We start from the raw sequence: 56,175 nt of genomic DNA on the forward strand, positions 1-56,175 counted from the left end.
TGGGTGAGATCGAATCCGCGTTGGTCGGGTGTGCGGGTGTCGCCCGTGCAGTCGTCAAAGTGTGCTCCATTCCTATTCTCGGTCAGAAGATTGTCGGTTACGTAGTGGCGGAGGCCGGCTCGACAGTAGACTCGGATTCTGTCCGAGATTCGGCCCGCGCCGTGCTGGCTGATTACATGGTTCCCGACGCGATTGTCGTGCTGAATGAAATCCCGCTCACCCGCTCCGGAAAGATCGATTTGCGTGCACTGCCGGAGCCCGAGTTTTCTGCGCGGGTCTATCGCGCGCCCGAGTCGCCTGTCGAGTTCTCGGTGGCCGGTGTCTTCGCTGAAGTGCTCGGTGTGTCCAGAGTCGGACTCGACGACGACTTTTTCGAATTGGGTGGAAACTCTCTCGTAGCGACGCGCATTGTGGCACGTTTGGGTGAAGCGCTCGATTCGGTTGTGCCGGTGCGTGTTCTGTTCGAGGCAAGCACGGTCGAGGCGCTGGCTGCGCGCCTTTCGAGTGAAGTCGGTATCGGTGGCCGGGTGCCGTTGGGTCCGCGGACGCGTCCTGAACTGATTCCACTGTCGCTCGCGCAACAGAGGATGTGGTTCCTCAACAAGTTCGACGTCGAATCGGCGGTCAACAACATCCCGATTGCCATTCGACTTACGGGTTCGCTCGAAATCGACGCACTGAAGGCCGCAGTCGTCGACGTTGTGGCTCGCCATGAGATATTGCGGACCGTATATCCCGATCACGATGGAGTCGGACATCAACACGTGATGTCGGTGTCGGAGGCGGGTGCAGCTCTCATCTCGACTTCGGTTCCCGAATCGCAGATCATGGAAGAGGTCGAGGCCCTTGCATCGCGAGGGTTCGACGTGGGAATCGAGATTCCTTTCCGCGCCAAGGTATTCACGATCTCGGAAACGAGTCATGTTCTGGTAGTGGTGGTTCATCACATCGCTGCCGACGGTTTCTCGATGGGCCCGTTGACGCGAGACGTCATGGTTGCGTATGAGTCGCGCTCGCGTGGCGAGATTCCGACATGGGAGCCGCTTCCGATCCAGTACGCGGACTACGCACTCTGGCAGCGTGAGGCGCTCGGATCGGAAGACGATTCGGCGTCGGTCATTTCGCGTCAGCTGGAATTCTGGACCGAGACATTGCGCGATGCCCCCGACCAATTGCGCTTGCCCTCGGACCATCCTCGGCCGAGCATTGCTTCGAATCGTGGGGCAGAAACCGGTATCGAGATAGCCGCCGAGATTCACGAAAATCTCAATGCCTTGGCAGCGAAGCACAATTCGTCGCTGTTCATGGTCGTACACGCGGCTCTGGCCGTTGTCCTGGCTCGAATGACCAGCACGACCGACATCGTAATCGGTACCCCGGTCGCCGGTCGAGGCGAGCGGTCGCTGGACGACCTGATCGGAATGTTCGTCAACACGCTCGTGCTTCGGACCAAGGTTGACGGCTCGAAGTCGTTCGGTGAATTGCTGGACGACACAAGAGAAGCCGACCTGAGTGCTTTCGGGAATGCCGACGTTCCGTTCGAGCGGTTGGTGGAGGTTCTGAATCCACCGCGTTCGCAAGCGTTCACTCCGCTGTTTCAAGTGGCACTCTCGTTCCAGAACTTGGGGCGCAACGCCTTCGAGCTACCCAGCTTGACAATGGCTGCCGTCGACTTCGACCCAGGTATCGCCAAATTCGATCTTCAGGTGACGGTTGTGGAATCGGTCGCGGAAGATGGAAGCGCTGCAGGTTTGTCGATGCAGTTCACTTACGCAACAGACCTTTTCCGTGAAGCAACGATTCAAGAGTTTGCGCAGCGTCTGTCGAGGGTCCTCGATGTCGTGACACAGGATCCGTCTGTGTCGGTCGGCGACGTCGATATATTGACGACGGACGAGTCTGAAACCCTCCTCGCCGGTGAGGGGCTCGTAGACCGACAGCGCTACACACTGTCGGATATCTTCGTCGCGGCCGCTACTGAGCATGCGAAGTCGGTGGCGATCACGTGCGACGGGGTGGATCTCACCTACGAAGAATTGGACGGCTGGTCGTCGAGATTGGGCCGAGTACTGATTGGTGAGGGGATCGGCCCGGGAGATCTCGTCGCGATTGCGGTCCCGCGTTCCATCGAATCAATCGTCTCGTTGTGGGCAGTCGCCAAATCCGGAGCCGCGTTCGTCCCGATCGATCCTGGCTATCCGCGCGACCGAATCCGTCACATGATCAAGGACTCCGGTGTGACGGCAGGGTTGACGACAGATGCCGTCCGAGTAGCGCTTCCTCCGGGTGTCGACTGGATTTCCCTGGATGACAAAAAGACCGATGAAGGTAGCGGTGAACCGATTCGGGACAGCGAACTGGTCCGCCCGCTCTTGTTCGATGACTTGGCCTGGGTCATCTATACGTCGGGATCCACTGGTCTGCCGAAGGGTGTCGCCGTCACCCACAATGGACTGAAAAATCTGGCGGACGGACTGGTCGACGGATTGGAGGTGACGAGCCGGTCGAAGACACTGCATTTTGCTTCCCCGAGCTTCGATGCGTCGATGCTGGAGGCTCTGATGGCGTTTTCGATCGGATCGACGATGGTCGTGGCCCCCGCGACGATTCTCGGCGGTGAGGAGTTGTCCGATCTGCTGCGTCGCGAACGTGTGACGCACGCATTCATCACTCCCGCAGCGCTGGCGACGATGAACCCCGCCGGCCTGGACGATCTCGCCGTGATCGGCGCGGGCGGTGAGAGAGTGGCCCCCGAACTGGTCTCGCAGTGGGGGGCTCGACGGAAGTTCGTCAATATGTACGGGCCCACCGAGTCGACGGTGATTGCAACCATGAGCGGTGCGCTGGTACCTGGAGAAACTGCCCCGATCGGAACTCCGTTGATGGGCACGGCCGCGTTTATCTTGGATGCACGGTTCCATCCGGTGCCTGTCGGTGTGCCCGGGGAACTCTACCTTTCGGGCGCCGCACTGGCACGCGGCTACTTCGGGCGGTTCGGGCTCACAGCATCGACCTTTGTGGCGAACCCGTATGGTCCGGCAGGCTCGAGGATGTACCGCACGGGAGACATTGTCCGCGTCTCGGCCACCGGCGCCATCGAGTACCTCGGCCGCAATGATCAACAGATCAAGATCCGAGGATTCCGTGTCGAACTCGGTGAGATCGAGGCGTGCTTGTTGTCATGTCCAGGTGTCTCTCGCGTCGTGGCTTCGGTGTATGCAGATGACCGACTCGGTCAATTGCTTGTCGCACACGTCGTACCGGAGGCCGGCGAAATCCTCGACGGCGAAGCCGTCATCGCGTATTCGTCGAACTTCCTGACCCGGTACATGGTGCCTGACGCAGTGGTCGTGGTCGATGACATTCCGCGGACGCCTGCAGGTAAGACCGACATCGGTGCTCTGCCCGCACCGTACTTTGCGCCGAAGGCATTCAGGGCGCCGGCAACACCGACGGAAGTGGTTGTGGCCGAGGCCTTCAGCGACGTTCTCGGTATCGAAGCAGTTGGCCTCGACGACGACTTCTTCGAACTAGGAGGAAGTTCACTGCTTGCCACTCGGGTGACGTCGAGAATGGCGGACCGGGTGGGTCACACGGTTCCCGTCGTCTGGCTGTTCGGTTCGTCGAGCGTCGAGGACTTTGCTCAACGCATCGACGAGGAGAGTCGCGGTACCGGTGCTCCGGGATCGTCTGCACTGGAGGTCCTGCTGCCGATCCGCACCGTCGAATCGGCAGCGCGCGTCGTCTTCTGTCTGCACCCGATGAGTGGTCTTTCGTGGTGCTACACCGGATTGACTCAGTATCTCGATCCATCGATCGCGATCTACGGATTGCAGAGTCCGTCCTTGAGCCAGGCTGATTTCATTCCGACGTCGATCGACGAACTCGCAAAGATCTTTGTGGACCGGATTTCACTTGTTCAGGGTCAGGGGCCATACGACCTTCTCGGTTGGTCGCTGGGCGGCGTGCTCGCCCACGCCGTCGCCGTCGAGCTGGAATCACGCGGTCACGCAGTTCGCTCGCTGATTCTGCTCGACAGCGTGCCGCGTGTGAGCGTCGAGACTTTCGAACGTGAGTTCCGCAGTGAACTCGCCGCAACAGGCTTGGATCTCGGCCTCGGCGACGACGTGACCACAGTGTCGCCGGCACAAGCGCAGGCGTTGCTGAGCGCGCTGGACGGGGAACAGGTGGGCCTGACAGTCGAGACTTTGCAGCGCGTGTTCACTGCGGCAACCACGTCGCCTCAGATGATCAACAGTCATGCCCCGGCGGTAGTGTCCGGTCCGGTCACCTTCTTCAGCGCCGGAGTGGATCATCCCGATTTCTCGGATGCTGCGGGACTGTGGAGTCCATTTTCACTCGGCGAGATCGAAAATCACGTAGTCCCGGTGGAACATGGGCAGATGACGTCGGCCGAGGCGCTGACCGTCATGGGCCCGATTCTCGATCAGCACTTTCGGAGCGGCGACTCGAATTCGTAGTGAAGACCGGAAGAAGCGTCTGTGAAATGCCGCCTACCTACTGGCGGTCAGCGGAAGCCGAGGACGCCACTGTGACACAATCAGGTCTCGATCACGCTGTTCAGTTCCGACTGGATGGCCGAGGCTGGTATGAGCGATCCAGAGTGGGTCGCGGGATACACCCGTAAAGGATTGGATCGTTGTTGAAGAACTCTGCGAAGCTGGTCGCAGGTCTTGTTTCGGTGATGATGGTGAGTCTCGTGACCATCGTGAGCATTCCGGCAATCGGAAATGCTCAATCCCCAGACGAAGCCGACACGTCATTCGTATTACCCGGCGCGAACGATTGGGACTGCAAACCGTCAGAGAAGCATCCTCGGCCAGTCGTCCTCGTCCACGGAACCTGGTCTGACCCGGTGACAACGTGGACCACATTGTCACCCCAACTGGCGGCCGAAGGGTACTGCGTTTTTGCGTTGGAATACGGACGGACGGGAAGTCTGCTCGGCGGAAACGCCCTCGGGTTGGTCGGCGGAGACGACATCCCGAAGTCGGCGTTGGAACTGGCGCGGTTCGTCGATGACGTTCGTGCCTCTACCGGTGCAGCACAGGTCGATATCGTGGGTCACTCGCTCGGCGGCACACTGACGCGGCAGTACTTGCGGTTTGCCGGGGGAGCCGACCATTGGGACCCGTCGAAGAACAAGGTCCACACATTGGTCACGCTCGGTGCAACGAACCACGGTTCGTCCTTCGGCGGTAAACAAACACTGAGTGCGATCGCCGAAGCGTTCGGTCTGCCGATGTCGGACCTCGCACTGACTGCTGTGGGGCCGTCCTTCTTCCAACAGATGATCGGATCGGCGTTCTTGCAGGCACTGAACGCCGGCGGAGACACCGATGCGGGTGTCAACTATGCGGTGCTTGCAAGCCGCGGTGACGAAGTGTCGACTCCGCCCGAAGCGACGTTCCTCAACGCCGGTCCCGGCGCCACCGTCGACAACGTGTGGGTTCAGGAAGGTTGTGAGGATGTGAAGGTCACTCATCAGGAATTGACGTCGGCCCCGCGTGCGGTCGCCCTGATTCTCGCGGCGCTCGATCCGTCATACACGGACACGCATCCGCTGCCCTGCTGACGCGAGCCGGCACCGTTCGGGCAGCAAAGAAAAAGACCCGCAGGGATTTGTCCCCGCGGGTCTTTTCTTGCATCCGGTTGCATTCGGCTGCAGCTACGCCTGCATGAGGACTACTAGCCGGATGCTGCGGCTTTTCTATAACCACGGATCGCGGGGTAGATGAACACCGCCATCATGCCGAAGGACCAGGCAAGAGTCTTGATCGTCGGTTCCAGGACTTCGCCGCCCATCGCGAAGCCTCTCATCGCGTCGATTGCCACGGACATCGGTTGCTCGGCGACCACGGGCTGAAGCCACTTCGGGTAGGCCATGACCGGGACAAATCCGGAATTGAAGAACATCAGAAGAGTGCAGCCGATCGATACCAGTTCGACCAGAGGCAACGTATCGGAGACCGTGGCGAGCGCAGTGACCATCATCGCGAAACCGATTCCGAAAATGACCGGGATTACCAGCACCGCAATCGCCGGGAGCGGACCTTGATTGAAGCGGAATCCGAGGGCGAAACCAACGATGAGAATGACGATCGAGGTCGCAAGAACTCTGGTGGCTTCGGCAATCATTCGTCCGACAAGTCCGGACGCTCGGTGAGCCGGCAGCGTCCAGAATCTTCCCAACAGACCAGATTCTTTCTCGCTTCGAAGTCCGACAGCGCTGACGATGGATCCGAACATCGCTCCGACGAGGATGATCATCGGAACTGTGCCGTAGATGCTCGGCTGACCCGTGGCGTTGGAAATGGAGTTTCCGAGCACGACACGGAACATCAGGAGAGTCAGAGCTGGATAGATCAGCGCCTGAATTGTTGTCGAAGGGTCGCGAGCCCAGTTCATCAGCAAGCGTTTCGCTTGTATCAGGCTGTGCGACCACAGCGCTTTCGCCGAGTTTTCGGCGTAAGGGGAATCGACGACCGGCAAGGTTATCGCCGGCGACGTCGGTGGTGGGGTAGGTCCGTTCACGAAGTCGGTCATTTCCGCCTCAAGCTTGCCCAGTAGGCCCATGGGACACAGACCGCAAGGAGACCCACGGTCCACGCAATGGCGGGAAACAGCACGTCCCAAGTAGCGGAACCCTGAGCCAGATCACGCATGGCGTACGAATATTGAGATACAGGTTGATTGCGGACGAAGGGGCGAATCCACTCCGGAAACCCGGTCTCGGGCACAAACCCGCACGAGAGCATTCCGAGTATGAGCTGGGGGAGAGTCAGGATCTGGCTGGTAGCAGCAGGGCTCTTCGACATCGATCCGATGGCATCACCGGCAAAGGCGAACGCGATGGCGAAGGACATCGCGAGCGCGCAGAACATGAAAGCTTGCTCGAGACCCGCGTTGAATCGAAAGCCGATGACGTAGCCGTAGACCAAGGCAGCTGCGAGCGAAACCAACGAACGAACGACCGCGCTCGACATTCGGGCAAGGAGAGGAACAGGACCGACGACCGGCATGGTCTGCATTCGTGTGCTGAATCCTGTGATCGACTCGGTCGATGCGAGTTGCGCAGCAGAGATCGCCGTGAATGCCATGGCTTGAAGGACGATGATCGGCATCAAGAACTGGGCGTAATCGATTCCTTGCATCGACATCACGAACTTCAGCGGAAGGTAGAATCCCAACGTGAAGATGAGCGGCGCTACGATCGCGACGGTCAACTCGTGATGGCGGATCATTCGCCTGACGAATCGTGACGTCAGTACCCACCACTGGTTGATTCCCGATGGCTGCGGGCGACGGTGCCGCCCGACCTTCGGAGTGGTAGCGCCGATCAGCTTGTCGATCTCCGTCTGACGAACCTTCACCGAGTCGTAGCTCTTGGTTGTGGCTGTCATTGATCGCCACGCCCCTGGGGCTGGCCGGTCAGCGAGAGGAAGACGTCGTCGAGAGACGGGCGTCGGAGGGCGATGTCGGCGAGCTGGATACCGGCGTAGTCGAGACGTCTCAGTGCCTCGGACAACGTGGCTGCCCCTCTCGGTGCCGGGATGGCGATCTGCTGCGCTTCGAGCGCAAGATCGAATCTGAAATCTCGGGGGACGAGATTGCCCAACGCGTGCACGGCTTGGCCGAGTTGGCGCGGGTCGACCGGAACGATCTCGCAGAAGCTGCTTCCGGTGCGCGCCTTCAGCTGATCTGCAGTGCCTTCGGCGATCACGGTGCCTTTGTCGATGACGATGATGTTGTCACTCAGAAGATCGGCCTCTTCGAGGTATTGCGTGGTCAGCAGCACGGTGATTCCTTGGGACTTCAGCGTCTGAACCAGTGCCCACACGCTTTGGCGGCTGCGTGGATCGAGCCCCGTGGTCGGTTCGTCCAGGAAAACGACTTCTGGACGGACCACGAGGCCACATGCGATGTCGATACGACGGCGCATACCGCCGGAGTAGTGCCGGACTGCGCGGCTGGAGGCTTCGAGGAGGTCGAACTGTTCCAACAACTCCACGGCACGCTGACGGGCCGCAGCCTTGTCGAGGCCCATCAATCGCGCGAACATTTCGATGTTCTCTCGTCCCGAGAGCGTCTCGTCCAGCGCCGCGAACTGACCCGTCATCATGATCGACCGACGAACTTCCGGCGCATTGCGAACGACGTCATGGCCTGCGACGACCGCGCGACCACTGTCCGGAGTGATCAGGGTGGACAAGACTTTCACCGTCGTGGTCTTGCCGGCGCCGTTCGGCCCGAGGATTCCGAGAACAGAACCTCGAGGTGCGCTGAAACTCACGCCTTGAAGGGCGTGGACGTCCTTGAATGACTTGTGGACGCCTTCCACCAGAACCGCTGCGTCCGTGGAATAGGGCATCAACACTCCGCTGTTTGCGTGGGATTGGACGGGCACGCGATCCCCGCGGGGCTCTGTTGCCTTCATTACTGAGTATCTAGTTACTAGCTAGGGATGTTACCGGAGCGATCCGTCGCGGACCGCAACATGCAAGGAGTGCTGATCGATAACCTCGAGAAACACCCAGGAACAGGTGACCGCGAGCCGGTGATGTGTCCTCACCCACACTGAAATGGGCGGTCATGTGAAATCGATCCGATCGGGCACGCCGAGCCTGTCGAACAACGTACGTAGTCCACTGAAGTCTTGTACCAGCAACTCCGAACCCGTGGAATGCTCGAGGTTGTCGATCATCTTGTCTCCGGACCCGATGCCCTCCATCGCGAGTATCGACCGCCACGCACCGTAGTCGTTCGAGGCGAACGAGCGCATCGCAGTGCATGCGGAATCCGCGAAGATTCGAAGTTCCTCGTCATCGAGCGTGCTGCAGACCGACTCGGCCAGTTCCCCGGCAATCGAGGCGTGGCAGTACTCGTCGCGAGCGTGCAACCGGATTGTCGCGCGGTTGATCGACTGCACACCCGGGTCATCCGAGATCAGGTCGAGGTATGCGGTGATCGACACTTCGGCGACGGTCATGAACGCCAACTGTGTCAGGGCGATCTTGCGAGGCCCCTCGGCTGCGTCGAGAGCTTGCGCCCGCGTGCGGACCGTCAGGACGTCTGGCAGTGCCTTCGCCGGCAGCCCCCAGCCCCTGCCTCGACGGGTCGCTGAACTGGCATTGAAGTGCATGAGCGTGTGATATTGCTCGTCGACCATCGCCTGATTGACGGCCACTGCAGCCCAATCTCCGAGACCGACGCCGAGTCGGTCTTCGGCGAGAACGTCGAATCCGGGATTGACGACGTACTTCTCGATGTCCATGACGTTCTTGTTGAACGCGATCCATGCCCAGGCTTGCAGGCGTTGCTTCTGCTCGGGACGCAATGCCAGGTAGGTCGGATGCTCCGCGAACGGGAGAAGTGCTTCGGGGTAGTCGGACAACGACGAATCGAAGAGATCGTCCAGTTCCGGCTCCGCCTTCTTCACGGTTGCCCGGCGCGCCCAATTGCTCGCAAGCCGACTGACGATTGCACTCTCGACCGGATCCGAGGCGTCGTACTCGGGGAGGCTGGGCGGACTCACTCCAGGTCTCATCGTTCCCTACTCTCTGTGCCTTTCGGCAATGCGATCGAATAGGCTCTGGCACTCCGCGTTCAATTCGCCGGAGTGATCGTCGAGCGCTGCCTCGGCGGTTTTCATCAGCGTCGTGAAGTCGCCGAGCGTCTCGGCCGCCGTGTCCACCTGTGAGGTGGCATCGAACAGTGCTTTTCGTGTCGCACCTGCATACGGATTGCCCGCTTGTACGTCCCAGTACACCTCCGGTTCGCCGCCGGCTATCCGCGCCAGGAGCGCGAGCAAGGTCCGATGCGGGGGAGGGGCGACCGCGAGGAGTTCGTCCGCAGAAACTCCGAGTTCGGCCAGGGCAACGCCGAAAGCCAGCACCGACGCGTGTGTCAGAACCTGGGTAGCCGCGGCCAACCGGTCGTGACGATCGGCGTCCATCACCGCGACCGACGCTCCCCACGAGCGCACGACGTCGAGGAATCTGACGGACTGCGGACCGTCGACGTACGGCACTGCGATGACGGCCCGACCGCGCGGTCCGAGCGACGGACGGAACATGGGGTTGAGTCCGAGGAACTCCCCTTCTCGGCCGGCGTCGGCGATTGCTGCGTCCATCCGCGATTTGACCGACAGTGTGTCCACAACGAGAGCACCGGATGTTCGAAGGCTCGGTAGTGCGGCTAGAGCGACCTGTTCGGGAACCGCGAGCACGATGACGCTCGAGGACTCCACGTGTGCGAGGACCCGGTCACTGGGTTTCGTGATGTCTCCGACGACTACATCTCCGTCAGGATCGCTGCCTGCTGGGTCGACGACGGTGACCGTCGCCCCCCCGGCGCGAAGCAGTTCGACGAACATGGATCCGACGGCACCCAGGCCGCCGACAACCGTCGCGGTGCCTGATGCCGGCGTCATGGCTGGATCTACCCGCCGTATTCGAGGACCCGCGAGGACACCGCATCGAGTGCACGGAGCAGAGTGGACGCCTTGACCGTGGTCTCGTCGAATTCTTCTTCCGGGTCGGACAACGCTGTAATGGCACCACCGATTCCGAAGGTCACGCCGCTCTCGGTGCAGACCAGCGACCGGATCACGATCGAGAGGTCCGCGGCGCCACCGAGGGCGAAGTACCCGATCGATCCCGAGTAGACCCCACGTGGGCCGGATTCGAGGCGGTCGATGATCTCCATCGTTCGTACCTTCGGAGCACCTGTCATCGATCCGCCGGGGAACGCGGCGCGGACACAGTCCACCGCCGACGACCCCGGGCTCAGATGTCCACGCACCGTCGACACCATTTGGTGAACGGACGAGTACGACTCGATCGCGAACAGCCTCGGAACGTGGACACTTCCCGGAACGCAGACCTTGGTGAGGTCGTTGCGAGTGAGGTCCACGATCATCAGGTTCTCGGCGCGGTCCTTCTCGCTGTCGAGCAGGTCCTGCCGTAGCGCAGCATCACGCGCTCGGGTGACGCCGCGCGGACGGGTCCCTTTGATCGGCTTGGACTCGACGTTGCCGTCCGAGTCGACACGAAGGAACCGCTCAGGCGAGGCCGAGACCACCGAGATGCCGGTGAAGTCGAGAAGTGCGCTGTACGGCGTCGGATTGATCGAGCGCAGATACTCGAACGCCTGCTGTGCATCGATCGTCTCGTCGACGCTCGCCATGTTGGTCAGACATACCTCGTAGGACTCACCTGCCCGGATCTCCGAGAGGGCCGTTCCGATCAACGACAGGTACTGATCGCGATCATGCCGCAGGCGAGCCTGCGTCCAGACGGTGTCGCTGATCAGCGGAACCGGGGTGCGTTCCGGAAGGTCCGCGCCGATCCGCGCCAAGGTGTCGACGGTCGATTCGAGCCAATCGTCATAGCCGGCGTCCCGGACTTTCTCGCGCAACCTCAAAACGTGAGTGCGGCCCGCGGTGTGATCGATGACGACGGCGCGATCGGCAAACACCAGAGCGGCATCAGGAGTGGGTGCCGGATGGACTGCCCTTCCTCCGGTCTGTGCTTTCAGTTCGTAGCCGAGGTAGCCCACGTAGCCGAGGTTGAAGTCGAGTTCCGGATGCGAGGGCACGAAGCGCGTCGCGAGTTGTGCGTCCAAGTAATCGAAGAACGGAACTCGAATGTGCTCGTCGGACAAGCCTTTTCGGCTGACAGTCAGTACCTCGGCTTGCACGTCGTACGTGATGAACTCGGCCAGCGGCCCCGACGAATCGCCGAGTATCGAAAAGCGCGCACTCGGCTCTGCGGTTGCCGCGCGGTCCAGCCAGAACGCGTTCGGACCGTCGGCGAACAGTGCTGCATAGGCCGCAGACGGGTCCACTGCAAAATCGAGAATCACGTCGTCGACGTCGTAGTTGATCGCCGGCCGCAGGTCGGGTGTTTGCGAAGTCGGTTCGGGTCGGATCACCGAATCCAGAGTGCGTCCGACGGACAGATCGCGGAAGTTCGCGAGCAAATCTATGCCGAACTCGGTACTGATGGACTCCGGATGGAACTGAACGCCCCACATCGGCTTGGTCCGGTGCCGGACACCCATGAGCAGTCCGTCGGACGTCCACGCGGTACGAACGAAGGCGTTCGGCAGATTCTCGACGGTCAACGAGTGGTAGCGAACAGCTCGGAACGGCGACGGAAGTCCGGCAAAGATGCCCGAGCCGTCGTGATCGATCAGCGAAATTCGGCCGTGCATCGGTACGGGCGCAACGACCACGTCCGCGCCGAACAACTCGCACAGGCCCTGGTGGCCGAGACAGACACCGAGAAGTGGGAGAGGCGCTTCTTCGATGAAACGGCGGCTGATTCCGAAATCACGGTCGCGATCCGGCCGGCCGGGACCTGGGGAGATGACCACGTTGTCGTATGACGCGAGATCGATGGAATCCCAATCCGCGTCGTTGCGGACCACGGTCGGCACAACCCCGTTGACCTCGGTCAACAGGGTGAACAGGTTGTAGGTGAACGAGTCGTAATTGTCCACCAGAAGGGTGCGGGAACTCATGTCGATGATCCTGATCTCGGTCCGACGGATTCCCGAACAGTGTCCTCCTCCTCAACAGGTGCGTTGATCACCAGGTCTTCGAGTCGACAGGTCTCGGCAATCATCAGCTCGTACAGGGCGTTGAAGAAGTCGGGGGAGAGGTCGTGTCTACGGGCGAATTCACGCGCCCGCTCCTGCACGAGGCGGACGCGGCCGGGTTGCATCATCGGAACCTCGCGGGAGCGCTTCCACTCGCCGATGCGTAGGCAGAGTTCCAGCCGCTGCCGCACCGTCTCGAGAAGTAGAGCGTCGATGGCGTCGAGGTCGCGCCGGAAGCTGTCCAATCCCTCGGCCTCGTCCGGATACGACGAGGTCTGCGTGCCTGCTTCGGAACTCGTTGTGGTCAAGAACTCTTCCACGAGGCCTCCCGGTGCTCGGCGTGACGCGAGGTCGACAATGTGGTGCCCGGAACGCAACCCACCTCCGGACACCGGCACCCCGACCGACCATCGCCGTTCGGGGAGGTGTTCCACGATCGTCATTCGCCGAAACCTGCGGTGGTGCCTAATTCTGCGAAACCTGCTTGGCGGGCGAATCAGGTTGCGATGCAGGCGGGTTCGTGAGTGCCTACTTGGGGGAGACCCAGGTGGTGATTTCGGCGTGGACTACTTCCTTGCCGCCCCGGTCGAAGATCGAGATGGGAACGAGAAGTTCCGTGCCACTCTCGATCGCCGCGAAGTCCGGCAAAGTCTCGAGTCGGGCGACCGCCCGCAGGCCGGTCTCGGCCTTGGCGAGGTAGTCGACCTTCATGGACTTGGGGATCCAGCGGTGCGAGTTCGGAACCGTCGCTTCGCTCAGCATGCCCATTGCGACCTCCGCGAGATTGCATGCTGCGATCGCGTGAAAGGTGCCGAGATGGTTGTGGACGCCCCACCATTTGGGGGAGCGGACCTCGCACAGGCCCGGTTCCAACTTGGTCACCCGGGGGAGAACGGAGGCGAAGTAGGGCACGCGAATGGACATCGCCGCCGAGAAAACTGCATGTCCGAGGGCGTTGTCCGGCAATTTCTGCCATCCGCGATAGGTGGGGCTGGAAGTAGTCATCGGACTATCTTACTTCTGAGTAAGGTTGTTGTCGCGCAGCTCACTCGGAAAGGCTGGTTCGGGGGAGTTGAGGAATCGGGCCAGGTACGGCATACTGGTCGGGTTGCCTTGTCCGGGACGCGGTCGTTTGCGGCCGTGATCGGGTAAGGGTAAGACGTCACAGACGATCGATCGCAGATCCCGTCAGGGTAATCGGGTCAACGACTGTGACCATGCAAGACATGCAAGACGAGAAGTAATGCAGGACGGAAGCAGTACCTACTTTGTGTTCGACATCGAACACGTCCGGTACGCATCACGCGCCAGATGATCGAAAGATTGTCCGGCGCAGGATGAGTGAGAAGGCGACACGCCCGACCGCGTGTACCGGAGAACAATGACAAACGAACAGCGGCAGCAGATCCTGATCTGATCCGATGCTCGGTTTACCGCTAACACGGTCTTCCGAACTTTCGGACTTGGTCCCGATCGCTTCAGTGTTCGTCGTGTCATCGTCCAGGCAAGGACTGTGCAGACGAGGTAGCTCGAGCCTGACCAGGCGGGCTACGAAACGCGGCAAGAAAAGGACACTAAGCGTGGCGGGACAAAAGATCCGCATCAGGCTCAAGGCCTACGACCACGAGGCGATCGACGCGTCAGCGCGCAAGATCGTCGAGACGGTAACCCGTACGGGTGCCCGCGTCGTTGGACCTGTGCCGTTGCCGACCGAGAAGAACGTATATTGCGTCATCCGCTCGCCGCACAAGTACAAGGACTCGCGCGAGCACTTCGAGATGCGTACTCACAAGCGGCTGATCGACATTCTCGACCCGACGCCGAAGACGGTTGACGCGCTCATGCGCATCGACCTTCCGGCCAGTGTCGACGTGAACATTCAGTGACGGCGGAGACAAAAACAATGACTGATACCAAGATCAAGGGAATCCTGGGCACCAAGCTCGGCATGACCCAGGTCTTCGACGAGAACAACCGGGTTGTCCCGGTCACCGTCGTGAAGGCTGGGCCGAACGTCGTAACCCAGATCCGTACCGAAGAGCGTGACGGCTACAGCGCCGTTCAGCTCGCGTTCGGCGCCATCGACCCGCGCAAGGTGAACAAGCCGACTTCCGGCCAGTTCACCAAGGCTGGTGTGACCCCGCGTCGCCACGTAGTGGAGCTCCGCGTTGCGGACACCTCGGACTACGAGGTCGGCCAGGAGCTCACCGCCGAGGTCTTCGAGGACGGCGCATACGTCGACGTCACCGGAACCAGCAAGGGCAAGGGCTTCGCCGGAACCATGAAGCGTCACGGCTTCAAGGGACAGGGCGCGTCGCACGGTACCCAGGCTGTTCACCGCCGCCCGGGCTCCATCGGTGGCTGTGCAACCCCCGGCCGCGTGTTCAAGGGCATGCGCATGTCCGGACGCATGGGTAGCGACCGCATCACGACGCAGAACCTCTCGGTCCACAAGGTGGATGCCGAGAACGGCCTGCTGCTGATCAAGGGTGCGATCCCCGGCCGCAAGGGCGGCCTCGTGATCGTCAAGAGTGCAGTGAAGGGTGGTGCACGGGCATGACCAGCACCGAGACCAAGTTGACCCTGGACGTCAAGGTCGCCGGCGGCAAGACCAACGGCACCGTCGATCTCCCCGCTGAGATCTTCGACGCTCCGGCCAACATCGCGCTTCTCCATCAGGTTGTCGTCGCGCAGCTCGCAGCTGCTCGTCAGGGAACCCACTCCACCAAGACCCGCGGCGACGTCCGCGGCGGTGGCAAGAAGCCGTACCGCCAGAAGGGCACCGGCCGCGCACGCCAGGGCTCGACTCGCGCACCGCAGTTCGTCGGCGGCGGAACCGTTCACGGCCCGCAGCCGCGTGACTACAGCCAGCGCACCCCCAAGAAGATGAAGGCAGCCGCTCTTCGCGGAGCCCTCTCTGACCGCGCACGCAACGAGCGCATCCACGTCATCACCGAACTGGTTGCAGGGCAGACGCCTTCGACCAAGGGCGCAATCGCGTTCCTCGGCGAGATTTCGGATCGCAAGAAGCTGCTGCTCGTCGTGGGTCGCCAGGATGTAGCCGCTTGGAAGAGCGTGCAGAACCTGGAAGGCGTGCATCCCATTGCACCCGACCAGCTCAACACCTACGACGTGCTCAATGCAGACGATGTCGTGTTCAGCGTCGAGGCACTCAACGCGTTCATCCACGGGCCCGCAGAGAGCGCTCAGAACAAGGAGGACGCCAAGTGAGCACCATCGCTGACCCCCGCGACATCCTGCTCGCTCCGGTCATCTCCGAGAAGTCCTACGGACTGATCGAGGAAGGCACCTACACCTTCCTGGTGCACCCGGACTCGAACAAGACGCAGATCAAGATTGCCGTCGAGAAGGTCTTCGGCGTCAAGGTGACCAGCGTCAACACCGCCAACCGTCAGGGCAAGCGTAAGCGGACCCGATTCGGTTACGGCAAGCGCAAGGACACCAAGCGCGCGCTCGTGACCCTGTCCGCTGACAGCAAGCCCATCGAGATCTTCGGAGGACCGGTCGCGTAAGCGCCGGGACTTGACGAGACATAGAGGACGAGAAGACTCATGGCAATCCGTAAGTACAAGCCGACAACACCGGGCCGTCGTGGCTCGAGCGTCTCGGACTTCGCCGAGATCACTCGGTCAACCCCCGAGAAGTCGCTGGTTCGCCCGCTGCACGGTCGCGGTGGACGTAACGCACACGGTCGTATCACCACCCGTCACAAGGGTGGCGGACACAAGCGTGCATACCGACTGATCGATTTCCGTCGCAACGACAAGGACGGCATCCCGGCAAAGGTCGCTCACATCGAGTACGACCCCAACCGCACAGCAAACATCGCACTCCTGCATTACGCAGACGGTGAGAAGCGCTACATCATCGCCCCCAAGGGCCTGGTGCAGGGTTCACCGGTCGAGTCCGGTGCAGGCGCCGACATCAAGCCGGGCAACAACCTGCCGCTGCGCAACATCCCGACTGGTACCACCATCCACGGTGTGGAACTGCGTCCCGGCGGCGGAGCCAAGATGGCTCGTTCCGCAGGCGCCAGCATCCAGCTCCTCGGTAAGGAAGGCAGCTACGCCACGCTGCGTATGCCTTCCGGTGAAATCCGTCGCGTCGACGTGCGCTGCCGCGCATCCGTCGGCGAGGTCGGCAACGCCGAGCAGTCGAACATCAACTGGGGCAAGGCCGGCCGTATGCGTTGGAAGGGCAAGCGCCCGACCGTTCGTGGTGTCGTGATGAACCCGGTCGACCACCCGCACGGTGGCGGCGAGGGCAAGACCTCAGGTGGACGCCACCCGGTCAGCCCGTGGGGTAAGCCTGAAGGCCGTACCCGCAAGAACAAGGCAAGCGACAAGATGATCGTCCGTCGCCGCCGCACCGGCAAGAACAAGCGCTAGGAGGGAGTGAAGGATGCCACGCAGCCTTAAGAAGGGCCCGTTCGTCGATGACCACCTCCTCGCGAAGGTGGATGTACAGAACGAAAAGGGAACCAAGCAGGTCATCAAGACCTGGTCCCGTCGTTCGACAATCATCCCGGACTTCATCGGCCACACGTTTGCAGTTCACGACGGCCGCAAGCACGTCCCCGTGTTCGTTTCCGACTCCATGGTCGGACACAAGCTCGGAGAGTTTGCACCGACCCGCACGTTCAAGGGTCACATCAAGGATGATCGGAAGGCGAAGAGGCGATGAGCAACACCGAAACCGCCAACCCGACTGCCAAGGCTGTAGCGAAGCACGTTCGCGTTACGCCGATGAAGGCACGTCGAGTTGTGGACCTGGTCCGCGGGCGCTCGGTTGAAGACGCCCTGAACATCCTGAAGTTCGCGCCGCAGGCAGCGAGCGAGCCGGTCGCCAAGGTGATCGCCTCCGCAGCAGCCAACGCCGAGAACAACCTCGACCTCGACCCCAGCACGCTTGTCGTTGCTACGGCGTTCGTGGACGAGGGCGCGACCCTCAAGCGGTTCCAGCCGCGTGCACAGGGACGTGCGTTCCGTATTCGCAAGCGCACCAGTCACATCACCGTGATCGTGGAGAGCCTGCCGAAGACCGGAACATCGACCCGTAATCGCCGGAAGGGAAGTGCTCAGTAGTGGGCCAGAAAATCAACCCGCACGGCTTCCGTCTCGGCATCACCACCGACTGGAAGTCTCGCTGGTACGCAGACAAGCAGTACGCGGAGTACGTCAAGGAAGACGTCGCGATCCGTAAGCTCCTCGCCACCGGCATGGAGCGCGCAGGAATCGCGAAGGTCGAAATCGAGCGCACCCGTGACCGTGTTCGCGTGGACATCCACACTGCACGTCCGGGCATCGTCATCGGCCGCCGCGGCGCCGAAGCCGATCGCATCCGCTCCGAGCTCGAGAAGCTGACCGGCAAGCAGGTTCAGCTGAACATCCTCGAGGTCAAGAACGCAGAAGCTGAAGCACAGCTCGTCGCACAGGGTGTGGCCGAGCAGCTCTCGAACCGCGTTGCCTTCCGTCGTGCAATGCGCAAGGCCATCCAGTCGGCCATGCGTCAGCCCAACGTCAAGGGAATCCGCGTTCAGTGCTCCGGTCGTCTCGGCGGCGCCGAGATGTCCCGGTCGGAGTTCTACCGCGAAGGCCGTGTGCCGCTGCACACGCTTCGTGCGGACATCGACTACGGCCTCTACGAGGCCAAGACCACCTTCGGTCGCATCGGCGTCAAGGTCTGGATCTACAAGGGCGACATCGTCGGTGGCAAGCGTGAGCTCGCCGCCAACACGGCCGCACCGGCCGGGGATCGCCCGCGTCGTGAGCGTCCGAGCCGTCCGCGTCGTTCCGGTGCCACCGGTACCACTGCGACCAGCACCGAGGCCGGCCGCGCAGCGACCGCAACCGCCGATGCTCCCGCAACTGAACAGAATCAGGAGGGCTGACGCATGTTGATCCCACGGCGGGTCAAGCACCGCAAGCAGCACCACCCGAGCCGTTCGGGTGCCGCCAAGGGCGGTACCCAGGTGACCTTCGGTGACTACGGCATCCAGGCTCTCGAGCCTGCCTACATCACCAACCGGCAGATCGAGTCCGCTCGTATCGCCATGACTCGGCACATCAAGCGTGGCGGCAAGATCTGGATCAACATCTTCCCGGATCGCCCCCTCACGAAGAAGCCGGCCGAAACCCGAATGGGTTCCGGTAAGGGTTCGCCCGAGTGGTGGATTGCCAACGTCAAGCCCGGACGCGTTCTGTTCGAGATGACATACCCCAACGAGGAGATTGCTCGTGAGGCCCTGCGCCGCGCGATGCACAAGCTCCCGTGCAAGTGCCGGATCGTGACCAGAGAGGAGCAGTTCTGATGGCTACTGGAACCCCAGCAGCAGAGCTCCGCGAGCTCAGTGAAGACGAGCTGGTCACCCGGCTCCGTGAGTCGAAGGAAGAGCTTTTCAACCTTCGTTTCCAGATGGCTACCGGCCAGATGGACAACAACCGACGACTGCGCACCGTTCGTCACGAGATCGCGCGCATCTACACCGTCCTGCGTGAGCGTGAGCTCGGACTCGCTGTGGGTCCGGATGCAGGTGACGCGGCATGAGTGAGGAAAAAGCAGTGAGCACAGAAGAGCGCGCGAGCCGTAAGGTCCGTGTCGGATACGTCGTGTCCGACAAGATGGAAAAGACGATCGTGGTCGAGCTCGAAGACCGCGTCAAGCACAAGCTCTACGGCAAGATCATCCGCCGTACGACCAAGGTGAAGGCGCACGACGAGAACGGCGTTGCCGGCGTCGGCGACCGCGTTCAGCTGATGGAAACCCGTCCGCTGTCCGCGACGAAGCACTGGCGTCTGGTCGAGGTCCTCGAAAAGGCCAAGTAAGCCTGATCGAATCCTCGAGCTGATCGAGTATCACCGAATGGCCCGCTTCCCCTTGGGGGAGTGGGCCATTCGGCTTTCCGGGGGCTTTCCGGGGGCTTTCGGGGCTTTCCGGGCGAAGGGTTCGAGTTGCGTCGAGTACGGCTGATTTGGTATTCGGTGAACCCTTCCCTACAATAGAACGGTTGCCTGTGGCAGAGGTGTGTCTTCACGTGCGCAGCTCGAACGGTGCTTGCAGTGATCGTCTCCCGACGTCAGTCGGTGGGACTGCAGCTCAGACACGACGCAGGTGGCAACAATGACCGCGCGCACCGGGTCGGTAATCCGTTGCGCACGAAATTCCAGGTCTAGGGAGATCAAGTGATTCAGCAGGAGTCGCGAGTTCGCGTCGCTGATAACACGGGTGCCAAGGAAATCCTTTGCATCCGCGTTCTCGGCGGTTCGTCACGTCGCTACGCCGGGATCGGTGACGTCATCGTCGCCACCGTCAAGGACGCAATCCCCGGTGGAAACATCAAGAAGGGTGAGGTCGTCAAGGCCGTCATCGTTCGCACGACCAAGGAGCGCCGTCGTCCGGACGGTTCCTACATCAAGTTCGACGAGAACGCTGCAGTGCTCATCAAGGCTGACAGTGATCCCCGTGGAACCCGCATCTTCGGACCCGTCGGCCGTGAGCTGCGCGAGAAGAAGTTCATGAAGATCGTTTCGCTTGCCCCGGAGGTGCTGTGATGAAGGTGCACAAGGGTGACACCGTTCTGGTCATCGCCGGCAAGGACAAGGGCGCGAAGGGCAAGGTCATTCAGGCCTACCCCGCGACCGACAAGGTCCTCGTCGAAGGCGTGAACCGAATCAAGAAGCACACCGCGGTTTCCGCGAACGAGCGCGGAGCATCCTCCGGCGGCATCGTCACGCAGGAAGCCCCGATCCACGTTTCCAACGTTGCAGTCGTCGACTCGGACGGAAACCCCACCCGCGTGGGCTACCGCACCGACGAAGAGTCCGGCAAGCGCGTTCGGATTTCCCGGAAGAACGGGAAGGACATCTGACATGACCTCCACCGAAAACAAGGTCCAGCCGCGCCTCAAGGCACGCTACCGCGCTGAGATCAAGGACGCGCTCAACAGCGAGTTCGACTACTCGAACGTCATGCAGATCCCCGGCGTCGTCAAGGTTGTCGTCAACATGGGCGTCGGCGACGCTGCCCGTGACGCCAAGCTGATCAACGGCGCTGTCCATGACCTGTCGCTGATCACAGGCCAGAAGCCCGAGATCCGCAAGGCACGTAAGTCCATCGCGCAGTTCAAGCTCCGCGAAGGTATGCCCATCGGCGCACGCGTCACCCTCCGTGGTGACCGCATGTGGGAGTTCCTGGACCGCCTCGTGTCTGTCGCTCTGCCCCGTATCCGCGACTTCCGCGGTCTCTCGGGCAACCAGTTCGACGGCAACGGCAACTACACGTTCGGCCTCAACGAGCAGTCGATGTTCCACGAGATCGACGTGGACAAGATCGATCGCCCCCGCGGTATGGACATCACCGTCGTGACCACCGCAACCAACAACGAAGAAGGCCGTGCACTGCTCAAGCACCTCGGCTTCCCGTTCAAGGAGAACTGAGCGCATGGCTAAGAAGGCATTGGTCAACAAGGCCAACAAGAAGCCCAAGTTCGCGGTTCGCGCCTACACCCGCTGCCAGCGGTGCGGTCGCCCGCACTCGGTGTTCCGCAAGTTCGGCTTGTGCCGTATCTGCGTTCGCGAGATGGCTCACGCCGGCGAGCTTCCCGGAGTTCGCAAGAGCTCTTGGTGATCTGAGGCCCTCGGGCTTCGTCACACCACGCATGTGAATGGACGTGGGTTCCTTTGGAACCCACGTCCATTCGTGGTTTCCATCGAGTTGTGTATCGCGCCGATCCTGAAAAGAACTGTCCCGCTGCGACTCTGGTTGAAAGCGATCATCGTTCGTCGATGTCGTTCTTCGGTGCCGAACGAGCAGTTCAGATTTCGGGGTGCGTCGATACCTTCCCGATCAGCGACCTTCGGGTGGCGGTGGGGGAGCCGACGTGGCATCCCGGTGGACACTTGCGCCAAAGTTCCCTACACTAGAGCGGTTGCCGTGGCTGACGCATGCGTTCAGCTCGGTGCGGTAACTTACGCCGTCTGACACAAGTCGGACGGCCCAGCCGAATTGCTGGAGGCCCACGATCGGATTCGTCCGGTGTTGCATGGGAACCACAGCGAGAAAGGTGTCGAGGTCGACCTATGACCATGACTGACCCCATCGCAGACTTCTTGACGCGTCTGCGCAACGCCAACACGGCGTACCACGATGAGGTGAAGCTTCCCCACTCGAAGATCAAGGCGAACATCGCCGAGATCCTCAAGCGCGAGGGCTACATCTCGGATTTCCGTACCGAAGACGCAGAGGTCGGCAAGACCCTCATCGTCGATCTGAAGTACGGTCCCAGCCGCGAGCGTAGCCTCGCCGGCGTGCGTCGCGTTTCCAAGCCCGGTCTCCGGGTTTACGCGAAGTCCACCAACCTGCCCAAGGTCCTCGGAGGCCTCGGCGTGGCCATCATCTCCACGTCGTCCGGTCTGCTCACCGATCGCCAGGCGGCCAATCAAGGAGTAGGCGGGGAAGTCCTCGCCTACGTCTGGTAAGGGAGGCCACCACAATGTCGCGTATTGGAAAGATTCCGGTCACCGTCCCCGCGGGCGTTGACGTCACGATCAGCGGCCAGGATGTCACCGTCAAGGGTCCCAAGGGCACCCTCGCGCTGACCATCTCCGAGCCCATCGCAATCGAAAAGGCAGAGGACGGCTCGCTGAGCGTCACGCGCCCCGACGACGAGCGTCGTAGCCGCGCGCTGCACGGTCTGTCGCGGACCCTGGTTGCGAACATCATCACCGGTGTCACCGAGGGTTACACGAAGAAGATGGAGATCCACGGTGTTGGTTACCGTGTGGCACTGAAGGGCAAGGACCTCGAGTTCGCGCTCGGCTTCAGCCACCCGGTGCCGATCGAGGCTCCTGAAGGCATCACCTTCGTCGTCGAGTCGCCCACCCGGTTCTCGGTGTCCGGCATCGACAAGCAGAAGGTCGGGCAGATCTCGGCCAACATCCGTCGTCTCCGTCGTCCGGACCCGTACAAGGGTAAGGGCGTGCGTTACGAGGGTGAGCAGATCCGCCGCAAGGTCGGAAAGACGGGTAAGTGATATGAGCCAGACTGCAAACCAGAAAGCCAAGCGGATTCCGCTGGGCAAGGATGCGTCCACCAAGCGTCGTCTCTCGAAGACGCGTCGTCACTTCCGTCTCCGCAAGAAGGTCTCCGGCACGCCCGAGCGTCCCCGCTTGGTCGTCAACCGGTCCTCGCGCCACATCCACGTCCAGCTCGTGGACGACCTGGCCGGCCACACCCTGGCCTCCGCGTCGACCATCGAAGCAGACGTGCGCGTGGCAGAAGGCGACAAGAAGGCTGCGAGCGCGAAGGTCGGTCAGCTGATCGCCGAGCGCGCCAAGGCTGCCGGCGTGGAAGCAGTTGTCTTCGACCACGGCGGACACGGCTACCACGGTCGCATCGCGGCCCTGGCAGACGCGGCTCGCGAAGGCGGGTTGAAGTTCTGATGACCAACATTTTCAACGGAAGGACAGCCTGATGCCGGGACGTCAAAGGCGTGACGGCGGAAGCGGACCCGCCGGACAGAATGGCCCCAACAGCGGTGACAACAGCAACGCTCGTGGGGACAACCGTGGTGGCGGCCGTGACCGTCGCGACGGTGGCCGTGGCGGAAACGCTGCGGAGAAGTCACAGTTCATCGAGCGCGTTGTCACGATCAACCGCGTTTCCAAGGTCGTCAAGGGTGGTCGTCGCTTCAGCTTCACCGCTCTGGTGATCGTCGGAGACGGCAACGGACTGGTCGGCGTCGGCTACGGAAAGGCCAAGGAAGTTCCCGCGGCCATCCAGAAGGGTGTCGAGGAGGCTCGCAAGAGCTTCTTCCGCGTCCCGATGATCGCCAACACCATCACTCACCCCGTTCAGGGTGAGGCTGCTGCCGGCATCGTCATGCTTCGCCCGGCAAGCCCCGGTACCGGTGTTATCGCCGGTGGCGCTGTGCGCGCCGTGCTGGAGTGCGCTGGTATCGCGGACATCCTGTCGAAGTCGCTCGGTAGCGACAACGCCATCAACGTCGTGCATGCGACCGTTGCTGCGCTCAAGGGTCTGCAGCGTCCCGAGGAAGTTGCGGCTCGCCGCGGCCTCACCCTCGAAGAGGTTGCACCCGCCGGCATGCTTCGCGCTCGCGCACAGGCTGCTGGGAGTGTGAAGTAATGGCAGATCTCAAGGTCACTCAGATCAAGAGCATCATCGGGACCAAGCAGAACCAGAAGGATTCTCTGCGCACGCTCGGTCTCAAGGGCATCCGTCAGACCGTTGTTCGTGAGGACAACGCACAGAACCGCGGTCTGATCAACGTGGTGCGCCACCTCGTAACAGTTGAGGAGGTCTAACCATGACCATCAAACTGCACCACCTGCGCCCCGCTCCGGGATCCAAGTCCAACAAGATTCGTGTTGGACGCGGTGAGGGCGGCAAGCGTGGTAAGACCGCAGGTCGCGGTACCAAGGGCACCAAGGCACGTAACACCGTGCGCGTGGGCTTCGAGGGCGGACAGATGCCGCTTCACATGCGTCTGCCCAAGCTCAAGGGCTTCACGAACCCGTTCCGCACCGAGTACCAGGTCGTCAATGTCGGCGACATCGCCCGTCTGTTCCCCGAAGGTGGAGCAATCACGGTCGAGGATCTCGTTGCCAAGGGCGCAGTCCGCAAGAACCAGCTCGTCAAGGTTCTGGGCGACGGCGAACTGACAGTTGCCGTTCAGGTGACCGTCGACAAGTTCACCGGTTCCGCCAAGGAAAAGATTGCTGCTGCCGGTGGTTCCGCCACCGAGCTGTGAGTAATCACGCGTAGCTAGTCCGATGGCCGCAGCGCAGCGTTTGCTGCGCTGCGGCCATCGGCGTCTACCAGGTCTTGTCACAGATTGGTCGTGCATGCCTCGGATGGGCCAGTATTCTGGTCACCGAGTGGCAAATGTATCTTCGGCTTACCCGGTTTTCGTGGTCTGCCCGCTTAGTTCCCAAATGCTCACTGTTAGAGTTCAAAAGTTCGACAGGTCAAACGATCTGTCTCCCTACCGTCGTGCCAGGAGGATCTTTGCTTTCCGCCTTCGTCTCGGCCCTCAGGACCCCAGACCTGAGGCGGAAGATCCTCTTCACCCTCGGCTTGGTGGCTCTGTATCGGGTCGGCGCTCTCATTCCGTCCCCAGGTGTCGACTACGGCCGCGTGCGTCAGTGCATCGATATCGCCAACTCCGGTGACTCAGCAGGTATCTACTCGCTGATCAACCTGTTCTCCGGTGGCGCTCTGCTGCAGATGTCGATCTTTGCGATCGGCATCATGCCGTACATCACGGCAAGCATCATCGTGCAGCTGCTGACCGTGGTGATCCCGAAGTTCGAGGAACTTCGAAAAGAAGGCCAGTCCGGTCAGGCCAAGATGACGCAGTACACGCGTTACCTGTCCATCGCTCTGGCAATCCTGCAGTCGACCGGCATCGTCGCTCTTGCGGCACGCGGACAGTTGCTCCAGGGCTGTGACGACATCATCGCCGACAAGTCGATCTTCGGTCTTGCCATCATCGTGCTGGTCATGACTGCCGGTGCTGCCATGGTCATGTGGTTCGGCGAGGTCATCACCGAACGTGGCGTGGGTAACGGTATGTCGCTCCTCATCTTCGCCGGTATCGCATCGCGTATCCCGAGCGAGGGCAAGTCGATTCTCGACAGCCGCGGTCCACTGGTCTTCGCCTTCGTCTGCCTCGCAGCGCTGTTGATCATCGCCGGTGTCGTCTTCGTCGAGCAGGGTCAGCGCCGGATCCCGGTTCAGTACGCAAAGCGGATGGTCGGACGCAAGATGTACGGCGGATCCTCGACGTACCTGCCTCTGAAGGTGAACCAGGCCGGCGTCATCCCGGTGATCTTCGCGTCTTCACTGCTGTACCTCCCGAACTTGATCGCACAGCTGACTTCGGCCAGTACAGCGGTCGACCCCAGTTGGTGGCAGCGCCTCATCAACACCTACCTGGTGAACCCGGCCAACCCGGTGTACATCGCGATCTACTTCGGCCTGATCGTCTTCTTCACGTACTTCTACGTCGCCATCACCTTCAATCCCGAAGAGCGCGCCGACGAGATGAAGAAGTTCGGCGGCTTCATCCCCGGTATCCGACCAGGTCAGCCGACCGCGGACTACCTCAACTACGTGCTGAGTCGCATCACCCTTCCGGGTGCGATTTACCTCGGCACCATTGCTGTTCTGCCCAACCTGTTCCTCGACATCGGGAATGGCGGCGGCGCGCAGAACCTGCCGTTCGGTGGCACCGCGGTGCTGATCATGGTCAGCGTCGGCCTGGACACCGTGAAGCAGATCGAGAGTCAGCTAATGCAGCGTAACTATGAAGGGTTCCTCAAGTGAGACTTGTCCTCCTTGGTCCTCCCGGTGCCGGCAAGGGCACCCAGGCCGCTATCTTGTCCGAGAAGTTCGGCGTTCCCCATATCTCCACGGGTGATCTCTTCCGCGCGAACATCGGTCAGGCCACCGCTCTCGGTGTGGAAGCAAAGAAGTACATCGACGCCGGCGAACTCGTACCGAGTTCGATCACCAACGACATGGTGAAGGCTCGCGTCGCAGAACCGGACGCAGCAAACGGTTTCCTTCTCGACGGATTTCCGCGCTCGGTCGAACAGGCTCAGGCACTCGAGGGAATCTTGAAGGATCTCGACACCAAGCTCGACGGTGTCCTCTCTTTTGTTGTCGACGAGGACATCGTGGTCGAGCGCATGCTCGCCCGCGGTCGTGCAGACGACACCGAGGACGTCATTCGCAACCGACTCCGGGTCTACCGCGACGAGACGTCACCGCTGTTCGATTACTACAAGGACAGCATCGTCTCCGTCGACGCGATCGGCGAGGTCGAAGAGGTCAACGCACGCGCCCTGGCAGCGTTGGGTAAGTAATGGTCTTCGGGCGTAAACGCAAGGTTGTTCCGTTCCGCTCCGCGGGCGAACTCGACGCGATGGCTGCTGCCGGTGCGATCGTGGGTTCGGCGCTGGTGGCGGTGCGCGCTGCGGCAAAGCCCGGTGTCAGCACTTTGGAATTGAACGCGGTCGCAGAATCGGTCATTCGTGACGCCGGCGCCGTGCCCTCGTTCCTCGGGTACCACGGCTTCACCGGTTCGATCTGCTCTTCGGTCAACGATCGCGTCGTTCACGGGATCCCTTCAGCTCAGGACATCCTGGCTGAAGGCGACCTCGTTTCCATCGACTGTGGCGCGATCCTCGACGGTTGGCACGGTGACTCTGCCTGGACGTTCGGAGTCGGTGAGATCAGCGTCGCCGATCAGGAACTCAGCGAAGCCACTCGGCTTTCGATGGAAGCCGGGATCGCGGCGATGATCGCCGGTAACCGTCTGACGGATGTTTCGCACGCGATCGAGGTCGGTACTCATGCCGCCGAGAAGTTGCACGGTCGTTCCTACGGCATCGTCGACGGATACGGTGGACACGGAATCGGTCGGGAAATGCACATGGATCCGTTCCTCGCCAATGAAGGTGCCCCGGGTAAGGGTCCTGAACTGGTTGTCGGATCGTGCCTCGCGATCGAGCCGATGCTCACGCTCGGCACCACCGACACGGTGATTCTCGACGACGACTGGACCGTTGTGACGACCGACGGGTCCCGTGCGGCGCACTGGGAACACACTGTCGCTGTGACCGAGGACGGTCCGCGGATTCTGACACTCCGGCCGGAGTAGTTGACGCCGTTGCTGACAAGTGTTGGCAGCGAGCATGATTCACGTTCGAGAAGTCCCAGCCTCATGTCGAGGCTGGGACTTTTTCGATGGGGGAGCGGTGTGCGTCGTCACCCTGACCGGAGGCGCATTTGGCCTGGTCGTTTACATCGCGTAACATGGCTAGGCGGTGCGCTATGCGCGTCGATAGTTCGTGTGCCTACGCCCGGATCGCTCCGGGATCGGGCCCCCGAAGTGCCGACGATCTTTCCATTGCGTGCCAATGTAACGGAAGCCGATGCACGAAGCATGCCAAACCAAACGGATCGCGGAGGATATGGCTAAGAAAGACGGGGCCATCGAGGTCGAAGGACGAGTAGTCGAGCCGCTGCCCAATGCGATGTTCCGCATTGAGCTCGAGAATGGCCACAAGGTCCTCGCCCACATCAGCGGAAAGATGCGTCAGCACTACATTCGCATCCTCCCGGAAGATCGCGTTGTCGTGGAGCTCTCGCCCTACGATTTGTCGCGCGGACGCATCGTTTACCGCTACAAGTAACGAACTTCCCGGACCTGACCTGGGTCAGGGAGAAGTATGTCTGCCGCGGTTCATCGCGGCGGGCTGCGACAAAACAGGAGATCAGAAGACGTGAAGGTTCAGCCGAGCGTCAAGAAGATCTGCGAGAAGTGCAAAGTGATTCGCCGTAACGGTCGAGTCATGGTGATCTGCGAGAACCTGCGTCACAAGCAGCGTCAGGGCTAGATCTAGCTTTTCGAAGATCTGCTTGGCAACAAGCAAAGAAGACCTCCCAGTACCAGCCATTGTTGACGAGACCCCACGCGATCGTTCACCGATCGCCAAGGTCGGACAATGGTTCACCCCCGGCACGGAGGCCGGGGCCCCACTGAGTTAGTTGATGAGATCATCTGCGCCTTCGGGCGTCGGTACTCGGCAAGAGGCACAGGGGAAGGGCTGGGAGCAGACCTCCGCACACCGATAAGGAAATGCCACCATGGCACGTCTCTCTGGTGTTGATCTTCCTCGCGAAAAGCGTATGGAGATCGCACTGACATACATCTACGGCATCGGCCGTACCCGCTCCAAGGAAATCCTTGACGCCACCGGCGTCAGCCCGGATCTCCGGAGCAAGGACCTCTCGGACGAGGACCTGGCAAAGCTCCGCGAGTACATCGAGGAGTCGCTCAAGGTCGAGGGTGACCTTCGCCGCGAGGTTCAGGCCGACATCCGTCGCAAGATCGAGATCGGCTGCTACCAGGGCCTGCGCCACCGTCGTGGTCTGCCCGTGCGTGGTCAGCGCACCAAGACCAACGCCCGTACCCGTAAGGGTCCGAAGCGCACCATTGCCGGCAAGAAGAAGGCGAAGTAATGCCCCCGAAGTCACGTAGCACCGGTCCGAAGAAGACCCAGAAGACGCGTCGCAGGGATAAGAAGAACATCCCGCACGGCGCCGCTCACATCAAGAGCACCTTCAACAACACCATCGTGTCCATCACGGACCCCGCCGGAAATGTCATTTCCTGGGCGTCTTCGGGACACGTCGGCTTCAAGGGTTCGCGTAAGTCGACTCCCTTCGCCGCTCAGCTTGCTGCTGAGAGCGCTGCCCGTAAGGCGCAGGAGCACGGTGTCAAGAAGGTTGACGTCTTCGTCAAGGGACCGGGATCCGGTCGCGAGACCGCAATCCGTTCCCTCCAGGCTGCTGGCCTCGAGGTCGGCACCATTTCCGATGTAACCCCCCAGCCGCACAACGGCTGCCGTCCGCCCAAGCGGCGTCGGGTATAGCGGGAAGGATAGGTAGAAGAAAATGGCACGTTATACCGGACCCATCACCCGCAAGTCGCGTCGTCTGCGCGTCGACCTCGTTGGAGGCGACCAGGCATTCGAGCGTCGCCCGTACCCGCCCGGACAGCACGGCCGCGCGCGTATCAAGGAGAGCGAGTACCTGCTCCAGCTGCAGGAGAAGCAGAAGGCTCGCTTCACCTACGGCGTCATGGAGAAGCAGTTCCGCCTGTACTACAAGGAGGCGAACAACCGCCCCGGCAAGACCGGCGAGAACCTGCTTCGCATCCTCGAGTCGCGTCTCGACAACGTCGTGTACCGCGCAGGCCTCGCTCGCACGCGCCGTCAGGCACGTCAGCTGGTCACGCACGGTCACCTTCTCGTGAACAACAAGAAGGTCGACATCCCGAGCTACCGCGTCTCGCAGTACGACATCATCGATGTCAAGGAGAAGTCGCTCTCCACGCTTCCGTTCCAGGTTGCGCGTGAGACCGTCGGCGATCGCCCGGTTCCCGGGTGGCTGCAGGTTGTCGGCTCGCGTCTGCGGATCCTGGTTCACCAGCTTCCCGAGCGCGCGCAGATCGACATCGCTCTGCAGGAACAGCTCATCGTCGAGTACTACTCGAAGTAAGGCGCTTCGCACCCCGTGAGTGGTTGAGGAGTCTCCGGACTCCTCAACCACTCACAGGGCCGCAGGCCCTTTCCCATCGTGGGCGTCAAATAGTGGACGTCCGTACAGGAGGAAATACCAATGCTCATTTCTCAGCGACCCACGCTGACCGAAGAGGTCATCGCTGATAACCGCTCGAAGTTCGTCATCGAGCCCCTGGAGCCAGGTTTCGGGTACACGCTCGGCAATTCGCTGCGCCGCACGCTGCTCTCGTCGATCCCCGGCGCTGCTGTCACCAGCATCCGTATCGACGGCGTTCTCCACGAGTTCACCACCGTCCCGGGAGTGAAGGAAGATGTCACCGACATCATCCTGAACCTCAAGGGCCTCGTCGTGAACTCCGAAGAGGACGAGCCGGTCACCATGTACGTCCGCAAGCAGGGCCCCGGCGCTGTTACTGCAGGCGACATCGTGCCCCCGGCAGGCGTCACCGTGAACAACCCTGATCTGCACATCGCCACCCTGAACGACAAGGGAAAGCTGGAGATCGAGCTCGTTGTCGAGCGCGGTCGTGGCTACGTCCCCGCCGTCCAGAACAAGGCGTCCGGCGCAGAGATCGGCCGTATCCCGGTCGACTCGATCTATTCGCCGGTGCTCAAGGTCACCTACAAGGTGGAGGCCACTCGCGTCGAACAGCGCACCGACTTCGATCGGCTCGTTCTCGACGTGGAAACGAAGAACTCCATCACCGCACGGGACGCGCTCGCTTCGGCGGGCAAGACCCTGGTTGAGCTCTTCGGCCTGGCCCGTGAGCTGAACGTCGAAGCAGAAGGAATCGAGATCGGACCCTCGCCCGCCGAGGCCGATCACATCGCTTCCTTCGGACTCCCCATCGAGGATCTGGACCTCACGGTCCGCTCCTACAACTGCCTCAAGCGCGAAGGTGTTCACACCGTCGGTGAGCTTGTCGGCCGTACCGAGTCCGATCTGCTCGACATCCGCAACTTCGGACAGAAGTCCATCGACGAGGTCAAGGTCAAGCTGCATTCGCTCGGCCTGTCCCTCAAGGACAGCCCCGCATCCTTCGATCCCACCACCGTTGCCGGCTACGACGCCGCCACCGGAACGTGGAGTGACACTGATGCCGGTTCCTTCGGCGATGCCGAAGGTACCGAGGACTACGCCGAGACCGAACAGCTGTAGCAGCTCAGGTCCTTTACTAGGAGATCATCATGCCCAAGCCCAAGAAGGGTGCCCGCTTCGGCGGGTCGGCTTCCCACCAGAAGGCGATTTTCGCCAATCTGGCTACCGCGCTCTTCGAGCACGGTCGCATCACCACCACCGAGTCCAAGGCCAAGGCACTGCGCCCCTACGCCGAGAAGCTCGTCACGCACGCGAAGGCCGGCACGCTGGCTCACCGTCGTGAGGTGCTGAAGGTCATCCGCAACAAGGATGTCGTTCACACCCTGTTCGCCGAGATCGGCCCGTTCTACGCGGACCGTAACGGTGGATACACCCGCATCATCAAGACGATCCCCCGCAAGGGCGACAACGCTCCGATGGCAATCATCGAGCTCGTCAAGGAAAAGACCGTCACCTCCGAGGCTGACCGCGCTCGTCGCGTCAAGTCCTCGCAGGAAGCTCCCGCCGCAGAGAACGTCGTCGAGGCCGTAGAGGCCGACGCGACCGAGGCTGAGGTCGAGAACGCTGACGCAGTCGTCGAGGCTATCGAGGACGAGACCGCAACTGCGNCCGACGCTCCCGAGGCCGAAGAGGCCAAGAAGGACTAGTCTCCCTTGGTTTCGGCACACGCTGAATCGAACGAGCCCGCCGCCCCCATCGGGGACGGCGGGCTCGTTCGATTGCGGCTGGACATCTCCTACGACGGCACCGACTTCTCGGGCTGGGCCCGTCAAACCGATCTGCGCACCGTGTGCGGTGAGATCGAAGACAAGTTGGGAACGGTACTACGGCAACCGGTTCAGCTGACTGTTGCCGGTCGCACGGACGCCGGCGTTCACGCCACGGGGCAGGTAGCGCACGTCGACGTCCCGGGCGAGTTGCTCCCCGACGATCCGTCGCGACTCGTGCGCAGACTTGCACGCTTCCTGCCCAAGGACGTTCGGGTCAAACAGATCTCGGTGGTTCCGGGTGACTTCGATGCGCGCTTCTCGGCGATGCGACGCTACTACGAGTATCGGGTGACCAACGCGGCATTCGGAGTGGAACCCCTACGCGCACGCGATACGGTGTCGTACCCCAAACCACTCGATCTCGCAGCGATGCAAGAAGCGTCGAATCGGCTTCTGGGCCTGCACAACTTCGCGGCATTCTGCAAGCGTCGAGAAGGCGCTACGACGGTGCGGGAGTTGCAACGCTTCGACTGGGCGCAGGAGGGCACGGTGTTCACGGCGTACGTGAATGCCGATGCGTTCTGCTGGTCGATGGTCCGGAGTCTTGTCGGGGCAGTCCTCTCAGTCGGTGAGGGACGCCGCACCGCCGACTGGGTGGCAGGTTTGCTCGACGAAACGTCGCGGTCGAGTTCGATCCTCGTTGCGCCGGCGCACGGACTTTCGTTGGTTCGCGTGGACTACCCCGACTACTCGGAACTGGCTGCCCGCAACGCGATTACCCGTGAAACCCGCGAGATTCCGTCTTCGGGCGGGTGCTGCGGGGACTGACCGCCTTGATAGAAAATGCCCTCCCACTCAGCGTGGGAGGGCATTTCATGTAGACGACTATCCCGCCAATTGGCGCGCGATGACCAGACGCTGAATCTGATTGGTGCCCTCGAAGATCTGCGTGATCTTGGCCTCGCGCATGTAGCGCTCGACGGGGAAGTCCTGGGTGTAGCCGTACCCACCGAATACTTGAACGGCGTCGGTGGTGACCTTCATTGCTGCGTCGGTGGCAACGAGTTTGGCGACGCTGGCGTTGCGCGAGTACGGAACTCCGGCGTCGCGGCGGCGGGCTGCATCGAGGTAAGTGGCACGAGCGGAGTCAACTGCGGCCGCCATGTCCGCGAGCACGAATCCGAGTCCCTGGTGATCGATGATCCGCTTGCCGAATGCCTTGCGCTCCTTCGCGTAGGCGACCGCGTCGTCGAGTGCGCCCTGAGCGATTCCGACGGCAACAGCAGCGATTCCGAGTCGGCCGGAGTCGAGCGCGCTGAAGGCGATCGGCAATCCCTGGCCGCGCTGACCGATCAACCGCTCGTCAGGGACGAAGGCGTCGTCGTAATTCGCGGATGCAGTGGGGACCGCGCGCAGTCCCATCTTCTCCTCGGGCTTGCCGAAGCTGAGGCCTTCGGTGTCCTTGTCCACCAGGAGGCAGGAGATGCCGCGAGAGCCGTCGTCACTGGTGCGGGCGAAGAGGTTGTAGAAGTCTGCCTTGCCGCCGTTGGTGATCCAGGCCTTCGAGCCGTTGATGCGGTAGCCACCGTCGGTGGCCGTCGCCTTGCACGACAATGCGGCGGCGTCGGATCCGGCCTGCGCTTCGGAAAGGCTGTATGCGCCGATGGTGTTGCCGCCCAGCATGTCCGGCAGCCAGCGGGCCTTCTGTTCGTCGGTGCCGAAGGTGAACAGTGGGAAGCACGAGAGGCTGTGCACGCTCACCGCCACTGCAACCGCTGCCCAGCGCGAGGCGATCTCTTCGAGGACTTGGAGGTACACCTCGTACGGCTGATCGCCGCCACCGAATTCCTCGGGATACGGAAGGCTCAGCAGGCCTGCCTGTCCGAGTGCGGGGAACACGCCTTCGGGATACTTCTCGGCCTTCTCGTATTCGTTGACCTTGGGCGCGAGTACCTTGTCCGCGACATCACGCGTCAGTTCGATGAGATCGCGAGCTTCTTGGCTGGGCATCAGGCGTTCGACGGGCACGGTCGGCTCCTAGCTAGGTAGTAGTACTGGGAACGATACTGCAGTACTGTCTTGCGTATGGCAAGGCTGGTTCACAAGACGACTGCGCGCAGGGCAGAGTTGTTCGATCAATTGGTCGAACTGTTCTTGAGCGAGGGTTTCGCCCACCTCACGCTCGACGAGATCTCAGCTCGTCTGCACTGCTCCAAGAGCACCTTGTACACCGTGGCGGCCGGCAAAGAGGATCTGGTGCGGGCTGTGACGGTGCACTTCTTCCGTGCCGCGACCGATGCGGTGGAGAGTGCCGTCGCTGCCGAGTCGACACCCACTCGTCGAGTTGCGGTGTATCTCGAAGCAGTCGGTGATCAACTGACCGCGGCGTCCCGTCAATTCATGGAAGACCTGGCTGAATCGGTGTCGGCGAGTCAGGTTTACGAGAAGAACACGTCGATCGCCGCGGATCGTGTGCGAGCGCTCATCGTCGAGGGAGTGGATTCGGGCGCATTCCGGCGGGTACACGCGTCATTTGTCGCTGATGCGGCCGCAGCGACAATGGTTCGGATCCAGCAACGCGCGGTCTATCGGGCTACCGGGTTGGACGATGCCAGCGCGTATCGGGAACTGGCCGCACTCATCACGGACGGGATCACTGCGTGACGAGTCGCTAGCATCGACGTTCATGGCACCTTTGAAGGTCGAAGTCATCGTAGGTTCGGTCCGCGAGGGGCGAATAGGACGAGCAGTGGCGGATTGGTTTGTCGAGCGCGCAACCGCGAACCAGTCGTGGAACGTATCGGTGATCGACCTCAGAGAGCTGTCGTTGCCCCAGGATTTCTCGGATTCACCTGCCACGGAGGTTTTCCGCCAGCGAATCGGACGAGCCGATGCTGTTGTTGCTGTGACCTCCGAATACAACCACGGGTACCCGGCTGCCCTCAAGACCGCATTCGATTCCGTGAAACACGAGTGGCGTGCCAAGCCGATCGGATTCGTGTCCTACGGCGGGATTTCAGGTGGTGTTCGGGCCGTCGAACAACTGAGGCAAGTAGTGGCGGAGCTGCACATGGTCTCGGTGCGTCAAAGCGTGACCATTCACCGGGTACGCAAGCAATTCGGACACGAGCCGTACGGCGTCGATTCGATTGCGATCGATGCCAGCGAGAAGATGATTCGTGAATTGCATTGGTGGGGGAGCGGATTGCGGATGCAGCGTGCGAGTGATCCCTATCCTGGCTGATCTTGGACATACGCGATCACGCCATCTGGTGAGCGTCGCCGGCTCGAGGACGGCCGATGAACGAGGTCTCGGAAGCAATGGTTACCAGAGTCAGTTCGACGCGCGTGCGGCCGGTTTCGACTGTGATCTTGTCACCGAGTGCGAATGGCTGGACTATCGATATTTCAGGGTCGATCCGAGGCCATTGGCGTGGATGTCCGTACACGTAGATCGCGGTCACGCCGGCACGCGGCGGTAACCCCTCGACTCCGTCGAACACGACCGTGTTGAAAGCGCCCCCGAGCCCACCACCCTGCCCGGACACGCGGAGTCGGTCAGGCACTCCCATGGAGTCGGTGAGCGCGGTCCATGCTTCCGGTCGATCGGTGTGGATGAGTACCAGTGCGCCGGTCGCGATGGCTCGAAAGATCAATTGCTGAGCCAGATAGAGTTCGCCGGCGACAAAAACGGTGTTGACGCCCGGCCCCGAAATTCTGGCCGCGACACCGTGCCCGTTTCGGTCCGAGCCGATGAGCTGGCCGCACCCGGCAAGAGGTAGAGCGAGTGAGTCGAGTGTGCCCCCGTCCATGCGAATGTGCGGCGTGATGCGGTCCAGCGCGGCCAATGCGGTTGGCAGGTTGGTCAGCAATCCGTCGCGCTGGCGCCCACGTAGCGAGACCAAACCGGCCAGCGGTGCGTTCTCAGGTGGATTGCGCGTGGTGAAGCGACATGTCGCACTGACCTTCGCCTCTCCGCGTTCGCCCGTGGGGCGCAACCGAATTGTCACGGACGTCCCGACCGTTGCCACTGCCCATACTCGGGTCAGGGTCGAGTTGGTGATGAAACGGGGTTCGATTCCGTATCCGACGTTGGACACACCAGGCAAGGGGGTACTTCGCCACGTTTCGGTGACCTCGTGGCTGGCGACTCCTCTTGCGACCTGGGCAGTGGACGACGCGATCTCCGGTGCGGTCAGGATCCGCGCCTTGCATCCCGCTGAATCGAGTACCCGGATGACACGATTGGCGGCAACAGCGATCGCGCGGCCCGCGCCCTGTTCGCCCCCGCCTCGGCGTTCGACTGCTGCACGACCCTCCAAAGCGTCGAAACGTAGTGCAAGCCAAACACTTCTGGTGGCGGTGGCTGGTAGTGGCCCGATGAGACGTTCGTAGACTTCGGTGGCCGGCGTTCCTGATGCGGCGCGGTATCCATGACTGACAATGTCGATGCCGGTGAGTGAGATGTCGTGCTGATGCAGACAATTGACCAGGGCTGCTGTGGGCAGAAGGTGGGAAGCGTCGAATGAATGACGCCCGATCCTGGTCAGGTAGTCGCGTGGGGGAGCGATCTCGACGACGGCGACGAGTGAAGATCCGTCCACTCGGAGCCCGATCGACTGTTCGGAGGGAGTGTGAAAACTGACGATCGTGCTGCCGTCGACGTCTTTGCGGCGCAAATAGCGAAAGTACTTGACAATCCAGGACATTACCGACCAACCGCCCACATGGAGGAGCATTGATCCGGCAACCACACAACCGATTGCCAGCGCCCAGAGCCAATCCGGCCCACTGGCCGTCGCGATTCCGCCTGCACTGATTCCGAGAATCTGTGCCGACACGAATTCGTGCGTCGAAATCCTGTGTGACGACGGCCAATGCTTCAACCGCGATCGGTCCACGGTTCCTCCCCGATACCTGACCTGCGAACTACCCGAAAATTTCCGCCCCAGCCAAACTGTACTGTGTCTTCGCAAGGGGATGTAAGGCACGGGGGGAATGATGGCTGCAACACCTACCACGCGCTGGCAGGTCAACGGGTACCGATTCTTGGTCAGGCGGATGGAACATGCGCTGGTCAGACGAGACGTGCGGATGCTTCACGATCCGATGCGGTCACAGTCCCGCGCCTTCACCGTCGGAATAGTCCTCGCTGCACTGGGATTGGCGGGTTGCGCGGTACTCGCTCTGTTTCGACCTCAGGATAAAATCGGCGATGCAGAAATCGTTGTTGCAAAGGAATCTGGCGCAATGTTCGTCGCCATGGAGGGTACTTTTCGCCCTGTGCTGAACTTGGCCTCCGCCCGACTGATTCTGGGTTCGCCAGTAAAACCGGCAATAGTCAAGGCGTCTGAGGTCGAGGCGAAACCGAGGGGCGCGCTCGTCGGCATTCCCGGCGCACCGTCCGCGCTGCCGGAATCAGCCGACCCGAGCAACGCCTTGTGGACGGTATGCGATTCCGTCGGATCCGACGGGAGAAAATCGTTGACGACTTCGGTCCTGGTCGGATCGTCCAATGTCGGTGAAAACACGACATATCTGACGAGGGACCGTGCATTCCTGGTGAAGTCGGGTTCCGATCACTTTCTCGTATACGACGGGAAGCGAGCGGAAATCGATGTGGACAATCCGGCGATCATGCGGGCTTTGGGGCTGGAAGGAGCACAGGCGCGACCGATCAGTGCCGGATTTCTCAATTCGATCCCCGAAGTTCCGCGCATCGAGGCTCCGCGAATCCGCGAACTGGGATCAGCGCCCCGGTTCCCGCTGCAGAACAAGACTGTCGGCTCCGTCGTTCAGGTTTCGGTGGGCGCGGACCTGCAGTACTACGTGGTGCTCGAGAACGGTATCCAGAAGGTCGGTGCGGCGCTCGCCCAACTGATCTACTTCTCGGATTCGCAGGGCGCCACCGGGATCGCGAGCGTCACCCCTGACGCCATCAGTCGTATTCCCTCGGTGAGGGAGCTGGCCGTCGACTCGTTGCCGCAGGTGGTTCCGGAGATCGTCGATGATCATGGCGCACCTGTCGGCTGTCTGGAATGGGCTCCCTCGCCTGCAGTCGAGGGCGGCGAAAGTAGTTCTGCAACATTGAAACTCGTCGCTGGATTGCAGGTTCCGATCCCGGCGGGTGGCAAGTTGGTGTCCTTGGCGCAGGCGGACGGATCGGGCGACAATCTCGACAGCGTCCACGTCGGACAGGGCTTCGGTGGGTTTGTTCAAGCGACCGGAATCGAGACGAACAGCACCAGGCACGACGGAGTGTTCTACGTAGCGGATACCGGTGTGAAATACGGAGTACCGGACGAAACCTCCGCTCGCGCGCTCGGATTGACGCGAACGCCTGATCGCGCGCCTTGGCAGATACTCGATCTACTTGCATCAGGTCCGGCGCTCGAGAAGAGGAATGCACTGATAGCTCACGACGGAGTCGCCCCCGATTCAACGCCGGCCGCTCCAGTGAACTGAACACCGTTGACGGTTCAGAGATCGACGTCCCGTCGTTCGGGAAGTCTCCGACGAATTACTCGACGAATGGGCATCGACGCCAACAGCGTCAGTAGGGCTAGGGTGCCGACCGTTCCGGCTCCGACGAGTGCCGCGTCGCGAGATCGGTTGTCGGGGGCCGGCGGCGTGGGTAGGGGATCGATCGTTACCGACTGATGATTGACCTTGACGCGTTCCCCCGGTGCCAATTCGCCCGTTACTGCGGCGAGCGGATCGATGACGCCGTGACCGACGTAGGGATTCCAACCCTGCGCCGGGGCGTGGGCGGTGGCTTCGATACGTTGCATGACCTGAAGTGCAGTCAGTTCCGGGTGAACCGACCGGACCAGCGCGGCGGTTGCCGCGACATAGGGCGCAGCGAAACTGGTCCCGTTGAACGACTGTACGGCGCCGTCGGAGCCGTAGACTCCGTTGGTCAGACCAGGCGACGTCGGGTGAAGTGAGATGATTCCGGTGCCGGGCGCCGCAACGTCGACCCATGGACCGCCGAGGCTGAAGGAGCTGGCGGTGCCATTGGGGTCGACCGACCCGACGGTGAGGACATAGTCGTCGTACCAGGCAGGACTGGCAATCGTCGTAACCGAGTTCCATGGATCGGCTTGTGGATCGAGGGGATCCGGCGGTGGATTCTGGTTCTTGCAACCTCCGGATCCGACGTTCCCTGCAGCAGCGACGACTACGGCGTTCTTCGCGATCGTGGCGTATTCGATTGCAGCGCCCAGTCGTTGGTCGTTGATCCCGTCCCCGGCAGGCTTGCAAGCGACCTCGGAGATGTTGATAACGCTTGCACCCAAGTCAGCAGCGTGACGTACGGCCAGTGCCATGGTGTCGACGTTTCCGTAGCCAGACGAATTCTCGGCTACGGCAGGGTCTTCGCGTTGGCCGGCCACCGAGAAAGCGGCACTGGACTGCCTGATCGAGATGATCTGTGCGTCCGGCGCAGCTCCGGAAAATCCGGAACCGTCGACCTGCTCGGCGGCGATGAGACCGGCGACGACTGTTCCGTGTGAGTCACAATCGTCGGTGCCGTCGGAGGTCCCGACATAGTCACCGCCGCCTTCGAGGGCCGGTAGCCGGGGATGTCTGCTGACGCCGGTGTCGATGACAGCAATTCGCTGCCCTGCCCCTCGGGTGATCGACCACACCGAATCGAATCCCAGATCCTGTTGAGAACGTGGAATATCCGCGCCGTCACCACCCGCTACGGCGGGGACGCACAGGGTTCGTTGTTCGGTGGGTTGGGGAGGCGCGGGTGGACCGTCCTCCGGCAGCATTGCAGGATCGATGGGGGAAGGAACCGCACTCGATGCGCCACCCGCCCCGGCGAGGACTGTTAAGACAACGATCACGAGTGCGGCACAGATGTTCGTCGCGCGTCGAATCACCATCGAGATCCGATCGCTCAGAGACCGCGCATGAGCGCGAAGAGCCCACTGACCCAGCAGATCAGCGGAACGATTGCTGCAATCGCAGCGAGGTCCAACAGTTCGGCCGCGCGTCGCATCACGGGGCTGAATGTGTTCTGGGGGGCGAGGATTCCCAGAATCAGTGACAGGAGGAGAACAGTCATCGTGATGGCGAAGACGACCAATGCATGGTCGCGATGGGTCCATGCCATGCCGCCCAGGAGAACGAGAATCACCGAGATGCCTGCCGCGATGAGTGGGACCGCCTGATGTGCGCCCGCGTAGGTGCGCCCGCGAAACATCAGCACGACGGCCGTCGCGAATGCGAGAGCAAGGTTCGGCCAGACGATTCCCTGACCGGGCCAGGACCACGCGAGCGCGACTGCGGCAGTGAGCGCGACCACTGACGTGGCCACGATCAGTCCGGTCAGGTAGCTACGAGCCCGCCCTGCCCTTTCAGTCAACTCGGTCAGCCCGGGCAGTTCGGGCTCGGGCAGTCCGTCGCGATCGTCGTCGAGGGGATTACTCGGCGTCGGAACCGGGGGAAGCGGTAATCGCGCGAACAGCATCGACAGTCGAGCGGTGAACGTGAGAACGATCAATGCTGCGGCAATCACCGCGCTGCTGACGGTTGCGGTGCGCGCCTCGGGAAGCGTCGTCGCGACGGCGAAGGTGCCCACCGCAGCAAGGAGGACGACGAGAAGTGCGGTGAAGACGGCTAATCCGGCACCGCACAAACGGAGGCAGATCAGACTCACCGCGGCTGCGAATGCCGAACCGAGAAGGAGATGAGCAGAAAGAACAGTGCCGGGTACGCAGAGTGCGCCGGAGACGAACGCCAGTGGCACCGCTGTGCATCCGAGCGTGATGGAGCTTGCAGTGTCTCCGTACACCCGCGCTGCCACGACGGCGGCGACGGTGAGCACCAAAGACGTCACTCCACCGCAGACAGCGCCGATCAGACCTGTATCGCCGAGGACCAGGGCGAGGGCCGCGACGAGCGCAGCGACGAGGGCGGCGGACGAGCCGACAATGCGCGCGGTGATCGGAGTCCAGCGTCGGTAGATGTCTGCATCCGTCGCCGCGACGGTGTACATGATGTCGTCGAAGAGTGGGGGCGGGGCAGCGGTGTCCGCGGCCGCGAGTACGAGCAATTCCCCATCGCGGATTCCATGCTCGTGCAGCGACAGCGTCGGTGCCAGCGGTGCCCTGCCGACTTTCGACAGAGTCCAGTCGACGGGCTCGAATTGTTCGGCGCTGTGGTCGAACTCGTTGAAATTGCTGTGGTTGACAATTGTGTCCACAATGCCCGGAATGACCACCGCGAGTGGAACACGAAGCGGCACCGCAAGATCCACCTGCGAATGGGCTGAAAGTACCGTCAACCTGCACAGTTCGGCAGAATGGGTCGCGCGTCGTCCGTTTGCGGTGTGCGCAGCGCTGGTTTCAGTGGTGCTGGTCAAGATCTGTCCCCTCCCATGACGCGATTCCCCTGTCACGTCACCCCAGTTCACCCGAACAATACGACATGAACTGTGCGCCTGTGTCGGCGACAGCGCAGACAACAGGTGGCACCGACCCGAGTGTCGGTGTTGTGATCTACTCTCTTGCAATTGCGTGACTACGCCTTGGGGGGCGGGCCGGCGGTAGTCGGACGAGGCGCGTGGCGGCAACAGCTGCAGCACCGATGGGGGTGGGTGAATTGAGCACTGTCAGATTTGCGCGTCGAGCGCGCCGTGAATCGCCGCGTACACCGGGCGGCGAGGTGACGCTTCAGGCCCCACCGGAGATTCCTCGCGTCACGCCGGGAAACCTACTGACCAAACTACTTCCGGTGATCATGGTGGTTGCCATGATCGGCATGGTGGCGCTGATGTTCTCTTCCGGCATGGCGCGCAATCCGATGTCTCTGCTGTTTCCGGTCATGATGATGGTGTCGATGCTCGGGATGCTCGCCGGGGGCGGTCGTAGCGGTGGGGCACGAGCGTCCGAAGCGAACGAGGACCGCAAGGACTACCTGCGGTACCTGGATCAGATGCGCAGCGATGTTGCTGCGACGTCTGGTGCGCAGCGTGCTGCTCTCGAGTGGAGCAATCCCGAGCCGTCGCAGCTTTGGACACTGGCCGGGACTGTGCGAATGTGGGAACGTCAGATCACCGACTCGGACTACTGCCACGTTCGGGTCGGTCTGGGTACACAGCGATTGGCCACCAGGCTTGTATCTCCGGAGACGGGGCCGGTCGAGGATCTCGAACCCGTCGCTGCTGTCTCACTTCGGCGATTCGTCCGTGCGCATTCGGTTGTAAAAGACCTGCCGACCGCCGTCTCGCTTCGCGGATTTGCTGCGATGTCCATTGAGGGGCAGAGGGATTCCGCTCGAGCGCTCGTCCGCTCGATGTTGATGCAGCTGTGCACTTTTCACGGTCCGGACACCGTCCAAGTTGCAGTGGTGTGCGGTCCCGATACCGAAGCCGAGTGGGAGTGGGTCAAGTGGCTCCCACACGTACAACACCCGGAGTCTCAGGACGGCGCCGGCACTTCACGCATGGTGTTCGGTTCGTATCTCGAGTTCGAAAGTTCCCTCGGGGAAACGCTTTCGATGCGTGCTCGATTTGCTCGCAACACTCCAGCGAGTGCGGGCGTTCCGCATCTCGTGTTGGTCGTGGACGGTGGCTTGCTCGAAGGTGACACCGGCCTGTTGTCCGAATCCGGGCTCGACTCGGTGACCGTCCTCGACCTGTGCGGGTTCTGCCCGCGGCTGGCGGCGGCACGCGGTTTGCGACTGGTCGTCGGTAGCGATCAGATCGGCGCGGTGAGCAGCGCAGGAGTCGAGAATTTTGCGACGCCTGACGCCGCGACGACGAGCCTGGCGCAGTCGTTCGGACGTCGCATCGCACCGTTCCGTGCGGCATCGCAGAACGCCGTGGACGCGACTGACGACGACCGATCCCTTCGGACCTGGAGCCAGATGTTGGGGATAGGAAATGCTGCGAGGTTCAATCCTGAGCATGGCTGGCTGCCACGTCAGGGGCGCGACCGACTCCGCGTGCCGATCGGTGTCGGACAAGATGGAAACCCTGTCGAACTGGATCTGAAGGAGTCGGCCGAGAACGGTATGGGTCCGCACGGGCTGTGTATCGGAGCCACCGGTTCTGGTAAGTCGGAGTTCTTGCGAACCTTGGTGCTCGGCCTGATCGCGACGCACTCACCCAACGCACTGAATCTCGTCCTGATCGACTTCAAAGGTGGTGCAACCTTTCTCGGCCTGGAGGAGGCGCCGCACGTTGCTGCGATCATCACCAACCTTGCCGAGGAATTGGCGATGGTCGATCGTATGAAGGACGCACTCGCCGGCGAAATGAATCGTCGACAGGAACTGCTGCGTGCGGCAGGAAACTTCGCAAACGTGTCTGACTACGAGAAGGCGAGGCTGGCCGGCGCTGCACTCGATCCGTTGCCTGCACTCTTCGTGGTTGTCGACGAGTTCTCCGAACTGCTCAGTCAACAGCCGGAATTTGCCGAATTGTTCGTGGCCATCGGGCGATTGGGCAGGTCACTTCACATTCACCTGCTGCTGGCCAGTCAGCGGCTCGACGAAGGAAAGCTTCGGGGTCTCGACAGCCATCTTTCGTATCGCGTCGGTTTGAAAACGTTCTCGGCGAACGAGTCCCGTTCCGTTCTCGGCGTTCCCGATGCTTATCACCTGCCGGGCACACCCGGTGCCGGATACCTGAAGTCCGATTCTGCGGAGATCGTTCGCTTCCAAGGTGCATACGTGTCAGGCCCGTACGAGGGCGAGCGGATAGTGCCCACTCGATTCTCGGTAGATTCCCCCGTCGAACTCGCGCCGCTGCCGTTTACCGCGACGCCCGTGGTCGGGCCAGAGGCTGTTGTCGTTCCCGTCGAGCCCGATGTCATCGACATGGGCGAAATCGGTGACGATGCACGTACTCTCATGGGAGTCCTCGTCGACCGCATGCGCTCTCACGGTCCACGCGCGCACGAGGTGTGGTTACCGCCGCTCGAGGCATCCCCGACGCTTGACCAGTTGTTGCCGCGGTGGGCGGCCGGTGATCAACCTCGCGGAAATCTGAGCGCACCCTTCGGCGTAGTCGACAGGCCGTTCGATCAGCGCCGCGATCTTCTCGTCGCCGATCTGAACGGATCAACGGGCAACCTCGCGATCGTCGGCGGCCCGCAGTCGGGAAAGTCGACGGCCTTGCGCACGTTGATCTTGTCTCTGAGCATGACGCACACGCCGGAACAGATTCAGTTCTACTGCCTCGACTTCGGAGGTGGAACGCTCCTCGGATTGAAAGATCTGCCGCACGTCGGATCGGTGGCAAACCGCTTGGATTCCGACCGCGTCCGCCGCACGGTTGCCGAGGTACTCGGTGTGGTCGCGAAACGAGAGCGACTGTTTCGTGACCTCGGCATCGACTCCATGGCTGATTTCCGAGGATTGCGAACAGCTGATCCTGCCGGGGAAGGTGTGGCGGCGGGACTCCGAGATGACCCGTACGGTGACGTCTTCCTCGTCGTCGATGGTTGGCCCAGCGTTCGTTCGGATTTCGAATCACTCGAGCCTCAGATCAACATGCTCGCCGGTCAAGGTTTGTCCTTCGGTGTGCACGTGATCGTCACGACGTCGAGGTGGGCCGAGATCCGGCCGGCACTCAAGGATCAACTGGGTACTCGCATCGAACTTCGATTGGGTGATCCGGGAGATTCGGATGCGGGTCGCCAGAAAGCCAGCCTGGTGCCGGAAGGTCGACCGGGTCGTGGCATCACGCGCGACGGGCTTCACCTTCTCACCGGACTACCTCGAATCGGCGGTTCGCCCGGTAGTGAGAATTCCGGTGGGTCTGTGGCGTCGACGGTCGAACATATTGCAGCCATGTCGAATTCGCGCCCGGCGCCCACCGTGCGGATGCTTCCGGATTCGTACTCGCGGGCAGAACTTCTCGAAGCTGTCGGGACCCGGTGGCCCTCACCGAGTGCGGCCGACGGTCGGTGCCTCACCGTGCCGATCGGGCTCGGTGAGACCGACCTCTCCCCGGTGTACATGGACTTCCGGGAACACCCGCACCTCTTGATATTCGGCGACACCGCGTGTGGCAAGACATCTCTTTTGCGCGGAATAGCGGAAGGGATCATCGCGTCGAACACGCCGGCGCAGGCCAAGTTGATTATCGGTGACTATCGGCATTCCCTGCTGGGAGTGGTCGAAGGGAATCACCTCGGCGGTTACTCGGCGTCGTCGACGACCTTCGGTGAGTTGATGGTCGACTTGGCTCGGATCGTCGCCGCCAGAATGCCGAACGCCGAAACAACACAGCAGCAATTGCGGGAAAGGTCGTGGTGGAGTGGACCGGAGATTTATGTACTGATCGACGACTACGACCTTGTGGCCACACCGAGTGGTAATCCGGTGGCGCCGTTGCTCGAGTACATTCCGCATTCCAAGGACATCGGTTTGCACCTGGTGATTGCCCGCCGTTCCGGTGGCGCGGCCAGAGCACTCTACGAGCCGGTCATTGCGAGAATTCGCGACATGGCACCGGCCGGATTGATCATGAGCGGAAGTCGCGACGAGGGAAATCTCGTCGGCACCGTCCGCGCGTCGGCATTGCCGGAAGGTCGTGGGGTCTACGTTTCTCGGTCGCAAACCCAACTTGTCCAAGTTCCGTGGATGCCACCGCTGTGACCGTTCCGTCCTTGGTGTCGGTCTCGCTACATTGGGGTGCATCCAATATCTGGGTCGTCTCGGGTCAACGCGAATTCTGTTGCAGTGCAGACCTCAGACGCGAACCGGCGTCGGGTCCCGGTACGACCGGTGAAAATGCGATCGATTACGTCGACGACGATTATGTCGACGTAGATGGTCGGATTGTCCCCACCGTCTTGGAGCTGGCCAGGCTGATCTCCAGTGCGATGGACGGGTGCGGAATCGTCGATGCAGACATCCTCTATCTCAGCCATCCCTCGGATTGGGGTGCCCCACGTAGGCGGCGATTGCTCGATGCCGCACGGCGAGTGGCGCACGACGTCGTCCTCGTTCCGACGTCGGTCGCGGCGGCGAGGTCGGCTCGTACAGCCTGGCGATCACGGTGTGTCGTCCTCGAACTGCGTGGCGGAATGGTGGTCGCTTCTGTTGTCAGCGAGGTCGACGGTGAACTCCGACTCGACGGGGCACAAAGTTCGGCGATCGCAGACGCTGCGGGGTTGTTTTCCGGAATCGGGGACTTGTCGGTTCGGGACGCTGTGGTGTTGGTCGGGCCGCGCTCGCATGCCGTTGCGGCTTCGCTCGAACGTGGGTCGACGAATGTCCACGGCCACGCGAGCATTCGAATTCTGGACGAGAGTCGGGTGGCGTCGTCTCTGGTGGATCCTCGGACGCTCGTTCGCCAGACAACTGCGCGGGACAGTTCCGGTCGAATCGTCGACAATTCAGCTTTTGGCGCCGGGTGGGTAGGCGATCCGGATGGCGCGATGTCGATTCCTTCCGTGCACTCGACTGCCTCCTCGCCCCGTCGAGTCGGCGGGTGGCACGGAGGCCGTCGATGGTTCGCGGCGGCGCTTGCGGTGCTCGCCGTCGTCGCTGCGGTCGCGGCAACGGTCGTGGTGTCGACTCGCGATCGAGGCGATTCTCGGTTGGCGGACTCGGTTGCAGCTACGGCGGAAGGCAAAGCCGAGATCGTGGAGGCGTCGAAAGAGCAGGAAAAGCCTGCGCCGAAGACTTCGATTCCGTCGATCGAGTCCGGTGTCACGCCGGAACTCACGCGTGTGGAGGTGGGGAGCGTTGCAGCAGAGCTGCCTTCCGATTGGAAGCTTCTGTCACGAGGGACCTCGAGCGGGCGCACCGATTTGATACCCAGTTCCGGCGCTGATCGCAAGATCGTGGTCATCGAGAAAAGTCTTGCGGAAGGTGCTGGATTCGATTCCGTCGAAGCCGCTTTGCGTCAGCAGTTTTCGGCGTTCGAGGACCCATTGCGGTTCGGAGAGTTTTCTGTGATCGACGATGCCGCAGGAAAACAGGCAGTGGTGTACGTCGAGTTTCCGGACGATTTCTCCGAGGTGCGTTGGCACGTGTACGTCGACAACGGTCGGCAAGTGAGTATCGGCTGCCAGTATCTGGTCGGTGAGTGGAACAGTCTCGAAGCGGACTGCCTGCGGATGTGGCAGTCACTCGAATTCACGCCCTGACCGGATCGGTCGGTTCTGAAAACATTCTTCGATCGGGCCGGAACCGTTGGCACGGAGGTCGCGTCAAAGTATGTGTAGCGCACATCAGGGAGTTCCGCTCGACCCCGGTGCACATCCGACGGACAAGCCGTCGTGGTCGCCGATACCGAACGGTACTCACCGAATCCAGGGGGACGACATGGGCTTTACCGCAACTACCGCTGAATTGATCGATTCGGCGGGGACCATCGACGGACATCTCGGTGACATCAGGGGACTGGTCAACGCTGTTCGGTCGGAGGCCGACGCTTCGCACAATTCGTGGAACGGTGCGGCGCAGGTCGAATACGCAGGAATCATGGAGCGATACAACAGCGCGGCCCTGAAGCTGGACACTGCTCTGACCGACATCTGCGAGCAGATCAAACAGGCTGCGGGAACCTTCGACTCGACCGAAGACGACAACGTCAGCTCGCTTCGCGGCGCGACGGTGAACATGTCCTGACCGTCAGCTCTTCACCGTTCGATCAAGCAGTCCTCAGCCAGTAGTTCTCACAAAGTTCTCTCCAGTCACACCGAACCGGGAGCAGTTATGTCCGACAGGATCAAGTACGACTTCGGCGGCCTCGCAATGCTGTCCGATCAGATGAAACAGCAGGCCAAAGCGATCAACGACAAGCAGGGCGACATCAAGGTTGTCGTAGACAAGCTGCAAGCAGGCTGGGAAGGGGCAGGTTCCGAAGCCTGGAACGACGCACAGCGCCGCTGGGCCCAGGCGTCCGAAGAACTGAACATGGTTCTCGCGCAGATCGCCGGAGCGACGGCGAGCGGCTCGGAGAAGATGCAGGAAGCTGACCGGATCGCCGCAAACGGGTTCGGTCGCTGACAACATTCATGTCGTGACGACACCCCGACTGCCCCGGTACCGTCAGGTTGCCGGGGCAGTCGCATGTCGATCGCTTACCTGCTGGTTCCCGACGAGGGCATTGTCGGAGGAGATGGCTGCGCTTTGACCTGGCAGCGGGTAGACCGGTATCGTCTATCGGTGGCGTGCCGTAGGGCTCCGGCAGAAATGCGTGGAGACCGGCGGTTCTCGGGTCTCAACTGGCCGCCGAGGATCGTTTACGCGATACGCACATGGTCAGCAGTGGAATGAATTAAGACGAGGAAGATCTGTGTCTACGTACACCCCGAAGGCCGGAGATGTGACCCACTCGTGGCACGTCATCGACGCCACTGACGTGGTGCTCGGCCGTCTTGCCGTTCAGGCAGCGAACTTGCTGCGTGGCAAGCACAAGCCCACCTACGCGCCGCACATCGACGGTGGTGACTTCGTTGTCATCATCAACGCTGAGAAGGTTGCCATCAGCGGCAACAAGCTGCAGGGCAAGAACGTTTACCACCACTCCGGATTCCCGGGTGGCCTGAAGTCCCGCACTGTCGGTGAGGTCCTCGACAGGACCCCCGATCGTCTCGTCGAGAAGGCCATTGTCGGCATGCTCCCCAAGACGAAGCTCGGCCGCGCAATGAGCAGCAAGCTCAAGGTCTACGCGGGCCCGAATCACCCCCACACCGCGCAGCAGCCGGTGCCGTTCGAGATCAAGCAGGTCGCACAGTGACATCGCCGGAAGAGCAGAACGTGTCCGAAGAGAACATCGAAGCAGTGGAAGAGCTTGTCGCCGCTGACGCAGTCGAGGTCGTCGAAGAGGTTGCTGCAGCTACGCTCGCACCGATCGTCCTCGATCGCCCGGTCCAGACCGTCGGTCGCCGCAAGGAGGCTGTCGTTCGCGTCCGGATGACTCCCGGTACCGGTCAGTTCAAGCTCAACGGCCGTACGTTGGAGGATTACTTCCCCAACAAGGTTCACCAGCAGCTGATCAAGGCTCCGCTGGTGCTCGTCGAGCGTCCCGAGTCTTTCGACATCATTGCACTGCTGCACGGTGGCGGCCCGTCCGGTCAGGCAGGCGCACTGCGTCTGGCTATCGCGCGCGCACTCATCGAGGTAACCCCTGATGATCGTCCGGCCCTCAAGCGTGCAGGCTTCCTGACGCGTGACGCCCGCGCGGTCGAGCGTAAGAAGTACGGCCTGAAGAAGGCCCGTAAGGCATCGCAGTACTCCAAGCGCTGATGCTTTGCCGAGGTTGACCCGACGGGTCTGCTTCGGCACCTGTTCACCACAAGAGCGGGCGTCCATCGTTACCGGACGCTCGCTCTTGTGTTTCTCGGAGAAATTCCATTCTCGAGTTCCATTCTCGAGGTTCACAGGATTCAGGAGTCGTTCTATGGGTCGGTTGTTCGGTACTGACGGTGTTCGTGGACTTGCCAATTCGGATCTGACTGCAGATCTTGCATTGAGATTGGCGGTTGCCGCGGCGAGCGTACTGACAGCCGGCACTTCGGATGCCCGTCCGACCGCCGTGATCGGCCGCGATCCTCGCGCCAGCGGTGAGATGCTTCAAGCCGCGGTGACGGCCGGGTTGAGCTCCGCAGGCGTCGACGTGCTCGACGTGGGTATCCTTCCGACTCCGGCAGTTGCATACTTGACGGCAAAGCTCGACGCCAGTCTCGGTGTCATGATTTCTGCATCGCATAATCCCATGCCGGACAACGGAATCAAGATTTTCGCGGCCGGTGGGCACAAGTTGGATGACGCTGTCGAGGTGGCGATCGAGGATGCACTCGACGGCACTGCGCCGCCGGTCCTTCCGACAGGTGCCGGCATCGGCCGAGTCCGCGCGGTCGACGACGCCGCTCAGCTGTACCTTGCGCATCTGGCGAGCGCGGCGAGCGAGCCACTCGCTGGACTTACCGTTGTCGTCGACTGCGCCAACGGCGCTGCTTCCGCGCTCGCACCGGTTGCCTACGAAGCAGCGGGCGCTCGCGTCATCGCGATCAGCGCCGATCCCGACGGCCTCAACATCAACGACGGCTGCGGATCGACGCACCTGGAGAATCTTCAGAAAGCCGTAGTCGATCACGGGGCGGATCTAGGCCTCGCGCACGACGGCGACGCCGACCGCTGCTTGGCCGTCGACGAGACCGGCGCGGTGGTCGACGGTGACGCGATCATGGCTGTTCTGGCGATCGCGATGAACGAGGCCGGGGAGTTGGTCGAGAACACTCTCGTCGCGACTGTCATGAGCAATCTCGGTTTGCACATCGCGATGCGCGAGGCAGGCATCAACATCGTGACTGCTGCCGTAGGCGACCGCTACGTCTTGGAGGAATTGCGCGCGGGCGGGTACAGCCTCGGTGGCGAGCAGTCAGGTCATGTTGTGTTGCCGGCGTTCGGCACCACGGGCGACGGAATTCTCACCGGTCTCCGGCTGCTCGGACGCATGGCTCGTACGCGCAAGTCGGCATCGGCATTGGCTGCAACGATGACCACCCTCCCGCAAGTGCTGATCAACGTGAAGGTCGGGGACAAGGCGACAGTCGCAGCGTCGCCGTCGGTACTTGCAGCAGTCGCGGACGCCGAGCGCGTTCTCGGTGACGGTGGTCGAGTGCTCCTGCGCCCGTCCGGGACAGAGCAACTGGTCCGCGTCATGGTCGAGGCCACCGAACTTCCGCTCGCGCAGAAGCTGGCTGACGAGTTGGCCGAGATCGTCGGTTCGGTTTAGCCCTCTCATTGCGCGTTCGCGTTTTGAGGGAACGTAATTGCGCCCTGCTGCGTCCAAGGAGTCAAAGGCCACTCGACGTGCGAGTGGTTCCGTTGAAACTTGGGGGCGCTCGTGGATGTCGACCGCGCTGGAACAGATGAATTGGCACGCCATGCGGTGTCGGTGGCCCAGGGTCTGCGCGATTCTGCCGAGCCGATCAAGCATTTGCGATGGGGCGGTGCCGCTTCGGGCCGTGACTACGCCGAGCACGGAGCCGCGTTGGCGTCGGCATTGGCGGTCCTGAATTCTCGCTTGACTGGCCGTGCGGATCTTCTCGATACGTTGGCGCGCCGGCTTTCCTCTTCGGCTGAGGCAATCACTGAGGCGGATCGCGAGGGTGCGCGGCGGGTGCGGGACTCCGGCGGGTCGGCCTCGTGATACCGAACAGCCTTACAGCCCAGGCAGTACCGAACGGCCCGTGTTCTTTCGAAGATATTCTTGCACTGCGTGATTCACATGCTCATCCCGACGAAATTCTGGAAGCGGGCGCTAGCGGACTGCAGTTCTTCGGCCGATTTCACGACCTGGCCACTCGGTTGGGTTTCGAAGAACGGATGCTTACCTCCTATGAGGATGCATATCGCGCAGAGGCGGGCATCGATATCGCGGCACTGACGCGAGACATGTCGGACATGGCTGCGGCGGTGGACGGTTCGGTCGCGGAGATCGCGATGCTGACGGTCCTGGCCGAGAATCTTCCCGCAGTGTGGAATGTTTCCGGCGTGGATGCGGTCGTCGATCAGGTCTTCGCCGCGCGGCGCGAAGCTCGGTCCGATGCGGATTCGGCGCCACTGTTGATCACGTTAGCCGACGAACTTGCGCGGACTGTTCGAACGGCTTTGGCAGACAAAGCTTTCAAGGTGGCCAGCCTCGACCGGGCGACCATCGGCGGTCTGGGTGCGGGGGAGATCGATCAGCTGGCTCACGTCGCTTCCAGCGGTCGTGGCGCGGCGCCATGGTTGGACACTGTTTTTCGGTCGGCGTATCTGGATGCCCGCGACGAATTCGACAGGGCGTGCGCGCAGTGTGCGAGCGCGGTAGGCGATGCTTTTGATGCCGCGACTCAATGGGTGACAGACGCCTTCCCGTCGACCTTGCCAGTCGCCGAGACAATCGAATCCGCTGCCGCGGCTGCGCCGATCTCTTTCTCGATCGGCGGCAACACGTGGGGCTTCTCGATTGCGCCCGACGGTCGTGGGGTGAGTCTCGATGTCGCCGGTGCTGACGGGAACTCTGTGTCTGTCACCGTGGAGTTGGACGAAAACGGTTGGCCGAGAATAGTTTTTGATGCCGGTCAGGAGGCGGTCATGCAGGAGACATACCCGCAAGAAGCGTCCCAGCCCGCGACACTTCAACCCGAAATTCCCCAGCCCGATAATCCCCAGCCCGAGATACCGGTTGAAACCACCGCCGAAGTCTCGCCCGCGCCGGACCCGGAGCCGCCTGTCACAGTCCCGGACGAGTCGATCGCCGGCCCCGACGGAGAGACGGGCGCTGAGCTGGCCGGAGCTGGTCCGCTGTGAAGTCCGTTCACGCGCCCTTCGAAGAGATCCGTCGAACTCTCGATTCTCAACTCGAGGACTTCCGTGAGCGCAGAGCGCTCGAGGACTTCCGTGAGCGCAGAGCGGCAGTGGCGAGCGAGGAATCGCGCCAGGAGCCGCCGTCCGAAACGACGTCTGCCGATAACGACACGGAAGGGTCGGTCAGATCCGGCCCGTATCTGCGATCCGCGTCAGAGCCGACGACGACGCCGACGAAGCCGTGCTCGCCGCCGGAGTCGGGGGCGGGCACGGACTCCTACTTACGCAACAGCTGGCTGGCCCGCGCGTCGGAGTGAGGTTCAACCGGGAGCAACGGCGCCGTGTGTGGAATCTCGACATCAGGATCAGCAAAGTCCTGGTACTTCTTGTCGCCGGTCAGATGGAACAACAGGAAGCCCGTGAGCAGGCACCGTGTGGCGGACTGTGTCTTGCGCTCGGATCCACCGAGGCCCAGGGCTCCGAGGAGTCGGCGGCCTTCGATCAGTCCGGCGTCTTGGCCGTCGTTCACGGTGCGTGCGACGACGGGACCGCCCCACTCCACGCTCAGCGGGCGCGCATTGCTGGTCAAGGAATCGACGTCGTCTTGGCCGGCAAGGATCAATCCGGGCGCTGTGATCTTCGACGCGTAGTTCTCCGCCTTGGGTGCTGTCGGGGCCGGGAACAGCGCGGCTACCGCACCGACATCCCCGCGCTGCGCTGCGGCCAGTACCGCCGCGCCCGCGCCCATGCCGTGACCGGCAAAGGCGACTCGATCGGGGTGGACGCTGATCTGGCCAGGGCCGAGTCGTACGCCGACGCAGATGTCGAGCGTCGCTCGAAGATCTGCAGCCAAGCCGAGATGGGACGGGACCGGACCGCGTTCGCTGTCGGGCGCCGCTGCGACAATTCCCCAGGAAGCGAGGTGCTGGAGTGTCTGCTCGTACTTGTGGGACCCGACCATCCACCCGTGCGCGAAGGCAACGGCGGGGAGATTGAAACCGGTTTCCGGCGTGTACACGACACCCGGCTGTCCGGCCAGGGCGAGGTTGCCGCGGAGAACTCGGTGCGGGCCGCGCTTGGACAGCTCACGGGTCAGTGTCTTCAGTTTCGGTGCCACGGTTGAAGACGTTATCCGATGAGCGCCTCGTGTATGCGGAGCCGACGCTGCAACCGGCTGGGGGATGTCTGTGGAACCGCAAAATGCGCCCACCGCCGATGTCCAAGTACCCTGAGTCACCATGTGCGGAATCGTGGGATACGTCGGCCACCGCCCAGCTCTGGGCGTTGTGGTGGAGGCTTTACGGCGAATGGAGTATCGCGGGTACGACTCGTCGGGAATCGCGATTCTCGACGGAACCGGTGGGGTCGAGATCGAGCGTAAGGCCGGTAAGTTGGCCAACCTCGAGGCGGAGCTCGGCGAGTACGGCGCGGATCACTTTGTCGGTACGTCGGGTATGGGTCATACCCGGTGGGCGACGCATGGGCGACCGACCGACCGTAATGCGCATCCGCATCGTGATGCGTCGGGCAAGCTGGCTGTCGTTCACAACGGAATCATCGAGAATTTCGCCCCGCTGCGTGCGGAGCTCGAGGCTGCAGGCGTCGAGCTTCAGAGCGACACGGATTCCGAGGTGGCAGTTCACCTGGTAGCCCGGGCGTACTCCGACGGGCCGACGGCAGGTGATTTCATCGAGAGTGCGCTGTCGGTGGTTCGTCGGTTGGAAGGTGCGTTCACGCTCGTCTTCACGCACGCCGACCACGCGGACACGATTGTCGCCGCCCGCCGCTCGACGCCGCTCGTCGTCGGTGTCGGTGAGGGCGAGATGTTCCTCGGCTCCGACGTCGCTGCGTTCATCGAGCACACACGCGATGCGGTTGAACTCGGACAGGATCAGGCAGTGGTGATCACTGCCGACAGCTATCGGATCTCCGACTTCGCGGGTAACGAGGCAGAGGGACGTCCGTTCCGCATCGACTGGGATCTCGCGGCCGCCGAAAAGGGTGGTCACGATTACTTCATGCTCAAGGAGATCGAAGAGCAGCCGACTGCGGTCGCCGACACGCTCCTCGGCCACTTCGAGAACGGGAAGATCGTCCTCGACGAGCAGCGGTTGTCCGATCAGGAATTGCGCGACGTCGACAAGGTGTTTGTCGTCGCATGCGGTAGTGCCTACCACTCCGGACTGTTGGCGAAGTACGCGATCGAGCATTGGACGCGTCTACCTGTCGAGGTCGAACTCGCCAGCGAATTCCGTTACCGCGACCCGGTTCTGGATCGCTCGACGCTTGTTGTCGCGATCTCGCAGTCGGGGGAGACGGCGGACACACTCGAAGCTGTCAAGCACGCCAAGGACCAGAAGGCACGCGTCCTGGCGATCTGCAACACCAACGGTGCACAGATCCCGCGCGAAGCCGACGCCGTTCTCTACACGCGGGCGGGACCGGAAATCGCGGTTGCGTCGACCAAGGCCTTCCTGGCGCAGGTGACCGCGAACTACCTCGTCGGTTTGGCTTTGGCGCAGGCTCGCGGCACCAAGTATCCGGACGAGGTTGCGCGCGAGTACGCCGACCTCGAAGCTATGCCCGCGTTGGTCAGCAAGGTGCTCGAGACGGCAGAACCGGTGCGCGCGTTGGCACGCCAGTTCGCGCACGCGTCGACCGTGCTGTTCCTGGGGCGCCACGTCGGCTACCCGGTGGCGCTCGAGGGTGCGCTCAAGCTCAAGGAGCTTGCATACATGCACGCCGAGGGCTTTGCCGCCGGTGAGCTCAAGCACGGCCCGATCGCGCTGATCGAGGAGGACCTTCCGGTCATCATCGTCATGCCGTCGCCGCAGGGTCGCGCTGTGCTGCACTCGAAGTTGGTGTCCAACATTCAGGAGATCAAGGCGCGCGGGGCAACGACTATCGTCATCGCGGAGGAAGGCGACACCGTCGCCGCGGCGCACGCGGATCACCTGATCGAGATTCCGGCGTCACCGACTCTGCTGCAGCCGTTGCTGTCCACGGTTCCGTTGCAGATCTTTGCGGCCGAGGTTGCCGCGGCGCGCGGATACGACGTCGACAAGCCGCGTAACCTGGCGAAATCGGTTACGGTCGAATAGTTTTCGTAGGGAAATTCGGGCCCCGCAGTCGAAAGACTGTGGGGCCCGAGTGCGTTACGGCGTCTCGACGACGACGGTTCCGCGCATCTCGGGATGCGGTGTACAGGTGTAGTCGTAGGTTCCGGGTTCGGTGAACGTGTAGGTGTAAGTTCCCGATTTCTTGAGTGGGCTGCGGAGTTTGCCCTTGGCGTCTCCGAGGCCGTTGACGTCGTGGGCCATTCCGTTGTCGTCGAATACCCACGTGACGGTGTCGTCGACGTTCACGGTGATGGAAGCGGGGGAGTACGCCATCCCGGAGATGGTCACCACAGGTCCGCTCGCCGTCGTTTCGGCCGCAGATGGTGTGGAGTCGGTGCCGGAACTGCACCCGACCAGACCGAGAGCGAGGACGAGTCCCGCGATTGCCGGGCGAAGACGTGATTTCATGGTTTCGAGGGTAGCGACGGCAACTGAAGGGTTCCGACATGCGTGGGTACTACACAGCCGATCAGGTGCGAGCAGCGGAGGCGCCGCTGCTCGACAAGCTGCCCGACGGAGTGCTGATGCGTCGAGCGGCGTACGGTCTCGCGCGAGTCGTCGCGGACGAATTACGTTCCCGTACAGGATCGGTCGCGCATCGGTCGGTGACGCTTCTGGTCGGTACCGGCGACAACGGCGGTGATGCCCTGTGGGCGGGTGCGTTGCTCCGCAAACGAGGTGTGAGTGTTCGGGCCGTGTTGCTCGATCCGGCGCGCGCTCATCGGTCGGGCCTCGACGCTCTCCTGAAGGCCGGTGGCCGAGTCGCTGCCGAAGTCGGGTCGCCGGATCTGGTGATCGACGGCATCGTCGGGATTTCCGGACACGGCGGTCTGAGGCCTGACGCAGCCGAGCTCGTCGGCCAGGTGGATGCACCGATCGTGGCGGTCGATCTTCCGAGCGGCGTCGACGCGAACACCGGCGCAGTGGACGGCCCGTCGGTGACCGCTGATGTGACGGTCACATTCGGTGCGCTCAAGCCGGTGCACGTACTCGCGGCTCCGCTGTGTGGTCGTGTCGAACTCGTGGATATCGGATTGAGCGTCGGCGAACCGGCGTTCGGTTCGCTCGATCCGGCCGAGGTCGGTGCGCTGTGGCCGGTGCCAGGCGCGGAGGACGACAAGTACTCGCAGGGTGTGGTGGGCATCGTTGCGGGAAGTGAGCAGTATCCCGGCGCGGGAGTGCTCTGCACCGGCGCCGCGGTGACCGCGACCTCCGGA

At 62.0% G+C, this 56,175-nt stretch carries 63 protein-coding genes (1 of these 63 only partly in view); 48 read left to right on the forward strand and 15 right to left on the reverse strand.

What is annotated here, in order from left to right; all coding sequences use genetic code 11:
- Together ACKAMS_RS16955 and ACKAMS_RS16960 are read left to right on the forward strand one after the other, a co-directional pair.
- A partial coding sequence (locus ACKAMS_RS16955; protein WP_408989285.1) for an amino acid adenylation domain-containing protein occupies window positions 1-4,481 on the forward strand: 4,481 nt, incomplete at its 5' end.
- Window positions 4,482-4,660: 179 nt separating this feature from the next.
- Window positions 4,661-5,596: a triacylglycerol lipase gene (locus ACKAMS_RS16960; RefSeq protein ID WP_225989419.1), complete on the forward strand. Its 936-nt coding sequence runs from the start codon at window positions 4,661-4,663 to the stop codon at window positions 5,594-5,596.
- Between the two features lie 113 nt (window positions 5,597-5,709).
- On the opposite strand, the gene ACKAMS_RS16965 is transcribed toward ACKAMS_RS16960, so the two are convergent.
- The 8 genes from ACKAMS_RS16965 to ACKAMS_RS17000 all read right to left on the reverse strand — a co-directional run bounded on the left by ACKAMS_RS16965 (window position 5,710) and on the right by ACKAMS_RS17000 (window position 13,629).
- Entirely contained in the window at window positions 5,710-6,567 is an 858-nt protein-coding gene (locus ACKAMS_RS16965; protein WP_099697410.1) for an ABC transporter permease, read from the reverse strand.
- Complete coding sequence (locus ACKAMS_RS16970) at window positions 6,564-7,424, reverse strand: ABC transporter permease (protein WP_042951282.1); 861 nt, start codon at window positions 7,422-7,424, stop codon at window positions 6,564-6,566. The genes ACKAMS_RS16965 and ACKAMS_RS16970 overlap by 4 nt, the downstream gene beginning before the upstream one ends.
- Window positions 7,421-8,392 (reverse strand): ATP-binding cassette domain-containing protein, encoded by a 972-nt coding sequence (locus ACKAMS_RS16975; protein ID WP_042951295.1) that lies wholly within the window; start codon window positions 8,390-8,392, stop codon window positions 7,421-7,423. Before ACKAMS_RS16975 ends, ACKAMS_RS16970 begins: the two co-directional genes overlap by 4 nt.
- Window positions 8,393-8,611: 219 nt before the next feature.
- A complete protein-coding gene (locus ACKAMS_RS16980) occupies window positions 8,612-9,568 on the reverse strand; it encodes a diiron oxygenase (protein ID WP_408989286.1) in 957 nt (318 codons plus the stop codon).
- Window positions 9,569-9,574: 6 nt separating this feature from the next.
- Window positions 9,575-10,453, reverse strand: coding sequence for a prephenate dehydrogenase dimerization domain-containing protein (locus ACKAMS_RS16985; RefSeq protein ID WP_408989287.1), 879 nt, complete (start codon window positions 10,451-10,453; stop codon window positions 9,575-9,577).
- 8 nt (window positions 10,454-10,461) lie between these two features.
- Window positions 10,462-12,546, reverse strand: a complete 2,085-nt coding sequence (pabB, locus tag ACKAMS_RS16990) for an aminodeoxychorismate synthase component I (RefSeq protein WP_264614138.1) — start codon at window positions 12,544-12,546, stop codon at window positions 10,462-10,464.
- Entirely contained in the window at window positions 12,543-13,067 is a 525-nt protein-coding gene (locus ACKAMS_RS16995; RefSeq protein WP_019747551.1) for a chorismate mutase family protein, read from the reverse strand. Before ACKAMS_RS16995 ends, pabB begins: the two co-directional genes overlap by 4 nt.
- 85 nt (window positions 13,068-13,152) lie before the next feature.
- Window positions 13,153-13,629: a hotdog fold domain-containing protein gene (locus ACKAMS_RS17000; RefSeq protein WP_003940943.1), complete on the reverse strand. Its 477-nt coding sequence runs from the start codon at window positions 13,627-13,629 to the stop codon at window positions 13,153-13,155.
- 575 nt (window positions 13,630-14,204) lie between these two features.
- Between ACKAMS_RS17000 and rpsJ the strand changes: the two genes are divergently transcribed.
- The 32 genes from rpsJ to truA all read left to right on the forward strand — a co-directional run bounded on the left by rpsJ (window position 14,205) and on the right by truA (window position 32,393).
- Window positions 14,205-14,510 carry a 30S ribosomal protein S10 gene (rpsJ, locus tag ACKAMS_RS17005; protein WP_003938093.1) on the forward strand — a complete coding sequence of 102 codons (306 nt, stop codon included), beginning with the start codon at window positions 14,205-14,207 and terminating at the stop codon, window positions 14,508-14,510.
- 17 nt (window positions 14,511-14,527) lie between these two features.
- On the forward strand, window positions 14,528-15,184 hold the full coding sequence (gene rplC / locus ACKAMS_RS17010; RefSeq protein WP_003940826.1) for a 50S ribosomal protein L3: 657 nt from the start codon (window positions 14,528-14,530) through the stop codon (window positions 15,182-15,184).
- Complete coding sequence (gene rplD, locus ACKAMS_RS17015; protein ID WP_003940723.1) at window positions 15,181-15,855, forward strand: 50S ribosomal protein L4; 675 nt, start codon at window positions 15,181-15,183, stop codon at window positions 15,853-15,855. Before rplC ends, rplD begins: the two co-directional genes overlap by 4 nt.
- On the forward strand, window positions 15,852-16,157 hold the full coding sequence (gene rplW / locus ACKAMS_RS17020; protein WP_003940990.1) for a 50S ribosomal protein L23: 306 nt from the start codon (window positions 15,852-15,854) through the stop codon (window positions 16,155-16,157). The genes rplD and rplW overlap by 4 nt, the downstream gene beginning before the upstream one ends.
- Before the next feature lie 39 nt (window positions 16,158-16,196).
- On the forward strand, window positions 16,197-17,033 hold the full coding sequence (rplB, locus tag ACKAMS_RS17025) for a 50S ribosomal protein L2 (RefSeq protein WP_003940895.1): 837 nt from the start codon (window positions 16,197-16,199) through the stop codon (window positions 17,031-17,033).
- 13 nt (window positions 17,034-17,046) lie between these two features.
- The gene (rpsS, locus tag ACKAMS_RS17030) at window positions 17,047-17,328 is read left to right on the forward strand and encodes a 30S ribosomal protein S19 (protein ID WP_003940820.1); all 282 of its coding nucleotides are present in this window, start codon (window positions 17,047-17,049) and stop codon (window positions 17,326-17,328) included.
- Entirely contained in the window at window positions 17,325-17,729 is a 405-nt protein-coding gene (gene rplV, locus ACKAMS_RS17035) for a 50S ribosomal protein L22 (RefSeq protein WP_003940717.1), read from the forward strand. The genes rpsS and rplV overlap by 4 nt, the downstream gene beginning before the upstream one ends.
- On the forward strand, window positions 17,729-18,535 hold the full coding sequence (gene rpsC, locus ACKAMS_RS17040) for a 30S ribosomal protein S3 (protein ID WP_003941003.1): 807 nt from the start codon (window positions 17,729-17,731) through the stop codon (window positions 18,533-18,535). The genes rplV and rpsC overlap by 1 nt, the downstream gene beginning before the upstream one ends.
- A 3-nt stretch (window positions 18,536-18,538) precedes the next feature.
- Complete coding sequence (gene rplP, locus ACKAMS_RS17045; RefSeq protein ID WP_003940899.1) at window positions 18,539-18,955, forward strand: 50S ribosomal protein L16; 417 nt, start codon at window positions 18,539-18,541, stop codon at window positions 18,953-18,955.
- A complete protein-coding gene (rpmC, locus tag ACKAMS_RS17050; RefSeq protein ID WP_003940734.1) occupies window positions 18,955-19,191 on the forward strand; it encodes a 50S ribosomal protein L29 in 237 nt (78 codons plus the stop codon). Before rplP ends, rpmC begins: the two co-directional genes overlap by 1 nt.
- Window positions 19,188-19,469 carry a 30S ribosomal protein S17 gene (gene rpsQ / locus ACKAMS_RS17055; protein WP_003941020.1) on the forward strand — a complete coding sequence of 94 codons (282 nt, stop codon included), beginning with the start codon at window positions 19,188-19,190 and terminating at the stop codon, window positions 19,467-19,469. Before rpmC ends, rpsQ begins: the two co-directional genes overlap by 4 nt.
- A 357-nt stretch (window positions 19,470-19,826) precedes the next feature.
- Window positions 19,827-20,195 (forward strand): 50S ribosomal protein L14, encoded by a 369-nt coding sequence (gene rplN / locus ACKAMS_RS17060; protein WP_003940951.1) that lies wholly within the window; start codon window positions 19,827-19,829, stop codon window positions 20,193-20,195.
- Window positions 20,195-20,512 (forward strand): 50S ribosomal protein L24, encoded by a 318-nt coding sequence (gene rplX, locus ACKAMS_RS17065; RefSeq protein WP_003941019.1) that lies wholly within the window; start codon window positions 20,195-20,197, stop codon window positions 20,510-20,512. Before rplN ends, rplX begins: the two co-directional genes overlap by 1 nt.
- 1 nt (window position 20,513) lies before the next feature.
- Entirely contained in the window at window positions 20,514-21,080 is a 567-nt protein-coding gene (rplE, locus tag ACKAMS_RS17070; protein ID WP_003940924.1) for a 50S ribosomal protein L5, read from the forward strand.
- A 4-nt stretch (window positions 21,081-21,084) separates the two neighbouring features.
- A complete protein-coding gene (locus tag ACKAMS_RS17075; RefSeq protein WP_003940698.1) occupies window positions 21,085-21,270 on the forward strand; it encodes a type Z 30S ribosomal protein S14 in 186 nt (61 codons plus the stop codon).
- Window positions 21,271-21,722: 452 nt separating this feature from the next.
- Entirely contained in the window at window positions 21,723-22,121 is a 399-nt protein-coding gene (gene rpsH, locus ACKAMS_RS17080; protein WP_003940873.1) for a 30S ribosomal protein S8, read from the forward strand.
- Window positions 22,122-22,135: 14 nt separating this feature from the next.
- Window positions 22,136-22,675, forward strand: a complete 540-nt coding sequence (rplF, locus tag ACKAMS_RS17085; protein ID WP_003940970.1) for a 50S ribosomal protein L6 — start codon at window positions 22,136-22,138, stop codon at window positions 22,673-22,675.
- Window position 22,676: 1 nt separating this feature from the next.
- Window positions 22,677-23,084: a 50S ribosomal protein L18 gene (gene rplR, locus ACKAMS_RS17090; RefSeq protein WP_003940996.1), complete on the forward strand. Its 408-nt coding sequence runs from the start codon at window positions 22,677-22,679 to the stop codon at window positions 23,082-23,084.
- A 31-nt stretch (window positions 23,085-23,115) separates the two neighbouring features.
- Window positions 23,116-23,787, forward strand: coding sequence for a 30S ribosomal protein S5 (rpsE, locus tag ACKAMS_RS17095; RefSeq protein ID WP_003940718.1), 672 nt, complete (start codon window positions 23,116-23,118; stop codon window positions 23,785-23,787).
- Window positions 23,787-23,966, forward strand: coding sequence for a 50S ribosomal protein L30 (rpmD, locus tag ACKAMS_RS17100; protein WP_003940751.1), 180 nt, complete (start codon window positions 23,787-23,789; stop codon window positions 23,964-23,966). The genes rpsE and rpmD overlap by 1 nt, the downstream gene beginning before the upstream one ends.
- 2 nt (window positions 23,967-23,968) lie before the next feature.
- Complete coding sequence (rplO, locus tag ACKAMS_RS17105; RefSeq protein ID WP_019747555.1) at window positions 23,969-24,412, forward strand: 50S ribosomal protein L15; 444 nt, start codon at window positions 23,969-23,971, stop codon at window positions 24,410-24,412.
- Between the two features lie 257 nt (window positions 24,413-24,669).
- The gene (gene secY / locus ACKAMS_RS17110; protein WP_020906895.1) at window positions 24,670-25,989 is read left to right on the forward strand and encodes a preprotein translocase subunit SecY; all 1,320 of its coding nucleotides are present in this window, start codon (window positions 24,670-24,672) and stop codon (window positions 25,987-25,989) included.
- Window positions 25,986-26,531: an adenylate kinase gene (locus ACKAMS_RS17115; RefSeq protein WP_003940868.1), complete on the forward strand. Its 546-nt coding sequence runs from the start codon at window positions 25,986-25,988 to the stop codon at window positions 26,529-26,531. Before secY ends, ACKAMS_RS17115 begins: the two co-directional genes overlap by 4 nt.
- A complete protein-coding gene (map, locus tag ACKAMS_RS17120; RefSeq protein WP_003940806.1) occupies window positions 26,531-27,328 on the forward strand; it encodes a type I methionyl aminopeptidase in 798 nt (265 codons plus the stop codon). The genes ACKAMS_RS17115 and map overlap by 1 nt, the downstream gene beginning before the upstream one ends.
- Window positions 27,329-27,641: 313 nt before the next feature.
- Window positions 27,642-27,863 carry a translation initiation factor IF-1 gene (gene infA / locus ACKAMS_RS17125; protein WP_003418601.1) on the forward strand — a complete coding sequence of 74 codons (222 nt, stop codon included), beginning with the start codon at window positions 27,642-27,644 and terminating at the stop codon, window positions 27,861-27,863.
- A 90-nt stretch (window positions 27,864-27,953) separates the two neighbouring features.
- Entirely contained in the window at window positions 27,954-28,067 is a 114-nt protein-coding gene (rpmJ, locus tag ACKAMS_RS17130; protein ID WP_003938068.1) for a 50S ribosomal protein L36, read from the forward strand.
- A gap of 250 nt (window positions 28,068-28,317) precedes the next feature.
- Window positions 28,318-28,692, forward strand: a complete 375-nt coding sequence (gene rpsM / locus ACKAMS_RS17135; RefSeq protein ID WP_003940834.1) for a 30S ribosomal protein S13 — start codon at window positions 28,318-28,320, stop codon at window positions 28,690-28,692.
- Window positions 28,692-29,105, forward strand: coding sequence for a 30S ribosomal protein S11 (gene rpsK, locus ACKAMS_RS17140; RefSeq protein WP_003940683.1), 414 nt, complete (start codon window positions 28,692-28,694; stop codon window positions 29,103-29,105). Before rpsM ends, rpsK begins: the two co-directional genes overlap by 1 nt.
- A 22-nt stretch (window positions 29,106-29,127) precedes the next feature.
- The gene (rpsD, locus tag ACKAMS_RS17145; protein WP_003940769.1) at window positions 29,128-29,733 is read left to right on the forward strand and encodes a 30S ribosomal protein S4; all 606 of its coding nucleotides are present in this window, start codon (window positions 29,128-29,130) and stop codon (window positions 29,731-29,733) included.
- Between the two features lie 120 nt (window positions 29,734-29,853).
- A complete protein-coding gene (locus tag ACKAMS_RS17150) occupies window positions 29,854-30,915 on the forward strand; it encodes a DNA-directed RNA polymerase subunit alpha (protein ID WP_003941016.1) in 1,062 nt (353 codons plus the stop codon).
- Between the two features lie 29 nt (window positions 30,916-30,944).
- A complete protein-coding gene (gene rplQ / locus ACKAMS_RS17155) occupies window positions 30,945-31,502 on the forward strand; it encodes a 50S ribosomal protein L17 (RefSeq protein WP_408989288.1) in 558 nt (185 codons plus the stop codon).
- Between the two features lie 6 nt (window positions 31,503-31,508).
- Window positions 31,509-32,393, forward strand: coding sequence for a tRNA pseudouridine(38-40) synthase TruA (truA, locus tag ACKAMS_RS17160; protein ID WP_084326077.1), 885 nt, complete (start codon window positions 31,509-31,511; stop codon window positions 32,391-32,393).
- 57 nt (window positions 32,394-32,450) lie between these two features.
- On the opposite strand, the gene ACKAMS_RS17165 is transcribed toward truA, so the two are convergent.
- On the reverse strand, window positions 32,451-33,593 hold the full coding sequence (locus ACKAMS_RS17165; RefSeq protein ID WP_020906899.1) for an acyl-CoA dehydrogenase family protein: 1,143 nt from the start codon (window positions 33,591-33,593) through the stop codon (window positions 32,451-32,453).
- 57 nt (window positions 33,594-33,650) lie between these two features.
- On the opposite strand from ACKAMS_RS17165, the gene ACKAMS_RS17170 reads away from it, so the two are divergent.
- Both ACKAMS_RS17170 and ACKAMS_RS17175 read left to right on the forward strand, forming a co-directional pair.
- Window positions 33,651-34,229, forward strand: a complete 579-nt coding sequence (locus ACKAMS_RS17170) for a TetR/AcrR family transcriptional regulator (protein WP_020969046.1) — start codon at window positions 33,651-33,653, stop codon at window positions 34,227-34,229.
- Window positions 34,230-34,251: 22 nt separating this feature from the next.
- Window positions 34,252-34,809: an NAD(P)H-dependent oxidoreductase gene (locus ACKAMS_RS17175; protein WP_279218126.1), complete on the forward strand. Its 558-nt coding sequence runs from the start codon at window positions 34,252-34,254 to the stop codon at window positions 34,807-34,809.
- 16 nt (window positions 34,810-34,825) lie between these two features.
- Here ACKAMS_RS17175 and eccE read toward each other — a convergent pair whose 3' ends face one another.
- The gene (gene eccE, locus ACKAMS_RS17180) at window positions 34,826-36,466 is read right to left on the reverse strand and encodes a type VII secretion protein EccE (protein ID WP_408989289.1); all 1,641 of its coding nucleotides are present in this window, start codon (window positions 36,464-36,466) and stop codon (window positions 34,826-34,828) included.
- Between the two features lie 97 nt (window positions 36,467-36,563).
- Here eccE and eccB point away from each other — a divergent pair, with 97 nt between their 5' ends.
- A complete protein-coding gene (gene eccB, locus ACKAMS_RS17185) occupies window positions 36,564-38,030 on the forward strand; it encodes a type VII secretion protein EccB (RefSeq protein WP_283569689.1) in 1,467 nt (488 codons plus the stop codon).
- A 14-nt stretch (window positions 38,031-38,044) separates the two neighbouring features.
- On the opposite strand, the gene mycP is transcribed toward eccB, so the two are convergent.
- Together mycP and eccD are read right to left on the reverse strand one after the other, a co-directional pair.
- Window positions 38,045-39,457 (reverse strand): type VII secretion-associated serine protease mycosin, encoded by a 1,413-nt coding sequence (mycP, locus tag ACKAMS_RS17190; protein WP_020906904.1) that lies wholly within the window; start codon window positions 39,455-39,457, stop codon window positions 38,045-38,047.
- Window positions 39,458-39,471: 14 nt separating this feature from the next.
- On the reverse strand, window positions 39,472-40,938 hold the full coding sequence (eccD, locus tag ACKAMS_RS17195; protein WP_408989290.1) for a type VII secretion integral membrane protein EccD: 1,467 nt from the start codon (window positions 40,936-40,938) through the stop codon (window positions 39,472-39,474).
- Between the two features lie 224 nt (window positions 40,939-41,162).
- On the opposite strand from eccD, the gene eccCa reads away from it, so the two are divergent.
- From eccCa to ACKAMS_RS17240, 9 genes are all read left to right on the forward strand, one after another.
- A complete protein-coding gene (gene eccCa, locus ACKAMS_RS17200) occupies window positions 41,163-45,182 on the forward strand; it encodes a type VII secretion protein EccCa (protein ID WP_408989322.1) in 4,020 nt (1,339 codons plus the stop codon).
- Window positions 45,179-46,681 carry a type VII secretion-associated protein gene (locus ACKAMS_RS17205; RefSeq protein WP_080909776.1) on the forward strand — a complete coding sequence of 501 codons (1,503 nt, stop codon included), beginning with the start codon at window positions 45,179-45,181 and terminating at the stop codon, window positions 46,679-46,681. Before eccCa ends, ACKAMS_RS17205 begins: the two co-directional genes overlap by 4 nt.
- A 70-nt stretch (window positions 46,682-46,751) precedes the next feature.
- Window positions 46,752-47,165 (forward strand): WXG100 family type VII secretion target, encoded by a 414-nt coding sequence (locus ACKAMS_RS17210; protein ID WP_223257856.1) that lies wholly within the window; start codon window positions 46,752-46,754, stop codon window positions 47,163-47,165.
- An 87-nt stretch (window positions 47,166-47,252) separates the two neighbouring features.
- Window positions 47,253-47,546, forward strand: a complete 294-nt coding sequence (locus ACKAMS_RS17215; RefSeq protein ID WP_003940975.1) for a WXG100 family type VII secretion target — start codon at window positions 47,253-47,255, stop codon at window positions 47,544-47,546.
- 289 nt (window positions 47,547-47,835) lie between these two features.
- A complete protein-coding gene (gene rplM, locus ACKAMS_RS17220) occupies window positions 47,836-48,279 on the forward strand; it encodes a 50S ribosomal protein L13 (RefSeq protein ID WP_019747566.1) in 444 nt (147 codons plus the stop codon).
- Entirely contained in the window at window positions 48,276-48,788 is a 513-nt protein-coding gene (rpsI, locus tag ACKAMS_RS17225; RefSeq protein WP_019747567.1) for a 30S ribosomal protein S9, read from the forward strand. The genes rplM and rpsI overlap by 4 nt, the downstream gene beginning before the upstream one ends.
- A 154-nt stretch (window positions 48,789-48,942) precedes the next feature.
- On the forward strand, window positions 48,943-50,280 hold the full coding sequence (glmM, locus tag ACKAMS_RS17230; RefSeq protein ID WP_030535142.1) for a phosphoglucosamine mutase: 1,338 nt from the start codon (window positions 48,943-48,945) through the stop codon (window positions 50,278-50,280).
- Between the two features lie 111 nt (window positions 50,281-50,391).
- Window positions 50,392-50,697: a hypothetical protein gene (locus tag ACKAMS_RS17235; protein WP_030535141.1), complete on the forward strand. Its 306-nt coding sequence runs from the start codon at window positions 50,392-50,394 to the stop codon at window positions 50,695-50,697.
- A gap of 176 nt (window positions 50,698-50,873) precedes the next feature.
- Window positions 50,874-51,842 (forward strand): hypothetical protein, encoded by a 969-nt coding sequence (locus ACKAMS_RS17240; protein WP_230544063.1) that lies wholly within the window; start codon window positions 50,874-50,876, stop codon window positions 51,840-51,842.
- A 46-nt stretch (window positions 51,843-51,888) separates the two neighbouring features.
- On the opposite strand, the gene ACKAMS_RS17245 is transcribed toward ACKAMS_RS17240, so the two are convergent.
- Both ACKAMS_RS17245 and ACKAMS_RS17250 read right to left on the reverse strand, forming a co-directional pair.
- Window positions 51,889-52,110 carry a hypothetical protein gene (locus tag ACKAMS_RS17245; protein WP_021343574.1) on the reverse strand — a complete coding sequence of 74 codons (222 nt, stop codon included), beginning with the start codon at window positions 52,108-52,110 and terminating at the stop codon, window positions 51,889-51,891.
- 6 nt (window positions 52,111-52,116) lie between these two features.
- Window positions 52,117-52,956 (reverse strand): chlorophyllase/cutinase-like alpha/beta fold protein, encoded by an 840-nt coding sequence (locus ACKAMS_RS17250; protein WP_020969056.1) that lies wholly within the window; start codon window positions 52,954-52,956, stop codon window positions 52,117-52,119.
- A 121-nt stretch (window positions 52,957-53,077) separates the two neighbouring features.
- Between ACKAMS_RS17250 and glmS the strand changes: the two genes are divergently transcribed.
- Window positions 53,078-54,940, forward strand: a complete 1,863-nt coding sequence (glmS, locus tag ACKAMS_RS17255; protein ID WP_029254924.1) for a glutamine--fructose-6-phosphate transaminase (isomerizing) — start codon at window positions 53,078-53,080, stop codon at window positions 54,938-54,940.
- Window positions 54,941-54,994: 54 nt separating this feature from the next.
- Here the strand turns inward: glmS and ACKAMS_RS17260 are convergent, their stop codons facing one another.
- Window positions 54,995-55,366, reverse strand: coding sequence for a plastocyanin/azurin family copper-binding protein (locus ACKAMS_RS17260; protein ID WP_408989291.1), 372 nt, complete (start codon window positions 55,364-55,366; stop codon window positions 54,995-54,997).
- Between the two features lie 38 nt (window positions 55,367-55,404).
- On the opposite strand from ACKAMS_RS17260, the gene ACKAMS_RS17265 reads away from it, so the two are divergent.
- On the forward strand, window positions 55,405-56,175 hold the 5' portion of the coding sequence (locus ACKAMS_RS17265) for an NAD(P)H-hydrate dehydratase (protein WP_408989292.1). The gene runs 663 nt beyond the window's last position; only the first 771 of its 1,434 coding nucleotides appear in the window; it begins with the start codon at window positions 55,405-55,407; its stop codon lies beyond the right edge, outside the window.

Origin of the sequence: Rhodococcus sp. 5A-K4 (assembly GCF_046097995.1) — a bacterium.
Lineage (GTDB): Bacteria > Actinomycetota > Actinomycetes > Mycobacteriales > Mycobacteriaceae > Rhodococcus_F > Rhodococcus_F erythropolis.

Excerpts from the sequence above, each read along its gene's own strand:
- ACKAMS_RS16965 (WP_099697410.1), bottom strand. The coding sequence starts at position 6,567 with ATGACCGACTTCGTGAACGGACCTACCCCACCACCGACGTCGCCGGCG.
- ACKAMS_RS16970 (WP_042951282.1), bottom strand. The coding sequence starts at position 7,424 with ATGACAGCCACAACCAAGAGCTACGACTCGGTGAAGGTTCGTCAGACG.
- ACKAMS_RS16975 (WP_042951295.1), bottom strand. The coding sequence starts at position 8,392 with ATGCCCTATTCCACGGACGCAGCGGTTCTGGTGGAAGGCGTCCACAAG.
- ACKAMS_RS16980 (WP_408989286.1), bottom strand. The coding sequence starts at position 9,568 with ATGAGACCTGGAGTGAGTCCGCCCAGCCTCCCCGAGTACGACGCCTCG.
- ACKAMS_RS16985 (WP_408989287.1), bottom strand. The coding sequence starts at position 10,453 with ATGACGCCGGCATCAGGCACCGCGACGGTTGTCGGCGGCCTGGGTGCC.
- pabB (WP_264614138.1), bottom strand. The coding sequence starts at position 12,546 with ATGAGTTCCCGCACCCTTCTGGTGGACAATTACGACTCGTTCACCTAC.
- ACKAMS_RS16995 (WP_019747551.1), bottom strand. The coding sequence starts at position 13,067 with ATGACGATCGTGGAACACCTCCCCGAACGGCGATGGTCGGTCGGGGTG.
- ACKAMS_RS17000 (WP_003940943.1), bottom strand. The coding sequence starts at position 13,629 with ATGACTACTTCCAGCCCCACCTATCGCGGATGGCAGAAATTGCCGGAC.
- rplC (WP_003940826.1), top strand. The coding sequence starts at position 14,528 with ATGACTGATACCAAGATCAAGGGAATCCTGGGCACCAAGCTCGGCATG.
- rplD (WP_003940723.1), top strand. The coding sequence starts at position 15,181 with ATGACCAGCACCGAGACCAAGTTGACCCTGGACGTCAAGGTCGCCGGC.
- rplB (WP_003940895.1), top strand. The coding sequence starts at position 16,197 with ATGGCAATCCGTAAGTACAAGCCGACAACACCGGGCCGTCGTGGCTCG.
- rpsS (WP_003940820.1), top strand. The coding sequence starts at position 17,047 with ATGCCACGCAGCCTTAAGAAGGGCCCGTTCGTCGATGACCACCTCCTC.
- rplV (WP_003940717.1), top strand. The coding sequence starts at position 17,325 with ATGAGCAACACCGAAACCGCCAACCCGACTGCCAAGGCTGTAGCGAAG.
- rplP (WP_003940899.1), top strand. The coding sequence starts at position 18,539 with ATGTTGATCCCACGGCGGGTCAAGCACCGCAAGCAGCACCACCCGAGC.
- rpmC (WP_003940734.1), top strand. The coding sequence starts at position 18,955 with ATGGCTACTGGAACCCCAGCAGCAGAGCTCCGCGAGCTCAGTGAAGAC.
- rpsQ (WP_003941020.1), top strand. The coding sequence starts at position 19,188 with ATGAGTGAGGAAAAAGCAGTGAGCACAGAAGAGCGCGCGAGCCGTAAG.
- rplX (WP_003941019.1), top strand. The coding sequence starts at position 20,195 with ATGAAGGTGCACAAGGGTGACACCGTTCTGGTCATCGCCGGCAAGGAC.
- rplE (WP_003940924.1), top strand. The coding sequence starts at position 20,514 with ATGACCTCCACCGAAAACAAGGTCCAGCCGCGCCTCAAGGCACGCTAC.
- ACKAMS_RS17075 (WP_003940698.1), top strand. The coding sequence starts at position 21,085 with ATGGCTAAGAAGGCATTGGTCAACAAGGCCAACAAGAAGCCCAAGTTC.
- rpsH (WP_003940873.1), top strand. The coding sequence starts at position 21,723 with ATGACCATGACTGACCCCATCGCAGACTTCTTGACGCGTCTGCGCAAC.
- rplF (WP_003940970.1), top strand. The coding sequence starts at position 22,136 with ATGTCGCGTATTGGAAAGATTCCGGTCACCGTCCCCGCGGGCGTTGAC.
- rplR (WP_003940996.1), top strand. The coding sequence starts at position 22,677 with ATGAGCCAGACTGCAAACCAGAAAGCCAAGCGGATTCCGCTGGGCAAG.
- rpsE (WP_003940718.1), top strand. The coding sequence starts at position 23,116 with ATGCCGGGACGTCAAAGGCGTGACGGCGGAAGCGGACCCGCCGGACAG.
- rpmD (WP_003940751.1), top strand. The coding sequence starts at position 23,787 with ATGGCAGATCTCAAGGTCACTCAGATCAAGAGCATCATCGGGACCAAG.
- rplO (WP_019747555.1), top strand. The coding sequence starts at position 23,969 with ATGACCATCAAACTGCACCACCTGCGCCCCGCTCCGGGATCCAAGTCC.
- map (WP_003940806.1), top strand. The coding sequence starts at position 26,531 with ATGGTCTTCGGGCGTAAACGCAAGGTTGTTCCGTTCCGCTCCGCGGGC.
- infA (WP_003418601.1), top strand. The coding sequence starts at position 27,642 with ATGGCTAAGAAAGACGGGGCCATCGAGGTCGAAGGACGAGTAGTCGAG.
- rpsM (WP_003940834.1), top strand. The coding sequence starts at position 28,318 with ATGGCACGTCTCTCTGGTGTTGATCTTCCTCGCGAAAAGCGTATGGAG.
- rpsK (WP_003940683.1), top strand. The coding sequence starts at position 28,692 with ATGCCCCCGAAGTCACGTAGCACCGGTCCGAAGAAGACCCAGAAGACG.
- rpsD (WP_003940769.1), top strand. The coding sequence starts at position 29,128 with ATGGCACGTTATACCGGACCCATCACCCGCAAGTCGCGTCGTCTGCGC.
- ACKAMS_RS17150 (WP_003941016.1), top strand. The coding sequence starts at position 29,854 with ATGCTCATTTCTCAGCGACCCACGCTGACCGAAGAGGTCATCGCTGAT.
- ACKAMS_RS17170 (WP_020969046.1), top strand. The coding sequence starts at position 33,651 with ATGGCAAGGCTGGTTCACAAGACGACTGCGCGCAGGGCAGAGTTGTTC.
- ACKAMS_RS17175 (WP_279218126.1), top strand. The coding sequence starts at position 34,252 with ATGGCACCTTTGAAGGTCGAAGTCATCGTAGGTTCGGTCCGCGAGGGG.
- eccB (WP_283569689.1), top strand. The coding sequence starts at position 36,564 with ATGATGGCTGCAACACCTACCACGCGCTGGCAGGTCAACGGGTACCGA.
- mycP (WP_020906904.1), bottom strand. The coding sequence starts at position 39,457 with ATGGTGATTCGACGCGCGACGAACATCTGTGCCGCACTCGTGATCGTT.
- eccCa (WP_408989322.1), top strand. The coding sequence starts at position 41,163 with ATGGGGGTGGGTGAATTGAGCACTGTCAGATTTGCGCGTCGAGCGCGC.
- ACKAMS_RS17210 (WP_223257856.1), top strand. The coding sequence starts at position 46,752 with ATGTGTAGCGCACATCAGGGAGTTCCGCTCGACCCCGGTGCACATCCG.
- ACKAMS_RS17215 (WP_003940975.1), top strand. The coding sequence starts at position 47,253 with ATGTCCGACAGGATCAAGTACGACTTCGGCGGCCTCGCAATGCTGTCC.
- glmM (WP_030535142.1), top strand. The coding sequence starts at position 48,943 with ATGGGTCGGTTGTTCGGTACTGACGGTGTTCGTGGACTTGCCAATTCG.
- ACKAMS_RS17240 (WP_230544063.1), top strand. The coding sequence starts at position 50,874 with ATGCTTACCTCCTATGAGGATGCATATCGCGCAGAGGCGGGCATCGAT.
- glmS (WP_029254924.1), top strand. The coding sequence starts at position 53,078 with ATGTGCGGAATCGTGGGATACGTCGGCCACCGCCCAGCTCTGGGCGTT.
- ACKAMS_RS17260 (WP_408989291.1), bottom strand. The coding sequence starts at position 55,366 with ATGAAATCACGTCTTCGCCCGGCAATCGCGGGACTCGTCCTCGCTCTC.